This window comes from Frankia torreyi, assembly GCF_000948395.1.
In the GTDB taxonomy this organism is placed as follows: Bacteria; Actinomycetota; Actinomycetes; order Frankiales; family Frankiaceae; genus Frankia; species Frankia torreyi.
On the sequence record NZ_JYFN01000003.1, the window covers coordinates 57,672 to 115,342 of the forward strand.

Here is a 57,671-nt window from a genome sequence, read left to right on the forward strand (position 1 = left end):
CGCGGACGATCCGGAGACGGCGGAGGCCTCGCGCCGGCCGGGTGTGCGAGTGCTGTCCTCGGGGGAGCGGCTGGGCAAGGCCCGCGCGGTCAACCGCGGCGTCGCCGCCGCCTCCCACGAGATCGTCGTGCTCACCGACGCGAACGCGGTGCTCGCCCCCGGCGCGCTGCGCGCTGCCGCCCGTCACTTCACCGACGAGACCGTCGGCGCGGTCGCGGGGGAGAAGCAGGTCGACGACCCCGACGGCGCCCAGGGCTTCTACTGGAAGTTCGAGTCGTGGCTGAAGCGCTGCGAGTCGGCGACCGGCGCGACGATCGGCGTCGTCGGCGAGATGCTGGCCTTCCGCCGACAGGCGTTCCGGCCGCTGCCCGCCGACACGGCGGTCGACGACGCCTGGCTGGCCCTCGACATCCTCGAGGGCGGGCTGCGGGTCGTCTACGAGCCCGAGGCGTACTCGATCGAGTCGGCGGCCCCGGACTACACCGGTGAGTGGGAGCGGCGGACCCGGATCGTCGCCGGCAACCTGGACATGCTCTGGCGCCGCCGGGCGGCGCTGGTGCCGGGCGCGTTGCCGGTCACCCCGCAACTGTGGGGGCATCGGCTGGTCCGCTCGTCGTTCGGGCCGATGGCCCACGTCGTCCTCGTCGTCATGGCCGTCCCGGCCGCCCGGCACAGCTGGGCCGCCCGGGTGTTCCTGGCCGGCAACGCCGCCGGCGCCGCGAGCGCCGCCGCCCTGATGACCGGGCGGACGCCGCCGGGGCCCAGCCGGCTGGTCGCGCAGGTGTTCTTCCTGCAGGCCGTCGCGCTCGGCGGAGTGCGCCGCTTCGCCGCCCGGGACCGCCCGGCCGTGTGGCCGAAGCCGGATCGCCAGCCGGTCGCCCCGCCGTCCGGTGCCGGTGCGCCGGCCGGAGCCGACCCGGCGAGCCCGTCCAGCCCGTCCAGCCCGTCCAGCGCGCTGACCTCGGCCGGCGGTTGAGTCGAGAATCGCAGCACCCTCGGCAGCCGGGCCGAACGGTGCATCGGAAGTTCGCGTGAACACACGCAGTGAGGAGCGTGCCGCCGTGTCGGTCGAGCAAGCCAAGCGGTCCACGTGGCAGTACGAGCTCGTGCTGGTCAGCTACCACAGCCGGGAGCAGCTCGAGGGGCTGTTCGCGACGCTGCCGCTGGACATGCCGGTGGTGGTCATCGACAACGCGAAGGGCGCCGACCGGGTCGACGAGCTGCTCGCGGACCGACCGAACAGCCGCTACCTCGACTCCGGTGGCGGCAAGGGCTTCGCGAAGGCCGCGAACATGGGCATCCGCTCGTCCAGGTACGACTACATCGTCCTCGGCAACCCGGACAGCCGGCCCACCGTCGACGTCATCGACGTGCTCGTCGACGACCTCATCGCCGATCCGGAGCTGGTCACCAGCGCGGCGACGATGAAGGGCCACGACGACAAGCCCGAGCTCGGCAACGGTGGGTGGGAGCCGACGCCCCGCCGGGTGCTGCTGCACGTCCTCGGCGCGCACAAGGTGGCCCCGACCTCGGCGCTGTTCGCGCGCCCGACCCCCGGTCGGCCGATGAACCCCGAGTGGCTGACCGGCGCCTGCATGGCCGTGCGCCGCGCCACGTTCCTCGACCTGGGCGGCTTCGACGAGACGTTCTACGTCTACAACGAGGACATGGCGCTCGGCCGGGCGATCCGCGAGGCCGGCCTGCGCCAGCAGCTGCACACCGATCTGCTGGTGCCGCACGGAGCCGGCGGCAGCGGCGCGGGCAAGACCTGGATGCTCCAGATGCGCGGCGCGTCCATGGTCCGCTACCTGCGCAAACACAACGCTCCGGCCCGGGTGAACGTGATGCGCTCGATGCTCGTGGCCGGGTACGCCGGGCGCACGGTGCTCTCCCGTGCCCGTGGCAAGAAGGCGGTGGCCGACGAGCACGCCGCCTACATCAAGGGGCTGCTCGTCGGTCCGCCCGCCCCCTGAGGCCCCGCCCGGCGTGGCTGGGGCCGGGCGAGGCGGGCGCTCAGGTGAAGCGGGCGACCCGCCACTCGCGGCGGCCGCGGCGGACGAGGATGACGGAACCGTGCAGCAGGTCCTTCTCGGTCACGGTCGCCTCGGCGTCGATCCGGTCGCCGTTGACGAGCACGGCACGGTTGCCGAGGTGCTCGCGGGCGTCGCGGCGGCTGCTGGCCAGGCCGGTGGCGAGCAGGAGGTCGACGACGGGCCAGCCGCCGTCGGCCGCGAGCCGGGCCAGCGGCTCGGTGACCGTGGGCACGTCGGCGAAGACGTCCGAGATCAGGTCCGCCCCGATCGCCTTCACGTCGCCGCTGAACAGCGCCGCGGACGCCGCCTCGGCGGCGTCGACGGCGGGCTGGCCGTGCATGAGCCCGGTCATCTCCCGGGCGAGATGGCGTTGCAGCGCGCGGCGGCCGGGCGCCTCGGCGTGCTCGGCGAACAGCCGCTCCAGCGGCTCGCGGTCGGTGAGCGAGAAGAACAGCGCGAACCGGCGTGCCTCGTCGTCGGACAGATTGATCAGGAACTGGTACAGCGTGTATGGCGAGGTGCGGTCGGCCGTCAGCCACACCGCGCCCTTCTCCGACTTGCCGAACTTCGTGCCGTCCGCGCGCAGCAGCAGCGGGCAGGTCAGCCCGTGCACCTGCGTGCGCAGCACCCGGCGCACGTAGTCGATCCCGGCGACGATGTTGCCCCACTGGTCCGACGCCCCCATCTGGAGCGTCACGCCATGGTCCTCGCACAGCCGGCGGAAGTCGTACGCCTGCAGCAGCGAGTAGCTGAACTCGGTGTAGGTCAGGCCGACATCGGGGTCGTCGAGGCGGCGGCGGACCGAGTCGCGCCTGATCATCTCGGTGACGGGGAAGTGCTTGCCGACGTCCCGCAGGAACTCGATCATGCCGAGCCCGCCCAGCCAGTCGCCGTTGTCGACGAAGGCCGGGATCTCCTCGGCGGCCAACGCCCGCCCGAAGATCGTCTCCATGATCTCGCGGTGGCGCGCCACGTTGGCCCGCACGTCCTCGACGGTGAGCAGGCTGCGCTCGACGGACTTGCCGGACGGATCGCCGATCAGGCCGGTGCCGCCCCCGAACAGGGTGACGGCGCCGAGCCCGGCCCGCGCCGCCCGGATCAGCAGCGTGATGGGCAGCAGGTTGCCGATGGTCAGCGACGGGGCGGTCGGGTCGAAACCGATGTAGCAACGCCGCCCGCCGCTGTCGAGGTGGTCCCGTAGTTCGGCGGGATCGGTGCTGTCGTGGATGAGTCCACGCCAGGACAGCTCGTCCAGGAGCGCGTGTGTCATATGGCCATGTTAGGAGTGGCCGCGCGGGCCCTCGTGCGTCGTGGTTCGCCGGGCGGACAGCAGGTGCGCGCCCACACCGAGCAGGCCGCCCAGCCAGACGGCGAGGGCCAGCCCGCCGACCCAGGCCAGCGCGGACAGGATGCCGGGATGTCCACCCGGGCCGCCGGCGCCGGCCGCCGCCACCGAGCCGCCGTCCCGGTCCTGCCCCTGCCCGCCACCCGAGGCCGCCCCGTGCCCGGGGCCGGGGCCGCCCGCGGGGCCGGTGGGGCCGGTGGGGCGGCCGGCGGTCAGGCCCGGCGGCGTGGCCGCGCCGTCCGCTGGTTCCGCCCGCGCACCGGCCGCCGTCGGCGGCACCACCGATGCGGCGGCCTGCGAGCCGAGGCCACCGTCGCCGTTCGGACCGGATCCGGCGGAGCCGTCCGCGCCGTCCGCGCCGCCGGAGAGGCCGGAGAGGCCGGAGCCCGACTCGGCGTCGGTGGGGTCCGCGCCGGCGGGTGCCTGGCCGGCCGTGCCCCAGCGAGTCGGGGTGGCCAGCAGGGGGTTGGCGGCGACGACCGGCACCGGTTTGGTCAGCGCCGCGGCGGGGTCGACGATGCCGAAACCGAACTCGACGTCGCGTCCCGGCGCCCCGGCGTCCCGCGCGGTGTAGATGAGCCGCTCGATGACGTTGGGCGCGTCCAGGTCGGGCCGGGCCGACCGGATGAGCGCGACCACGCCCGAGACGATCGCGGCCGAGTTCGAGGTGCCGGCGCCGGTGTCCAGGCCGTCCGGGGAGACCCTCGTCGGCACCGGCGCCCGGATGCCCGGGGCCGGGGCGGCGATGACGGCCCGCGTTCCGCGGGACGAGCCGCGCCAGAAGTCGCCCCGCGCGGTCGAGCCGGTCACGGCGACGACACCCGGGATGTTCGCCGGCGAGTTGATCTCACTGTCGCCGGTCTCCACGTTGCCGGCGGAGGCGACCACGACCACATCGTGGGCGAAGGCGTAGGCCACCGCCTCCCGCTCGTCGGGGGTCGCGGCGCCGGCCGAGCCGAGGGAGAGGTTGATGACGTCCGCGCCGAGGTCGACGGCTCGGTGGATGCCGCGGGCGACCTCCGTCGAGTCGGCCTCGGCGCCGGTCGAGATGGGCAGGATCCGGGCGGCCGGGGCGATGCCGCGTACCTCGGGCCGGCCGTTGTCGTTGCGCCCCGCGATCAGGCCCGCCATGGCCGTGCCGTGGCCGTCGGGATCGTCGTCGCGCCACCCGTCGGAAGCCGCCCCCGGCCCGACGCCGGCGCCGGGCAGGACCTGGCCCTGCAGCTTGGGGTGGCCGGCGTCGACCCCGCCGTCGATGACCGCGACCACCGTCCCGGCGCCCTCGCTGATCTGCTGCGCCTGGGCGAGTCCGAGCACCGCGTGGTACCACTGCGAGCCCTGCGCGGGGGCGACGGGGGCGGGAACGACGCCGGCGGGTGCGGCCACGGCGGGTGTGGCCACGGCGAGCAGCGGCCCATCGAGGACGGACACCACCAGCAGCGCCAGTACGGCCGGCACCGCCCGGAGGGCACGGCGCGGCACGACCGTCCTGGTGGGGCCGCGGGGCACCGTCCCACCGGGGCCGCGGGGCATAGCGCGGTGCTGCATGAGGGGGGTCCTGCCTCCCGGGACGTGCCACTGGGCGCGCTGAGGGGGATCACGGGTGGCCGGGTGGAAAGGCGCGGTCGGCGTCGCCGTGTGAGGCAGTTTTCCATATTGCCGGCCCTATGCGGGCCGTTGTCGAGAAGTAAACAGATACGCCCCTGTTGACCTGGTAGGGCGCAACCCTCGGCGCGTCTCGAGTCCGGGTCCGAGACGCGCCGAGGTGTCGGACACGGTGGGGTGGCGCCACTGCAGCGGAACGGATACTACAATGTGTAATGTGACAATTACAGTTGTGTGTTGACTGTGGCGGTCGGTCGTCGCGGCGGCTCGGCGCCGTTGCGTCCGCCTCCGGTGGACCGCCCCGAGTCGCGAAGGATGCCGGATTTTGTGCGGAAAATCCGTGGTGTTCCTGTTGCCGCTGCGGCCGCGGCCGCCGTGGATATCCGGTCGATATCCCCGCCGCCCGTCCCCGCCGTTCCGTTCGAACCAACTCTCACGTGAGGGTAGAGTTTGGGCGGTCGGATGCGGTGGCCGTGACGGGCCGCCACGAGAGGGGCCACAGGGATGACCGAAAGTGGGGATACCGGCGTGGGGGTTGGGCCTGACCGGCCGGCGCCGCCGCGCGACGGACGCATCGCCGAGCTGACCGCGCTCGCCGCCGCGAGCGAGATCCCGACCGCCGCGCTGTGCCGCGACCTCGCCGTCGCCCACGAGCGCGCCGGAGACCCGGACGGGGCGGTGCGCTGGGCGCTGGCGCTCACCGACACCGACGGCGACCTCGGCGCCTGGTCGGCGGCGGCCGGCGTGCTGCGCCGCTGCCTGCCCGCCGTCGCGCCGCTGCCGCGCTCGGCCCGGGTCGCCGTCCTCGGCAGCTACACGACGTCCCAGTTCGCGGCGCTGCTGCCGCTCGCGGCCGCGCGGGCGGGCGTCGCCATCGAGACCTACGAGTGCGGCTACGGGCAGTACCGCCAGGAGATCCTCGATCCCGGCAGCGGGCTGTACCGCTTCGCGCCGGACGTGGTCGTGCTCGCCGTGCACGCCGGCGAGGCGGCCCTGCCGGCCGTCGGGGATGGGCCGGACGCCGTGGTCGCCGCCGAGGTGCGCCGCTGGACGGCGCTGTGGGAGACGATCCGCGCTCGCTGCGGCGCCCGGGTCGTCCAGCACACCTTCGCGGTGCCCGGCGAGGTCGCCCTCGGGCATCTGGCGCTGCGTACCGGGGGCGCCCGCCCGACCCTGCTCGCCCGGGTCAACGCCGAGCTCGGCCGCGCCGCCGGCGACGGGGTCGGCCTGGTCGACTGCGAGCGCCTCGCTGCCGACGTCGGCAAGCGGGCCTGGTTCGACGCGCGCTACTGGCATCGCTCCAAGCAGGCGGTGTCGCTCGCGCAGGTACCGCTGCTCGCCCGGCACACCGCGGCGGTGATCGGCGCGCAGCTCGGGGTCAGCCGCAAGTGCCTGGTCCTCGACCTCGACAACACCCTGTGGGGCGGCGTGTTGGGGGAGGAGGGGCTCGCCGGCATCGCGCTCGGCGACGGCGCCGTCGGCGAGGCCTTCGCCGCCTTCCAGGACTACGTCGTCGAGCTGAAGGACCGCGGCGTCGTGCTCGCCGTCTGCTCCAAGAACAACGACGCCGACGCGCGGGAGGCGTTCGAGCGCCACCCCGGCATGCGGCTGCGCCTCGACGACATCGCGATGTTCAGCGCCTGCTGGGACGACAAGCCGACCCAGGTGCGCCGGATCGCCGCCACCCTCGGCCTCGGCCTCGACGCCCTCGTCTTCGTCGACGACAATCCGGCCGAGCGCGAGGCGGTGCGCCAGCTCGTCGGCGAGGTCGACGTCCTCGCGCTGCCCGCCGACCCGCACGGCTACGTCCGGGCGCTGGCCGACTACCCGTTCTTCGAGACGGCGGCGCTCACCGCGGAGGACGCCGCGCGGACGGCGACCTACCGGGCCCGGGCCGAACTCGCCGCCGCCGAGGCCGCGGCCCCCTCGCTGGCGGAGTTCCACCGGGGGCTGGACATGACGGCCACCGTCGTTCCGCTCGACGAGCTGACCCTGCCCCGGGTCGCGCAGCTCGTCGGCAAGACCAACCAGTTCAACCTGACCGGGCGCCGCCGGAGCGCCGACGAGATCGCCCGGCTGGCCGCCGACCCCGGCACGGCCGTGCTCTGTATCCGCCTCGCCGATCGGTTCGCCGACCACGGCCTCGTCGCCGTGGTCATCGCGGTCGAGGCGGGCGACGCCCTGGCCGTCGACACCTGGCTGATGAGCTGCCGGGTGATCGGCCGGACCCTGGAGGACGAGGTCGCCGGGCTGATCCTTGCCGAGGCGCGCCGGCGCGGGCTCGCCCGGGTCGTCGGCGAGTACCGCCCGTCACCGAAGAACGCCCTGGTCGCGGACCTCTACGAACGCCTCGGCTTCACCCGGATGGACGCGCCGGACGATCCGTCCGAGCCGGGCACGATCCACTGGTCCCGTGCCGCGGACGCGCCGTATGCGCCGCCCGCCCTGATGCGCGTCGTCGCGGCGGCGGCCGGCGTCGACCCGAACGGGGCCGACCGGCCGGGTGTGCCGCCCGCCGAGCTGTCCACCCACGTGTTCGCCCAGACGCGGCCGCAGGACCGCAGGATGGAAGAGGTGTAAAGGTGATGGTGCAGGACCGACTCCAGCAGATCTTTCGGGAGATCTTCAGCGACGACGGCCTCCTCGTCTCCGACACGATGACCGCCGAGGACGTGCCCGGCTGGGACTCGCTCGCGCACATCAACCTGATCTACGCCGTCGAGCGGGAGTTCTCGATCCAGATCGCCGACGACCGGCTCGCCAGCTTCGCCACCGTCGGTGACATGCGCGAGCACATCGAGGAGCTCAGCGGTGTCCACTGAGGCCGGCCCCGCGATCGGGTCACCCGCCCCGCCGATCGCCCCAGCGGACGACGTCACCGCCGCGTCCGCCCCGTCCGCCGCGACCGCCGCGACCGCCCGGACCGCCGCCGAGGCGGATCATCGGGAGGCGTCCGAGCTGGGCCTGCGAGAGATCCTGCGGGAGGACTTCCGGCGGCATTACGGCTCGCTCGCCCATCCGGGCCTGCACGTGCTCGCCGTCTACCGCCTCGGGCAGTGGCGGCGCACCCGGCGCCAGCCGCTGCGCGCCGCGCTCACGGTGGTCTACAAGGTGCTCAACAACCTCGTCATCCGTAACCTTTACGGGGTCGAGCTCTCCGAGCAGGCCCGCCTCGGCCGGCGGGTCCTCATCGGCCATCACCAGACGATCCTGATCCCGCCGTTCTGCGAGATCGGCGACGACTGCACCCTGCGGCACAACCTGACCATCGGCTACGCCGGCGGCTCGGCGTCGCCGCGGGACGTGCCGAAGGTCGGGGCCCGGGTCGAGCTCGCCCCCGGCGTCCACCTTCTCGGCGCGATCACCATCGGCGACGACGCCCGCATCGGCCCCGGCTCGATCGTCATGGCGGACGTCCCTGCCGGCTCCACTGTCTTCGCCGCCCCGGCCCGGATCATGAAGCCCCCCACCCGCTGACCACCGCACTTCGGCCGGCCGCCGCTCGGACAAGCAGCCCGGTTCCGCGGAACATCAAGATCACTGAGCTGTGGTGGGGGCCGGGCGCATGGCGCGGTTCCGCGGAACACCAAGATCACCGGTATGTGGTTGGGGTTGGACGTGATTCGCGGTTCCGCGGAACACTGAGATCGCAATAGCCGGAGCCCGGACGCGACGCGATTCCGCCCGAAGCGCTGGGTGACATACTCCCAGGGCATGGGGGACAGGCACGTGTACGGGCCGGGTCGTGCCGTGACCGGTGAACCTTCGGCGCCTGAACCTTCGGCGCCTGAACCTTCGGCGCCTGAACCTTCGGCGGCTGAACCTTCGACGACGCCGCGCCGGTTCCACGGGGTGATGGTCTCGAGTACCTACCGAGATCTGGAGCAGCACCGTGCCGCCGCGATCCGGGCGATTGACGGGCAGGGGCTGCACCCGGTTGCGATGGAGCAGGACTCGGCGCTGCCCGAGGTCACCGTGGTGGATTCCTCGTTGCAGAAGGTCCGGGACGCGGCGGCCTATGTGGGCATCGTTGGACGCAGCTACGGGCAGGTCCCCAGGATCGCAGGTAATCCGCGGGGTCTGTCGCTGACCGAGCTGGAGTTCCGGGAGGCGCGCCGCCTCGGCCGGCCAACGCTGATCTTCATCATGAGCGAAAGGCATCCGGTGCCGGAGACGGCGGTGGAGCTGGACCCGGAGAAACGCCGAAAACTGGCGGAGTTCCGCGACGAGGTGAAGCGCGCGAGTGACGACTCTCTCGTGCACCGGGTGTACCGGGAGTTCGACAGTCTCGAGGATTTCACGGTCGCGGTCACGCAGTCGGTCGCCGCGCTGCGCCGTGTCCTCGACGCGCGCGACACCGGGGCTGCCCCCGGGCCCGCCGCCGGGGCGAATCGGGCCGGCCGGCGGGAGCGCGATGGTATCCCCGCCTCGCCGCAGCTTTACGCCGAGCCTCCCTATATCGGTCGGCAGCGGTTCGTCGGGCGGGTGGCCCAACTGGAGACCCTGACCGACTGGGCGGCACCCGCGGATCCGTACCCGATCCTGCTGTTCGACGCGATCGGCGGCACCGGAAAGAGCGCGCTGACGTGGGAATGGGTCTTCGGCCACGCTACTGATGTCCGCGGAGACTGGGCGGGGCGATTCTGGTACTCCTTCTACGAGAAGGGGGCGGTGATGGCCGACTTCTGCCGCCGGGCCCTCGCCTACACCACCGGCCGGCCGCTGGACGACTTCAGGAACCTCAAACAGCCCGACCTCACCGACCTGCTGCTCCGCCAGCTCCAGAGCAGGCCGTGGCTGCTGGTCCTCGACGGCCTCGAACGAGTCCTCGTCCACTACCACCGCCAGGATGCCGCCCAGCTCGCCGACGAAGACGCCGGCACCAGCGACACGATCGCCGACCGCGACCCCTGCGCGGCGATCCGTCCCCTCGACGACGAGCTGCTGCGCGGGCTCGCCGCCCCCGGTCCGTCGAAGATCCTCATGACCTCACGGCTGGTGCCGTCGGTTCTGCTCGGCCCCGCCGGCCAACCGATCCCCGGTGTCCGACACGAGCCGCTGCCCGGACTCCGGCCAGCCGACGCGGAAGCCCTGCTGCGGTCCTTCGGAGTCGACGGCGACTCGGGCACCATCCGCACCTACCTGCAGCGGCACTGCGACTGCCATCCACTCGTGACCGGCATCGTCGCCGGTCTCGTCACCCACTATCTGCCCGCGCGCGGCCAGTTCGACCGCTGGGCCGCCGACCCCGACCACGGGGGCCGCCTCGACGTCGGGGACCTCGATCTCGTCGGCAAACGCAACCACATCCTGCACGCGGCCATCGACGCACTTCCCGACCCGGGTCGACAACTGTTGTCCATGCTCGCCCTGCTGTCCGAAGCCACCGACTACGACACCATCAACGCGCTCAACCCCCACCTGCCGGTTAAACCCGACGCCGTCCCCACGCCGTCGAAGCCCGAAGACGATTGGGACTGGGAGTACAGGTCGGCGGAGGACCGCGCCGCCGCGCGGGTGGCACACGCGGCGGCGATGGAGGAGTACCAGGCATACCTGCAAGCCCTGAGCACGTGGGAGCGAGCCCCGGAACGTCTCTCGGCCGCGCGACGACTCGCCGACACCGTGGTGGACCTGGAAAAACGCGGGCTGCTGCAGTTCGATCGGCGCACCCGCCGGTACGACCTGCACCCGGTGGTGCGCTCCGTCGCCGCCGGCAGGCTCCCCACCCACGACCGTGACCACCTTGGCCAACGCGTCGTGGACTACTTCTCCGCCCGTCCCCACATCCCTTACGGGGAAGCCGAATCTCTTGACGATCTACAGAATGGCCTGACCGTCGTCCGTACCCTCCTGCGAATGGGCCGGATCTCCGAAGCCTACGACGCATACCTGGGCGACCTGACACACGCCCTCGCCTTCAATCTGGAGGCGTACACTGAGATACTATCTTTAGTACGCCCCTTCTTTGTCCATGGCTGGAACACTCCGTCCCCCGATCTGGACGCGACGGCCCAGAGTTTTCTGGTCTCCAACGCGGGCTACGCGCTCAGTATCCTCGGAGAGTACCGCCAGGCGTTCGCCGCTGGCAGAGTCGGTTTGGATATCAACCTTGACCGGCAGAACTGGAATAGCTTGCGTAATGCGATAAGCAACTGTGGAATGGGTATTTATGGCCAGAACCGCCTCGCGGCTGGCGAGCGCCTTTTTTCTCTCGCTCTCGAGCTGGCTGAATGTCTCGACGGTGAGGATTTGTTCCTCGGGCGACTAAGCCTTTACAATATATATGTAGATTCCGGACGTATGGATGATGCCGAGCGCATGTGGGAGGCTCTCGACCCGATGGGTCGCGACTGGGCCCGGTCGAGGTACAGACCCGGGAGCGCCGAGCTACTGCGTGCCCACTTCCTGTTCGAGCAGGGCACTCTCACGGAGGACGACCTGGGGCAGGCCGAGCAGATTGCGACGGCCGGCCGCAGCCGTGAGAATGTCCGCGAGCTGTACCGGCTGCGTGGGTGGTGGCTGGCGGACCGCGGCCAGTGGGCGGCCGCAGCAGACAGTCTCAGCGAAGCCGTGCGCATGGCCCGCGAAGCCGGCATCCCCGAAGCCCACGCTGAAACCCTGCTCGCCCTGGCCCGTCTCCACCTCGGCCAGCTCACGAACCCCCGCGCCGACGCCGAACGCCTGGCCGCGCTCCGCCGGCCCGCGCACCTCCACCTCGCGCGTCTGTGGCACGCCATCGGCGACACCGGCCAGGCGACCAGGCACGCCCTCGCCGCCTACCGGTATGCCTGGGCAGACGGCGAACCCCACGTCCACCGCCACGAACTGAACCGCGCGACGGAGCTGCTGCACACCCTGGGCGCCGAGATCCCCCGCCTGTCCCCCTACGACCCCGCGGCCGACCCGCCGCCCGACTGGGAACTACGCGCCGCGGCAGCCATCCGCGATCTACGCCGTCAGGACGACAGTCAGGGCTGACGAGGTCCGACCGCTCCCCGGGTGGCCATCGGTCGGTCCGTTCACAGTGACGGTGAATGACCGGGCTTTCGCGTCTGGTGTCGCGGTGCGTCGACTAGGTGGCCTGTGCGGAGGCCGCGGGATGTCGGCGGCCGGGGGGCGGGACCGAGTCGGTACGGTTTGAGGCCGGACCGTCTGGCCCGATCGGGCCACCCCGCGGCCGACATGGAGAGGACTCGCGGATGAAGGTGCTCGTGACGGGCACGGAGGGGTACCTGGGGTGCCTGCTCGCGCCCGAGCTGATGCGCGATGGCCACGAGGTCATCGGCGTGGACACCGGTTACTACAAGTACGGCTGGCTGTACCGCGGGACGGACCGGACCCCGCTGACCCTCGACAAGGACCTGCGCCACCTCACCGTCGCAGACCTCGCGGGCGTCGACGCCGTGGTGCACATGGCCGAGCTGTCCAACGACCCGCTCGGCGCGCTCGCGCCGGACGTCACGTACAAGGTCAACCACCTCGGCTCGGTGCGGCTGGCGAACCTCGCCAAGCAGGCCGGCGTCGAACGGTTCGTCTACATGTCCTCGTGCAGCGTCTACGGCGTGGCGACCGGCGAGGACGTCACGGAGACCTCGCCGGTCAACCCGCAGACCCCGTACGCCGAGTGCAAGGTCTACGTGGAGCGCGACGTCGCCCCGCTGGCCGACGACTCCTTCTCGCCGACCTTCCTGCGCAACGCCACCGCCTACGGCGCCTCGCCGCGGCAGCGGTTCGACATCGTGCTGAACAACCTCGCCGGCGTCGCCTGGACGACCGGCGAGATCGCGATGACCTCGGACGGCACCCCCTGGCGTCCGCTGGTCCACGGCCTCGACATCGCGAAGGCGATCGGCCTCGCGCTGACCGCGCCGCGCGACGTCGTCCACAACCAGATCTTCAACGTGGGTGACAGCGAGCAGAACTACCAGGTCAAGGAGATCGCCGACGCGGTCGCCAGCGTCTTCACCGGGTGCAAGCTGAGCTTCGGCGACAACGGCGGTGACAACCGCAGCTACCGGGTGTCCTTCGACAAGATCGCGAGCACCCTGCCCGGATTCTCCTGCGACTGGAACGCGCTGCGCGGCGCCCAGCAGCTCCACGAGGTCTTCAGCCGTATCCAGCTCGACCCGGAGACCTTCACCGGCCGCGGGCACACCCGACTCAAGCAGCTCCAGTACCTGATCGGCACCGGCCAGCTCGACGCCGACCTGTTCTGGGCGCATCCGTGATCGTCACCCCGACGGCGATCGCCGGGGTGACGATCGTCGACGTCGAGGCGTTCACCGACGCCCGGGGCCTGTTCGCTCGGACGTTCTGTGCCGAGGAGTTCGCCGCCGCGGGGCTCGCCGTCGAGGTCGCCCAGTGCAGCGTGGCCTACAACGCCACGGCCGGCACGATCCGCGGGATGCACTGGGCTGGCGAACCCGTGCGCGAGACCAAGTTGGTCCGCTGCACCCGCGGCGCGCTGCTCGACGTCGTGGTCGACCCCCGGCCGGACTCGCCGACGTACCTGCGCCACGTCGCGGTCGAGCTGTCCGCCGACAACCACCGGGCGTTGTTCATCGACGCGGGGCTCGCGCACGGCTACCAGACGCTGGCCGACGCCACCGAGGCGACGTACCAGATGAACGTTCCCTTCACCCCGGGACACGATCGCGGGCTGCGCTTCGACGACCCGCGCCTGGGCATCGCCTGGCCGCTGCCGGTGTCGGTGATCTCCGACAAGGACCGGGCCTGGCCGCTGCTCACGGGCGTCCCGGCCTGAATCCGTTGTCGTTGCCGCCACCCCCCGTTGTCCGATCGCTTTCGGTGCCTGCGAAACTCAACGCCGGCGGGAACGTGGGTGGTGCCCTCGCGACCCGGAGGGCAACACGGCCCCTGACCCTGGTGCCGTGACGATCAGATTGCTTCGGACTGTCACATCCCCGCGGCGGATGTGCGGTCACCACACCGCTCGGCTCGCTGGGCCGAGCGGCACACCCGCGTCCGGCCCGCCGGGCCGTGTAGCCGGCACCGACGCGGGCAGATCGATGCCGACATCTCACCAAGGGGAGCGCATGTCATCCGGAAACCCGGCCCAGGGCGGTAGCGGAACCGTCGCGGCCGACGCGAACCAGTCGCCGGCCACCTCCGGCGGCATCGCCACGCCGGTCACCGCGTGCCGGTCCTGCGGCGGGGCCGCCCCGCGGCTGTTCCTCTCCCTGGGGTCGACGCCCATCGCGAACCGCCTGGTGCGCGCCGACGCCCTCGACGCCACCGACCCGTCGTTCCCGCTCGAGGTCGGCTTCTGCGAGTCCTGCGCGCTGGTCCAGCTCACCCACGAGCTGCCCGCGTCGGAGATCTTCGACGAGGACTACCCGTACTTCTCGTCGTTTTCGGACATGCTCGTCCGGCACGCCGAGAAGCATGTCATCGACCTGATCGCCAGCCGCAACCTCGGCCCGGACAGCCTGGTCGTCGAGGTCGCCAGCAACGACGGCTACCTGCTCAAGGCGTTCGTCGAGCGGGGCATCCCGGTGCTCGGCATCGAGCCGACGCCGGGTCCGGCCGCCGCCGCCCGCGAGGCCGGCGTGCCGACCCGCGAGGAGTTCTTCGGCGCGGACCTGGCCCGCCAGCTTGTCGCGGAGGGCCTGCGGGCCGACGTGATCATCGCGAACAACGTGATGGCCCACGTCCCCGACCTCAACAGCTTCGTCGAGGGCTTCTCGATCCTGCTCGCCGACGGCGGGCTCGTCGACGTCGAGAACCCCGGCGTGGGCGCCCTGCTGGCCCACACCGAGTTCGACACGGTCTACCACGAGCACTTCTGCTACTTCTCCACCATCGCGGTGGACGCCCTCATGCGCCGCCACGGTCTGGCGCTCGTCGGCGTCCAGGAGTTTCCCGAGCTGCACGGCGGGACGCTGCGCTGGAGCATGCAGCACGCCGTGGCCGCCGAGCCGGCCGAGTCGGTCGCGGCCGTGCTCGGCGCCGAGCGGGCCGCGGGCCTCGACTCGTTCGCGCGGTACGCCACCTTCGGTGACGACGTACGCGCCGTGCAGGAGGAGCTGGTCGCCCTGCTGCAGTCGCTGCGAGCCGAGGGGAAGACGGTCGCCGCCTACGGCGCCGCGGCCAAGGGTGCGACGCTGCTGAACTCCAGCGGCATCACCACGGACCTCATCGACTTCGTGGTCGACCGCAACGTCCACAAGCAGGGCAAGTACATCCCCGGGGCGCGGCTGCCGATCCTCGACCCCGCCGTCCTGCTGGAGCGCCAGCCCGACTACCTGCTGCTGCTGGCCTGGAACGTGAAGAAGGAGATCATCGCCCAGCAGGAGGAGTACGCCGCGCGCGGCGGTTCCTTCATCGTGCCGGTACCCCGGCCGGTCGTGCTGTAGGCGGGTCCTGCATCGTGGAATGGGGTCGTCGTCATCTCCGCCCGCGGCCATCCGGGTCGCGGGCGCCGGGCCGGCGTCGTCGGTCGGGAGAGCGAGCATGACGGACATCGATCTGGATCTGCGGGCCTCGGGCTGGCCCGAGGATCCGCCGCCCGAGGACCCGCACTCCGTCGAGCAGACCCCCCACGCCCCCCGGCCGGGCGCGCCGGCGCCGGACGGATCTCCGGTGGCCGGCGGCCAGAGCAGCCCCGCGCGCGCCTACGATTCGGCGTTCATCGGCTTCGAGGTGTCCTCGGTGATCCCGCCGGAGACCTGGGCCGCGCCTGCGCCTCTCCCGGCGTCTCCGGCTCTCCCGGCGTCTCCGGCTCTCCCGGCGTCTCCGGTTCACCCTGCGCCTCCGGTTCACCGACAACCCGGCCCCGGCGCCGGACCGTGGGGTCAGCCCCCGGGGCACCCCGGTACGTCCGAGCCGGCGCCCGGCGTACCGGCCTGGCCGGGCCAGCAGCCCGCGCCGCCGCGTCCCCAGTCCACCGGGTCCGGAACGCGGCCTCCGCCGCCTGGTCAGGGGCAACAGCCTGGTGGGGGGCAACCGCTGAGCGGTCCGCCCGACCCCCGTCGAACCCCGACCGCACCCCCGGCCCCGACGTCCGGCGCCGGGCCTCCGGACCGGGCTGCGACACCGCCGCCCGCCGCCCATCGGACGCCGCCCGCCGGCCACCCGACGGCTGGGCCCCCTGCCACGGATCACCGGCCACCGATGTCGCCGGGTGGCTACCCCGCCGGATCGGGCACCTCCCCTGGTCGCCCGTCGCCGCCGGATGGGTCCCGGCGGGGGCGGATTCCCACGGCGGGCCGCGTCCCGACGTCACCGCCGGCCGGCTACCCGGCGGGTCAGGCGCCGATCGTGGGACGCGTTCCCACCGGACCATCGCCGACAGCCCGCGGCCCGGTGGGCCAGGCCCCCGCAGGTCCGACGCCGGCGGGCCAGACGCCAGCAGGCCACGCCGCGGGAAGCCAGGCCAGATCGGACTACGTCAGGCCGGGCCAGCTTCCGCCGGGCCAGACTCCGCAGGGACAGGTCCCGGGAGGCCGGAACCCGACCTCGCCCGGCAGGACCGGGTTCTCGCAGCCCGGCTGGACCGTATCGTCCCGGCCGGGCGTGGGGGCTGCACGTCCGGGTCCGGCCGCCACACCACCCGAACGGCCCCCCGCCGTGCTGCCGGGGCTCACCCCGGCGCTCCCCGAGGGTCCCCCCGGGGGGCAGATGCCCTCGCCGATCACCGTGGAACCCGGGGTGCGATCCGTCCCGCCGGCCTCCGCTGGGCCGTCAGGGCCCCGCACCCCCTCGGGTCCGCGTGGGCCGAGGGAAGGCCGTGCGCCGTCGGGTCCTGGCGTGCCCTCGGGTCCTGGCGTGCCGTCGGGTCCTGGTGTGCCGTCGGGTCCTGGTGTGCCGCTGGGTCCGGACATGCGAGATGGTTCGCGGCCTGCGCCGGGAACGCGGACGTCGGCGGAGTCCGCCGGTCTGGGTTGGATCGCGGTCAGCACGGCGCCGCGGGCTTCCATCCGATCCGTCGAGGCCGGCGGTCCCGAGGTGGGCGGCAGCCTGCCCGGGTTCGGATCTACCTATCCGGCCCCCGGCCCAGACCCGGGCCCAGGCCCCGGCCCCGGCGGAGCCGCAGCCGCAGGCCCACGTCCCGCCGCAGGTCCAGGGGTGAGGTCGCAGCCGGGGCCAGGCGAGGCCGGGGGCGGTGCGGGTGCGGGGCCGAGTTCGCCGGAGACCTCGGCGCTGCCGGGGCTGCGCCGGTTGCCGGGCGGTAGCCCGCTGCCCCACACGATCACCTCGACGATCGACCTGAGCGCCCTGCAGCACCGCCTCCGCGTCGAACAGACCGAGATCATCGCCCGGGTCGAGGATCCCGCGCCCCGCTCGCACCGGCGCCGCCGCCGAGCCGCCCCCGCGGACGTGGAGTCCACCCAGGTGGTCTCGCGCGGGTCATTGCCCGGCCAGCCGCGTCCCGGCGGCCGGTCCGATCCGTCGGGCAGCGGCGCGGCCTACGAGGGCCTCGCCGACGCTCTGGACACCGGGCTCATCGATCGGCGTGGCGGCCGGGCGGGCGGTACGGCGCGGCGCCGGGCCGACGTCGGCGGGGTGGTCGACGACCGTGGCCGCCGTGCCGACCATGGCCGCCGTGCCGACCGGACCCGCCGCGTCGACGGCGATCCTGGCGAGGTTGACGATCCCGAGCGGGGGGCCGGCCCCGGCGGGGGCGGCCCCAGCACTCGCTCGAAGGCGATCTGGACCCTCGCCGACCAGGCCATCTCCAGCGCGACGAACGCCGCGATCTCGTTTCTCATCGCGCGCCAGGTCAGCGATGTCGAGTATGGCGCGTTCGGGATCGCCTACACGCTGTTCGCCATTGTGATCGGGTTGTCTCGTGGCGCGACCTGCATGCCGCTGAGCATGCACTACTCGGGCGCGACGCCGTCGTCGTTCCGGTCGGCCGCCTCGGCCACGACCGGCTCGTCGTTCGTCTTCGGGATCGGGATCGGGGTCGGGTTCGTCGGCGTCGGCCTTGCCGTCGGCGGGCCGGTCGGATCGTCGCTGATGGCGATGGGCTTCGTGCTGCCCGGCCTGCTCCTGCAGGACGCCTGGCGGTACGTCTTCTTCGCCATGGGGCGGCCGTTCGGCGCGTTCCTCAACGACCTCGTGTGGGCCGTCGTCCAGCTGCTCGGGATCTGGCTGCTCGTCCACCGTGGGGTGACCGAGTCGTCCCCGCTGCTGCTGGCCTGGGGAGCCTCGGCCCTGGTCGCCGCCCTCATCGGCATCGTCCAGGCCGGCTTCTGGCCGTCGCCCGGGGCGACCAGGCGGTGGCTGGCGGAGAACAGGACGGACTCGACGTACCTGGCGGCGGAGTTCATCACGGTCCAAGGCGCCCTGCAGACGTCGATGCTGGCGATCGGGGCGGTCGGGTCGCTGTCGACGATCGGTGCCCTGCAGGGCGCGCGGACGCTGCTCGGTCCGACCACCGTGGTCGGGGTCGGGGTGGTCAGCTTCGCGCTACCCGAGTTCTCCAAGCGGACCTCGATGAACGTGCACGCCCGTGAGCGGGCGGCGTACGCGCTGTCCGGGCTGGTCCTCGCGATCGGCGCGGCCTGGAGCCTGATCTTCTACTTCCTGCCGGAGCGCTATGGCCAGGCTCTGCTGGGCGACACCTGGGAGGGGACGAAGGGCATCCTGGGCCTGTCGATCCTGCACTATCTCGCGGCGGCGGTCCCGGTGGGACCGGCCTGCATGGTCTACGCGCTCGGTAAGACCAAGATCACTTTTAGGCTGAACGCGGCCTTCGCCCCGATGCTGCTCGGATTTCCCATCCTCGGGGCGGTTCTCGGCGAGGCCCGCGGCGCGGTGATCGGATTCAACATTGCTTTTTGGGCTATTGCTCCGGTGTGGTTCGTTCTGCTCCGTCGGCTCGGGCGCGAACACGACGCCGAGCAGGCGGCGCTGCGCGCGGCGCAGGGCGAGCCGGGAACCGCCGTCGATCCGGTGCGTCCGCGCGCCGGCAAATCCGGCAGTGGTGGTGGCGCTCGTGGGCGCGGGTCGCGGCGGCCCCGGCCGGGGGAGGGGAGAGGCGGCCGCGCGGGATGGTCGGACCGGGGGGCGAGGCCGCCCGAGCCGGTGTCGGCCGGGGCGCCGCGCGGCGGCGCCGGTCCCGGCACCGCGGGTGGTTGGTCGCCGGAACGGGGACGATCACGCCAGGACCAACGTTCGTCCGGGGGGCGGCGGCCGGCCGGCGGTCGCCCGGTCGCCGGTGCGTTCGACGAGGTGGAAATGACCGGCGGGTGGGAGTTGCCCGAAGGTTCGGCGCGGCGTGATAGGTCCAGTGCAAAACGACGGGATGGAAATAACTCGACAAAAGTTCGGAAATCTGACGTCCCGGAAGAGTTACGACGGGAACTTCCGCGACCGCGGCCGGTCCGCACGGATCGTGACCGTCCCTCGCCGCGGGGGAAGTCGGGTGAATCCGAGCGCGGTATCGGGTCGGTGGATGATGTGGACGGTAGGGGTCTCGCCCGGGGAGGTCAGCGCGACGGTCATCGTCGCGGAACCGGCCCGCGGCGTGGCAGGGGCGACACCTGAGCGCCATCACGGCGTCAGTCATAGCTATGACCGTTTACTATCCGCTATCGGCTATGCTCACAAATCGGTTCGTCAGATCTAGACCGTGGTCCGGCAATCGGGCCGGATGCTCCTGTGGGGGGCCACTTTGAGTCCGCTTCACGTCCTGCTGGAGGTGTCGGTGCGTCAGCTCGCCGGCTCTCCGATCCGCGTGCGGGCCCGGTCCGCCCGTCCTGAGTCCGAGGCGGGCACGTCATGAGCCGCAACGCACAGGCGGGTGGCGAGACCAGCCGGGCCCCGTCCGCTCCCTCGTTGTTCCGCATCATCCAGCCGCGGCTGCTGATCATCGTGATCGTGGTTGTGATCTTCGCGGCGCTGGCGGCCATCTACTCCAAGGCGCAGTCGGCCACCTACGCGTCGAGCGCGCGGGTCTTCCTCTCCACCGACTCGGGCACCCTGGGGGCGAGCTCGGTCGACGCGACCCGCTTCGTCCAGACCCAGGCGCAGTTCGCCCAGTCCTCGGCAGCGGTGGCGGTGATCGCGAAGGACCTCAAACTGTCCGAGTCGGACGTGTCGAGCCGGCTGAGCACGTCCCCGTCGGACGCGGGCTACTTCTTCGTCATCAAGGGCAAGGGGCCGTCGCAGGAGGCGGCGAACTCCCTGGTCAAGTCCGCCGAGACGGCCTACAGCACGCTGCTGACGAATTATGGCCCCAACAGCCAGGAGTCGGTGACCGCGCTGAAAAATCTGCGCGACCGGCTCGTCACTGAGGGGCAGGGTTCGGCTGCGGGGACAGCCAATGACGTCGGTGTGCGCACCGCGCAGATCCAGGACCTCAACACCAAGATCGCTGCGGCGGAGACTGCGGCGGTGCTGGGTAGCTCCGCGGTGAAGCTGGCAGAGCCGCCGGTCGCCGACGGTCAGGGCGGTCCCAACCTGCTGCGCAACGTCCTCGTCGCGGTGATCGTGGGCCTGCTCGGCTCCATCGCCGCTATCTGGATCATGTACCAGCGGCGGCCGACGATCCTCGACCCGCACAACCCGTCGGACACCCTCGGCGTGCCGCTGATCGCCGCGCTGGAGCCGGGGCGCACGACCGCGAGCGCGGCCGAGACGCTCGTCTCGGCAATGTCGGCGGTGATGTCGCCGACGAGCAAGGTGGTGGCGTTCACCCCGGCGTCGCGCGGGGACCTCGCCGCCGACCTCGTCTCCTCCGTCGCCGCGGCCTGGTCGGACGACCAGGGCGTCGTGCTGATCCTCGACACCTCCCCGTCGTCGGAGGTGCGGGCGTCGCTGGAGGGGCTGCCGCGGGCGACCTCCGGGGAGCTGCCCCGCTGGGCGCACGAGCCCACCTGCCTCGCCCGCTCGTCCGGCACCGGCCGCGGGCACATCCTGTACAACCGCGTCTCGCCGGCCCGGGCGGCGCGCCCCGGCGGCCTCGCGCCGATCCTCGCCGACCGCGCGCCCGTCGTCGACCTGGTCATCCTGGTCACCTCGGCGCTGGCCGAGCTGCCGATGACCGCGGCGTCGGCGATCCAGGCCGACGCGGTCGTGGTCATCACGTCCACCGAGACGCACCTCAAGGAGCTGGAGCAGGTGCCGCGGGACTGGCCGGCGCTCGCCGAGCGCGTCGTGGGCGTCGTCCACGACGGCCGGACCGGCATCCGCCGGGCGACCGGCAACGCCGCCCCGGAGCGTCGCTCCTCGGTCGACACGATCACGTCGAACTCCCCGGTGGGCGGCGAAGGTCCGCCGAGCAAGCGCGGCGGCATGGATCCGGAGGCCACCGACCGCTACGCCCGTCCCGCCCGGTAACAACCCGGCCCTCGCCCCGCCCTTGCCGGCCGGGCCGCCCACGGCGGCCGGCAGACAGCCAGAGCGACAGACGGCCCCGCTCCTCGCGCCCTGCGCGTCGAGCGGGGCCGTCGCCGTTCTGCGAGGGCCGAGCCGTTCCGCGGCCGCGGCCCGGCCCGGCTCTACGCGCGCACGAGTGCGAGGACGAAGCCGTCCCAGCCCTTGCTGCCCACCGTCTGCAGCGCGGTCGCCGTCAGCCGCGGCTCCGCCCCCACCAGGTCCAGCACGGCCCTGGTCCCCTGGACGTCGGGGTCCGCGCTGTCGGGGTCGACGACCGCCCCGCGGCGCACCACATTGTCGATCACGATCGCGCTGCCGGGGCGGGTCAGGCGCAGCGCGGCGGCGAGGTAGCGCGCGTTGTTCTGCTTGTCCGCGTCGATGAACACGAGGTCGAACGGCTCGGGTTGGGCCGCGATCAGCGCGTCGAGCGAGTCGACGGCGGGACCGAGCACGACCTGCGCGACGGCGCCGAGGCCGGCGCGCTCCAGGTTGCCCCGGGCCACCTCGGCGTGATGGGGATCGACCTCCAGGGTGACCACCCGGCCGGTCGGTCCGACGGCCCGCCCGAGCCAGATCGTCGAGTATCCGCCGAGGGTGCCCACCTCCAGCACCCGTCGGCCGGAGACCAGGCGGACGAGCAGGGCGAGGAAGGCGCCCTGGTTCGGCGCGACCTCGATCGGCGGCAGCCCGGCCGCGTGGCTCGCGGCCCGCGCCTGCCGCAGCGTGTCGTCATCGTCGACGAGGGTGTCGACGAGATAGTCGTCGACGGCTCGCCAGTTCTGCACCAGGTCGTCCACCGGTGGGCACCTCCATGGTCGCCAGCGTGGGCGCCGGGCGCCCGGCCGGGGCCCGGCGAGGCGGTCTCAGATGCCCGCGAAGGACCTGCGCTGCGCAGGGGGCGAGGGGCTCGGCGGCGCTGGCCCGGGATCGTCCGCCAGCCGGAGCGACTCCTCCGGCGCGACCGTGAACCAGCCGACGAGCAGCAGGCCCAGGCCGGTGACGACCGGGGCCAGCAGGCCGCCGGACAGCACAGTGTAGAAGATCAACACCGACCCGGAGAGCACGAACGACTGCGAGCCACGCACGAACATCGCCACGATGAAGCTGAGGAACGTCACCGTGCCGAGAACCCCGTACTCGAGGACGAGCTTCGGCACGAGCGCGTAGTTCAGCGGCAGACCGGTGCGGCGGAAGAACTCGCCGGCGTCGCGGTCGGCGAAGCCCGCGCCGGAGCCGAACACGACCGTCGCCGGATCGCTGCCGAGCGCGTCCCAGGTGCGCTGGTAGGGCTGGACGAAGCGCAGGCTGCCGCTGGAGGTCGACGAGGACGTCTCCGTCGCCCGGGCCGCGAAGATGCTCGACGCCGGGGTGAAGCTGATGACCAGGGCGATGAGGCCCACGCCGACCAGGGCGGTGAACGCGAACTTGGCGCCCTTGTGGACGGCCAGCAGCACACCCGCGAAGGCCAGCAGCAGCAGGCCGGTGCCGGAAACGGTGCTGAGAATCGCCAGCACGAACATGAACAGCCGCCACCAGCCGCCGTTGCGCAGGACGCAGACCACGATGCCGAAGCCCAGGAACTGCGAGCAGAACGACGCCTCCAGACAGACGAAGGCGTTCGACTTGTACAGCGACGATCCGTACTGGACCGGGTAGGAAGTGTTGAAGCCGTGCATCAGGAAGTTCGACGGCACGACGTCCTTGACCACGTCGGTGTACGGAACGCCGACAAGCTGAATCGCGAACTGGAACAGGGCCAGCCCGGCCAGCACCGTGATCATGATGAGGAAGCGGTCGAGCAGCCGGGGCAGCAGCGCCCGGGCGTCGGCGGGACGCAGGCCGAAGACGAACGGGACATACGTCGCCAGCAGCAGCAACAGCGACGTCAGGGACGTGCTGTCCTTCTGCCGCAGGAAGGAGACGAGCGCCGACAGCGAGCACGCCGTCATCGCCACCAGGTAGCCGGTCATCCGGCCCGAGTTCCGGCTCAGGCCGCCACGCCGGACCATGATCGCCGCGCACACGTAGGTGATCGGCAGGATCACCTGGACCTGTGAGCCGCCGACGGGAATGGCGATCCGCTGGAAGAAGATCTCGAAGAACAGCAGAATGGTGAGCAGCCGCAGCGTCGCGTCGTTGGCCGTCCGGCCGCTGCCCGCCTCCTGGGTCGGGATCACCCACGACCGCGGAATCCTGGTCGTGAGGGTGGTGGTTACCACTGGTTTCCCGTCCCCCGTTCTCGGTCGGCGGGCGCGCCGCGGCCGGGTGGGCGGCGGCGAACGCTGCGGACGACAGCCGGGTGACCCCGCATGGCGGCCCGGTGGGCCGTGCGTGGACGGCACCGTCGGCAAGTCTAACCGGCGCCGATCGGACGCCTCCCACCGTGGTCTTCGGTCAATTCCCGGGGCGTACGGTCGCCCGTCCGTCACCGCCCGCAGTCGTCCTCGTGGTGTCTTCCGGGAACCTGGCGCCGTCGGGTGAATAATGGCCCGGGCCGCCCGGACGGCTGCGGTCGGAGAAGTTCTCCGGCCTGGGAACTCCCTGGGTGAAGGCCCGCGTTCCTCGTATCAGGGCGGCGTTATCGGCCGCGGCCGAAGCCTGTTCTCGTACCTGTGCGGCGGGGTCGGTCGTTCATTGCTGTCGTGATGACGTCCGGTCGTTCCGGCGCCTGGCGACGATCTGTCCTCAGCGTGGAGGTGTAACGTGCGCTATTCCGGCATCGTGCCGGGAGGGCGTCCGCCCCCGTCCGACCGGTTCGGTCCGCAGCGGGGCGGCACCTCGCCGACCCGCGCCGTCTCGATCAAGGGGGGTGGCGGGCCCGGCTGGCCCGGTGCCGACACCGGCACCATGCCGCTGCCGGGCATCCGGACCTCGGGGTCCGTGGACTCTGGCGCGTCCACGGACCCCGAGCTGTCCGGCTTGACACTCTGGCCCGACCAGCCCGACCAGCCCGACGACGCGTCCGGCGGGGTCGGTCCGTCCGGTGGGGTCGGCGGCTCGGGCGGGTCTGGCGGAGCCGGCGGCTCGGGCGGATCGCGGTGGCGTCTGCCGCCGTCACGCCGCGGACGGGCGTTGGCCGTCACCGGCCTCGCGGCGATCCTCGTGGCCGTGCTCGGTGCCGTCGGGCTGGTCGTGCTCGGCGGCGGTGGCGATGGTGGCGGCGGCGGTGAGGTTTCGAGGCCGCCCGCCCCGCCGGCGGGCGGCGTCGCCTGGCCCTCGGGCGCCAACGCCAACCCGCCCCACGACCTGGCCGCGTGGGAACGCTGGCTCGGCCGCCGGACCGACGTCGCCGTCGTATTCACCGTCCGTGACAACTGGCGGAAGATTGTCGCCGACGACTGGCCGCTGTCGGGGCTCCGCCCGGACGCCTACGCCGGGAAGGTGTCCATCGCTCAACCGCTGTTCCCGAAGGACGGCAACGAGGCCGCCTGTGCCCGCGGCGACTACGACGCCAACTGGGCGACGTTCGGGCGGACGCTGGTACGCAACGGCCGACCGGACGCCTACGTCCGGCTCGGCTGGGAGTTCAACGGCGACTGGTTCTGGTGGTACCCGCGCGACACCGCCACCTGGCGGACCTGCTTCCAGCGGGCGGTGACCGCGATCCGCTCGACCTCGCCCGGCGTCCGCATCGACTGGAACATCTCGGCCCACCGGGACTCGATGCCGGGCGGCGACAATGTCTGGGCCGCCTATCCCGGTGACGCGTTCGTCGACGTCGTCAGCATCGACGCCTACGATTCCTACCCGCCGTCCTTCACCCGCGCGACCTTCGACGCCCAGTGCAACCTGGACTCGGGCGCCTGCACGGTCGCCCGGTTCGCGCGCGAGCATGGCAAGCAGTTCGCCGTGCCGGAATGGGGTGTCGTCCGCTCGGCGGGCGGCGGCGCGGACAACCCGTTCTATGTCCAGAAGATGTACGAGCTGTTCCAGGCGAACCGGGCGAACCTCGCCTACGAGGCGTACTTCACCGCGACCGATGCGGGCAACGTCCAGTCCTCGCTGGTCGACCCCCCGAGCAACCCCCGCGCCGCCCAGCGCTACCGAGCCCTCTTCGGCGCGCCGCCGCCACCGACCACACCACCCCGCTGAGGGCCTCCATGGTTCTTCCACCGGGGTCGGCGTCCGATTTATCCCTGTGGAAGAGACAGCGGGAGCCGCTCCCCCGCACACCACCTTCTGGTGGGGCGGGGGGCGGCGCTGCGGCGGCGGGTCAGTAGCTCTTCTTCGCGGGGCGCAGGTGCAGCTCGGTGATCTCGGCGGTGGGTGGGAGCCGAATGAGGTAGTCGACGAGGTCGGCGACGTCGTCGGCCTGGATGAGCAGCGCCGGCGCGTACTCTCGGCCCTCTCGGGCGTAGATCGTCTCCTGGCGTGGGGTGGCCGTGCGGCCGAGGTGGATCGTGGCGACCCGGATCCCGTCGGCGTTGATCTCCTGGCGCAGACTGTCGGCGAAGCCGCGCATGGCGTGCTGGGTCGCGGCGAACTGGCCCGCTCCCGCGCCCGCGCGAATGCCCTGCGTGGAGTTGATGAAGACGATGTCGGCGCCGCCGTCGGCCCCCGCGACCCGCAGCGCGGGCAGCAGCCGCTGGGTCAGCGCGTAGGGCGCCCGGACGTTCGCGAGGTACTGCGCGTCCAGGTCGGCCAGCGAGGCCGCGTCCACCCGGGCACTGGCGTAGGCCCCGGCGCTGTGCACCAGGTGGTCGACCCGGCCATGGCGGACGGTGACCTCGGCGACGAAGTCGGTGACGGCCGCGTCGTCGGTCAGGTCGAGCCGGACCGGCAGCAGCGTGCCCGGCCCGGTCGCCTCCTTGCCGAGGCCGTCGAGCCGGGCCTGGTCGCGGCCGAGGGCGAGCACGGTGGCGCCGTCGGCGGCCAGGCGCAACGCGGTGGCGCGGCCGATGCCGCTGGACGCGCCCGTCACGACGGCGACGTGCCCGGCGAGCGGAACCGCGTCCGCCGCCGGGCCGCCCGCGGATCCGGCCGTCACGCGCTCGACGCCTGGGAGAACACCAGCACGGCGTCCTCCCGCGGGGGCGCGGTGTCGTAGCTGAGGCAGATGTCCTCGGGGATGCGGGTGAGGTCCGTGCCGCGCAGGTAGTCCCGCATCGTGGTGCCGGTGCACTCGGAGTCGACGTTCGGCGCCCCGACGTGGTTGATGACGTCGTCGAAGTGCACCGTGCGGAAGTCCATGCTGAACCGGGTGCGCCCGGAGTTGTTCGGCACCGACGAGTGCAACTGCGCCGCGGAGAAGATCAGCATGCCGCCGGACGGCGCGACCACCCGGGTCTGCGGGAAGATCTCCACCTCCTCCTCCGGCTTGGGCTGCTTGCGGGTGTCGGACTTGATGTGCTTCGCCGCGTCCGCCCGGCTCTTGGCGTTCCACTCGTAGTAGTCGTAGTCGCGGGAACCGTTCTTCACGCCCTGGCTGAAGTAGCGCGGGTGGAAGGCCAGGCCGTTCTCCGGGACGATGTCGAAGATCGGCATCCACCAGTTGAGCTGGCAGAACGGCGCCGAGTACCAGGTGTCGCGGTGCGGGTGGAAGGCGTAGGCGATGCCGGAGGTCAGGTAGTCGTCCGACGTCGAGGTCCGCAGCCGCGGCACGTCGAAGTAGGTCTTCGACGGGTCGGCGCCATGCTCGGCGAGGATCGCCGGCAGCAGCTCCTTGCAGGTCGGATGGTGGATGAACCGTGGCTTGAGCTCCGCGAGCAGGGCGGCGTACTCCTCGACGGGCATGTGGTACTGCGCCGTCTCCGGGTCGAGGCTGCCGAACGCCTCCCGGATCAGTGCGCGGCTGAACTCGACGAACTCGCGGGTCGCCGGCCTGGGTGCATAGACGAACAGGTCGCCCTGGTAAAGCTTGGCCCGTCGCTCGTCATCGGACAGCGTGGACTCGACCAGTACCGAACTCATCGGATTCCCCCTCGGAACGGACGTGGGTGAGCAGCAGCCGGGCCATGGCGAGTTCGTCCGGCGTCGTGACATGGATGTTGGCGGGTTCGCCTGGTACGACGACAACCAGGCCGCCGGCCTCGGCGACCATCGCCGAGTCCTCCACCGCCTCGTGGGCGCCTGCATGCACGGAGCGCAGCAGGTCCGCCCGGAACGCGTGCGGCGTCTGCACCAGCCGATGGGTCTCCCGCGGCAGGGATGCCCCCGCGACCAGCCTGGGGGAGGGACCGAGCCCGCCCGCCGCCGGCCGGATCTCGTCGGCGCTCCGGATCTCGTCGGCGACCCGGATCTCGTCGGCGACCCGGATCTCTTTGACGACTTCGGTGAGTGGCAGGCCGGGCACGGCGGCGTCGGCCCCGGCCCGGACCTCGTCGACGACGCGCTGGTAGAGGGCGGGGGTGGCCAGCGGGTGAGCGGCATCGGTGATCACGATGACGCCGGCGTCCGCGGGAACGGCGGCGAGGCCGGCCCGGACCGACTCGGCCCGGGTGGTGCCGCCGGTCACCTGCCGGACGCCGGGCGGGGCCGACCAGCTTCCGGCCGTTCCCGCGGGCACGACCACGACGATGCCGTCGCTGGCCGCGCGGGCCGCCGCGACCGGGTGGGCGAGCAGCGGCTCGCCGCCGAGGTCGAAGAACTGCTTCGGCCCGCCGAAGCGGGTGCCGCCGCCGCCCGCGAGCACGATCGTCCAGACCGGCCCGGAGTTGCCGGCCCGCCCCGGCCGCCCGGACCGGCCTGAGCTGCCTGGGCCGCCTGGGCTACCTGGACTGCCGGCAAGATCAGCCACCGGTCGCTCCCCCGGGGCCGGCGCCCGTCTCGGCGAGCAGGTCGACGCCAGCCAGCGCGTCCGCGGCCTCGGCGACCGTGTCGAACGGCAGCCCCGCGCGCTCGGCGATGTCGAGCAGGCTGCGGGTGCCGTCGGCGAGGTTGAGCACCCACAGCAGGCCCATCTCGATGGCCTGGCGATTCATCGTCGCGCCGATGGCCCGGTACAGGCCGCGCCGGCCGAGCTGCGGCTCGCCGTACGGGGCGGTGTTGCGCCAGGTCCGGTCCCGCTCGCAGATCTCGATCGTGCGCCGCAGGATCGCGAACGAGTCGGCGAGCGACTCGGGCGTGACGAACTCAAGGTCGTCGGCCGAGGTGTGGTACTGCGGATACTCGCCGTGCTGACCCCGGCCGAACCGGCCGACGGGCAGGTCGAAGCCGGGCGAGCAGAACTGCCGCTCGTCGTAGCCGTAGGGGGAGAACTCGACGATCCGGTGCGGCCGCTCGGTCTCGGCCAGCGCCACCGCGGCGGCCCGGTCGACGGCGGCGTCACCCCGGCGACTGCGCTTGTAGGTCGGGTCGCTGCGGTCACCGAGGCCGGTCAGGACCAGCCCGTGCCGGATGCGGCCGACGGTGTCCCGGTTGCGGGCCAGCCAGGTGATCGAGCCGATCGTCCCCGGGATGAACAGCAGCCGGAACGTGTGCCGCCGCGGCCCGGCGGCCAGCGCCCGTGCCAGCAGGGTCGCCGTGGCGATGCCCGAGCAGTTGTCGTTGGCCATCGCCGGATGGCAGGTGTGCGTGGTGATCAGAAACTCGTCGGACGTCTCGCCCGGCAGCACGATCTCGCCGTAGGTCAGCGAGCCGTCGGTGAGCGTCGTGTCGATCTCGACCTCGTACTCGCCGGCGGGCAGCGCGCCGAGGTGCCGGTCGGTCAGGCAGAAGCCCCAGTTCTCGTTGTAGTACGACGTCCGGTAGGGGACCCAGTCCGGTCGGTCGGGCATCGAGAACAGGTGCGGGCGCAGCTCGTCGAGGGTCATCCGGGCGCGCACCGGCGTGCTGTAACCCAGCAGGTGCAGCGGGTTGTCGGCGGCGTCGACGACGGTCTTGCCGTCGGGGCCGATCAGCCGGGCCGAGCCGACGTTCCACTCCCGGGGGACGGTCCAGTCCAGCACCGGCGTGCCGCTGGGCACCTCGTGCACGGTGAGCGGCACGTCGGGGCCGAGCGCGCGCGCGACGGTGCGCAGCGTCGTGCGCACGCCCTCGCCGGTGATGCTGCGCATGGGCGGCAGCAGGTCGGCGACCAGATCGTGCAGCCAGCGGCCAGGATCGGCCGGGAGCGCGGTACCGTCGCGGTCGCCGGCGTGGCCGGTGGTCCCGGCCACGCTCGCGGATTCGGTCATCGTCGCGGATCCGTCCGGAATTCTCAGTCGGCCCAGACGCGCCACGGCGCGGACCCGGAGTCCCAGAGCTGGTTGAGCTCGGTCCAGTCCCGGAAGGTGTCCATGCCCATCCAGAACCCGTCGTGGTTGTGCAGGGTGAGCTGGCCGTCCCGGGCGAGCTGCTGCAGCGGGTGGCGCTCCAGCAGCAGCGCCGGGTCGTCGTCGAGGTACTTGTCGATGAACTCGCGTTCGAAGACGAAGTACCCGCCGCTCACCCAGCCGGTCTGCGGCGGCTTCTCGGCGAACAGCGTGACCGCGTTGCCATCGGTCTCCAGCTCGCCATAGCGGCTCGACGGCCGGACGCCGGTGACGGTGCCGAGGCGGCCGGATTCCACGTGGTCGGACAGCACGGCGCCGACGTCGATCGCGCCGACGCCGTCGCCGTAGGTGAGCATGAACCGCGGGCCGGTCAGGTACTGGGCGACTCGGCGCAGGCGGGCGCCGGTGCCGGTGAGCAGGCCGGTCTCCGCGAAGGTGACCTCCCACTTCTCGTCGCCCACCGCGTTGTGGAACTGGGGCGTGTGGTCGTCGGAGAGCGTGAGGGTGAAGTCGGCGACCTGCGCCCGGTAGGCCAGGAAGTAGTTCTTGATCAGGTCGCTCTTGTAGCCGAGGCAGAGCACGAACTTGCGAAAGCCGTAGTGTTCATACGTCTTCATGATGTGCCACAGCACCGGCTTGCCGCCGATGTCCACCAGCGGCTTCGGCAGCTTTTCGCTGGCCTCCCGCAGCCGGGTACCCATCCCGCCGCAGAGGATGACGACCGGGATGTCGGCAGCGTCGGGGATTTCGGTGGTCCTGGCGCTTTCGATGCTCAAGGCTTGCGTCTCCCGTGCTCATGCCCCGGTCGGGCTCGGTGGGGCGGGGGTTGATGGCATGGTCCTCGCTGGACCGCGGTGCATTCCGGGTGACCCGTAACGGCCTGCTGCCACTCGCCGACCGATGCCGGGGCCGACGGGGACAGCCGCCGGTCGTTCCCGGTGCGCGGAATGGCACGCTCCCGCGCGTGAGGACATCGCTCGCTCGCCCGCGCTCCTGGCGCGCGCGGACGCGTGATCCCCCTCTGCCACTTCTCGGTGGATACCGGCGACGGACCGCCTTCATCGGCGCCCCCCCGGCACTGCCGTCGCAACGGTACCGCACGGTCCTCTGCCTGCTGGGGGAGTCCCTCCAAGCCGGTGCAGACCCGCGCGACGACGCCGCCCGACGGGCAAGCCCGACAACCGGGTCATGCCGGGGCGTAGCCTTCCCCGCGCGCTTGGCGCCGCGTCGTCGACGCCCGCCCCGCACGTGGTCTGCGTACCGGGTGGCGCCGCCCCCGCGAGATTCCCGCCACGCCGCCGCCGGGCGCACCTCGCGCTGCCCCCGCGAACGCCGTTTCCCCAGAGCGCCGCCGGGACTCGTTTCCGCTGGTCAGGTCGCTCGCCGGCGTCATGCACCGCGCCGCTCGCCGGCCCGCCGGGCCGCCCTTGACCGGCTCGACGGCCGGCGGGCGCGGCCAGGACAGACGGCACCCCGCGGCCCACCTTCGTGGCGAATGAATGGTCAAGAGTGCCAGATCTTCGCAGGACCGGCAACTCGCCCGGTCGGTACCGCGTCCTGACTGGTGGATCCCGCGATGACGCGGGCGTCCGGCCTGCCGGCGGTCGCCGGCTGCCGGCTGCTTCCCACGGAGCGGAAGGGGTTTGGTGCCGATGCGGATGATCGTTGCTGTCCGTGATAGGCCGAGGCCGCCGACATCGCTCTTCGCGCGTTGTTGTTACGGTTCGTCCGTCACTACTGGATTGGTGAAAGAGCCTCGGCTCGTGGCGTTGCCGGTGCCGACGAATCTTCTGGCAGGTCGGCCGGGCGGAGGAATTCTCACCCCGGGTGAGAGTTGCGCGCCGGCTACGCCGAGATGTTTCGATGGGGCACAGAGCACGATCTGGGGTGATGCGGGTGCGTGGGCGCTCCTGGTCGGATGAACCTTCGGCCGGCGACCGAGAGCGGGTTGCGCCACCGTCCGCCGAAGTCGACGAGGACGGCGGGCAGCGCGGACACCGGGTCGACCGACGCCGCGCCACCGAACCTCACCGCGCCGGCCGTGACGGCTCCTCCGGCGGGGCTCAGTCGCCCGACGGGGACGCCGGCGGCGCTCGCGCGGACCACCGGACGGGCAACGGCCGTTCCGGGCGCCGGCGCCGGACGCCGCCGGTGGTGCTCCTCCCTCCGTCCATGACCGTTCCCGCGAGGGGGGCGAGGACGGCCGGCGACGGTGACCGGTCTGCGGGCGGTGCGGACCGACCCGCCGAACCTCGGCTGCCCGGCACCCGCCCACCCGGCCCCCGGCTGCCCGCAGCCCGGCCGCCCGACCTCCGCCTGCCCGGCTCCCGTCCGCCTGACCCCGAGTCCGTCGAGTCCCATCCGGGCGGCCTGTGGTCCGTCGAGTCCCGTCCGGGTGACCTGTGGTCCGTCGAGTCCCGTCCGGGCGACTCATCGGCCCGCGCGGGGTCGCCCGGCACCGGGCTGTCGGTGGGTCCGCCGGCGGCCCCGCGGGTCGGCGCCCCGGCTGCTGCCCCGATCGGTGCGCCGACCGATCCGCCAAGGGAGCCACCGGCCGATCCGCCCCTCGACGCGCCGACCAATCCGCTCTCCGAGCGGGCCGTCCTGGTGAACGGTCGGCCTTCGGCCGGGCGGCCGGTGAACCCCACCGCCCCGTCCGGCTGGGACGAGGGCACGGCGCTGTTCCAGATCCGCCGGCCCGGTGCGCGCGGCGATGACCCCGGGTGGCCGGGCGACGATCGGGCGGACCCGCCCTCGTCCCCGCCGCCGGACCATGCGCTCCCGACCCCGCCGGTGCGGACGCCACCCCATGGCGCGCACCCGGCGGACGAGACGGGCGTCCTGCGCTGGTCCGAGACCGGCGCCCCGCCAGGCGACGGTCGTCGCCGTGACGCCGCGGACCAGGACGATCATCGCCCCGGGAGATGGGACGACCATGGGTCCGCCCAGGGGATACCGCGCACCGGCGCCTGGTCCGCCGCCCGCGACGCCTGGCTGGCCGATGATCCTCGCAGCGGCGGCCGGTGGGCGCCGTCACAGCCGTCCGGTCCCGCCTTCGGTGCCCCCGCAGACGGCCCCGCGGCCACCCGTGGCCATGGCGGGGACGGCTTGCGCCCGCGGACGGACCGGGCCGGAACCGGTCCCGGAGGCCGGCAGGCCGAGGGCTGGGCCCCCCGGACCGGCCTGGCCCGGGGCGGCTCGGATCGGACCGGAAGCGATCGGGGCGGGTCGGACCGGCCTGCGTCGGACCGGGCTGTGTCTGACCGGGCTGTGTCGGACCGGGCTGTGCCGGACCGGGGTGTGTCTGACCGGGGTGCGGCTGACCGGGTTCGGTCGGACCGAGTCCGGCCGGACCGGGGATCGGACCGTGGGGCGCCGGGCCGTGGGGCACCGGATCGGGTCGCGTTGGATCGGGCCGGACCAGGTCGAATCGCGCCGGAGCGGATTCGAGCAGGCCGGTCGGGCTCGGCCCTAGCCGGCTCGGGTCAGGCCGGCTCGGGTCGCGGCGCGGCAGAGAAGCGCGGGGCGGGGCGGGGCGGCCGGGCCGCCTGGACCGACGACGAGGTCTGGTCCGACGAGATCGGCTCGGCGCGTGCGGCCGAGGCTGCCCGGACTGCCAGGGGCGGCGCCCGCCACACCGGCCGGTCCGACGACCGCGCGGCGCCGGCCTCCGGGCGGCGGGCCCGGGCGGCCTCGTGGATCACCGCCCACTGGGGCGGGAACGCCAGCCGCCTCCCGCACCTGCCCGTCATCGCGGTCTCGGTCGCGGCGGTGCTGACCCTGGTCGCGGTGACGGCGCTGCTGCTGGTGCCCTCCGGCAGCGACGGGGGATCCGACCCGATCGCCACCACCGCGGGGCAGGGCGCGTCGCCGACCGGGCAGCCGGGCACCGCGGCCCGGCCCACCCAGAGCGGGGTGCCGGCGGCCGCCGTCCCGCAGGTCCAGCGGGCCGCGACCACCGGGCTGTTCCCGACCGGCGTCGCCGCGCACACCCTGGCCCAGGCGAATGCCTGGGCGAGGTTCCGCGGCCGGCCCAATGACGTCATCGTGATGTACACCGACCGGTCGAGTTGGAGCGACGTCACGAACCCGTGGATGGGGCGAAGCGCGTCGACCTTCTCCGGGTACGCCGGCACCTGGGTGATCACCCAGCCGCTCTTCCCCGACTCGGGGCCGGAGAAGGGCAACCTCGCCGACTGCGCGGCGGGCAACTACGACGCCAAGTGGCGGCAGTTCGGGCGCTGGTTGGTGAACATGGGCCGGGGCGACTCGTTCGTCCGGCTGGGCTGGGAGTTCAACGGCCTGTGGTTCGCCTGGTCGGCGACGGATCCACAGCAGTGGATCCAGTGCTTCCGCAACGCCTCTTCGGCGATCAGGGCGACCAGCCCGAAGGTCCGTATCGACTGGAACCTCAACGCCCACGGGTCGACCACGCCGGTCGGCGCGTTCGACCTGTACCCCGGCGACCAGTACGTCGACGTCATCGGCATCGACAGTTACGACCAGTACCCGCCCAGCCCCACCTACGCCGACTTCGACAACCAGTGCAACGGTGACGCGGGGCTCTGCCAGGTCATCACCTTCGCGCGGACCCACCACAAGCTGTTCTCGGTGCCCGAGTGGGGAGTGGTCAGCCAGCAGGGCACGAAGGCCGGGCGGGGCGGCGCCGCCGGCGGGGATAACCCCGCCTACATGGAGAAGATGTACGAGACGTTCTCGCGCAACGCCGACATCCTCGCCTACGAGGCGTATTTCCCCGACGCGGAGGAGGGCAACGTCCGTTCCTCGCTGGTGAATCCCGATCTCAATCCGGCCTCGGCGGCCGTCTACCAGCGGCTCTGGGGCTGAGGCTCCGCCATGGGCGCCCCGCGTGTCCCCTCCTGGCCACGCGGGGCGTCGAGCCGGCGGCGGGTCACACTGCGTCGCCGCCGGTGCGCTCCGCATCGTCGTGTAGCCCGCCGACGAAGGACTCCGCCACGCTCACCTGCTCCCGCAGCGTCGCAAGTTTCTCCTCGGCGAGTAGCACCCAGGTGCCAAGCCGCTCCTGCAACGCGGCGCGGGCGTCCGCGGCCAGGCCGGGCGTGGCCAGCTCGTCGCGCAGGATCAGCAGGGAACGCATCTCCTCCAGGGTGAAGCCCAGCGGCTTCATCTTCCTGATGAGCAGCAGCCGCTCGATCGCATCCACGTCGTAGAGGCGGAACCCACCGACGGTGCGCCCCACCGGCATGAGCAGGCCCGCTTCTTCGTAGTAGCGGACTGTTCGCAGCGAGAGGCCGACCCGCTCGGCGACGNCCCCGATCTGATAGACGTCGCCGCGGGCCGCGTCCGATCTCGAAACGTTGCGGCGCATGCTGGACAACTCGACCCTAACGTCAGCGTAGGTATCGGGCGGCCGGACTGGACGCCAGGCAGTCGACTGTACGTCGACCGGCCGGCCGGCCGGGCGCGCTCGGCCCTACCGGCCCGTCCGCCGCCCTCCCCCCGGCCGCCGGCGACGAGCGTCGGCGCAGGTCCGCAGTGGTGCGGGTGTAGGTGCGGGGTGGGTGCGGGTGTGGATGCGGGGGCAGGTGCGGGCGGGCTGCGGGGGCGGGATGCCGTCAGCGGCGCACGGTCGGCGCGGCGGTGGGGGCGGGCATCGGTGTCGTAGGCTGGTCATATCGTCTGTGCCGACGGGGTCGGGCCGGTGCCGGCCGACCGCCCGGGTCATCTCCGGGGGCGGGTCGGGCGGCGGGCCGGCCCCTCGGGCGAGCGGGTCCGGGCCGTGGTGGGCCCCGTTGCGCCAGGTCGTCGTGTTCCGCGGCGGCGGTTTTCGTGCCGCGGCGTCTGCTCCACGCCTGTTCCGTTCCGCTCGTTTCCGAGAGGCACACCGGACGCAACCATGACTCTCGCGCCGCTGCTCGACGCATTGATCGCCCGGCCGGGCGGCGATCCTGCCCTGGGGCGGGCGATCGGCGCGGCGGGCGAACCCGCGCTCGACCTCGCCGGTCCGGCCGCCCTGCGACCCTTCGCCGCCGCCGCCCTCGCCGCCGCCCACGGAGCCGGGCGTCCCGTCCTCGCCGTGGTGGCCACCGGCCGCGAGGCCGAGGACCTGGCCGCCGCGCTGGCCGACCTGCTCGGTCCCGACGTGGTGGCCGTCTTCCCGAGCTGGGAGACGCTGCCCCACGAGCGGCTGTCCCCCCGGGCGGACACGGTGGGCCAGCGCCTGGCCGTGCTGCGTCGGCTGGCCTATCCGGCGAGCACCGGTCGCCCGCCGCTGCGGGTCGTCGTCGCGCCGGTTCGTTCCGTGCTCCAGCCCCAGGTCGCCGGGCTCGGCGAGCTCGCCCCGGTCAGCCTCACGGCGGGCGACACCGCCGACCTCGACGACGTGGTCGCCCGGCTGGTGGACATGGCCTACCACCGGGTGGACCTGGTGGAGCGGCGCGGCGAGATCGCCGTGCGCGGCGGGATCCTCGACGTCTTCCCGCCGACCGAGGAGCACCCGCTGCGGGTCGAGTTCTTCGGCGACGAGGTGGAGGACATCCGCCGGTTCGCCGTCGCCGACCAGCGGGCGCTGCCGGAGGACGACTCCGAGCCGGCCGCCGCCGGTGGGCGCGGGCTGTTCGCGCCGCCGTGCCGCGAGCTGCTGCTCACCGCGGACGTCCGCGGCCGGGCCGCCGAGCTCGCCACCCGCTACCCCCAGCTCGTGGACATGCTCGACAAGATCGCGAACGGCATTCCCGTGGAGGGCATGGAGGCGCTGGCCCCGGTCCTCGTCGACGGGATGTCGCTGCTGCTCGACGAGTTGCCCGCCGGCACCCACGTCCTGGTCTGCGACCCGGAGCGGGTCCGCTCGCGGGCGAGCGAGCTGGTGCGCACGAGCCAGGAGTTCCTGGAGGCGTCCTGGAGCGTCGCGGCGCTCGGCGGCGGCGCGCCGATCGACCTCGGCGCCGCGGCCTACCGCTCCATCGCGGAGGTCCGCGAGCACGCCGGTGCGCTCGGGCTGCCCTGGTGGTCGGTCACCCCCTTCACCTCGGCCCCGACCGGCGCCGAGGCTGCGGGCCCCGACCAGGCCGACGCGGTGGCGGGGGTGGCCGGCGGGCTCGTCGTCGAGGGCGACGACACGGTGGTCGCGAGCCTGCGGCCGGCGCCGCTCTACCACGGCGACACCGCCGCCGTCATCGCCGACGTCAAGGGCTGGCTGGCCGAGTCGTGGCGCGTGCTGCTCGTGACCGAGGGGCACGGCCCGGCCCAGCGCCTGGTGGAGATGCTGCGGGAGGCCGACCTCGGCGCCCGCTACGCCGAGGACGCCGAGCTCGCCGCCGGGGTCGCCGTGGTGACCCGCGGGCAGCTCGTCACCGGCTTCACCAGCGACACGCTGCGCCTGGCGGTTCTCACCGAGAGCGACATCGCCGGCGCCCGCGGGGTCACCACCAAGGACATGCGCAGGATGCCCAGCCGGCGGCGCAAGGGCATCGACCCGCTTGCCCTGGTCCCCGGCGACATGGTCGTCCACGACGCGCACGGCGTCGGTCGCTACGTCGAGATGGTGACCCGCACCGTCGCCGGGGCGAAGCGCGAGTACCTGCTGCTGGAGTACGCCCGGGGCGACCGGCTCTACGTCCCCACCGACCAGCTCGAACAGATCACCCGCTACGTCGGCGGCGACGCGCCGAGCCTGGACCGCATCGGCGGCGCCGACTGGGCCAAGCGCAAGAGCCGCGCCCGCAAGGCGGTCAAGGAGATCGCCGGGGAGCTGATCCGGCTCTACAGCGCTCGAATGGCCGCCCCCGGGCACGCCTTCGCCCCGGACAACCCGTGGCAGCGCGAGCTGGAGGACGCCTTCCCCTTCCGGGAGACCCCCGACCAGTTGGCCGCGATCGACGAGGTCAAGGCCGACATGGAGAAGCCCGTCCCGATGGACCGGGTGATCTGCGGCGACGTCGGCTACGGCAAGACCGAGATCGCCGTGCGAGCGGCGTTCAAGGCCGTCCAGGACGGCAAGCAGGTCGCCGTGCTGGTCCCGACGACGCTGCTGGTCCAGCAGCACTTCCAGACGTTCTCCGAGCGGTACGCGGCGTTCCCCGTCATCGTGAAGGCGATGAGCCGGTTCAACTCGGCCGGCGAGCAGAAGGCGGTCCAGGAGGGCCTCGCCGACGGCACCGTCGACGTCGTGATCGGCACCCACCGGCTGCTGTCGGGGGAGAACCGGTTCAAGGACCTGGGGCTCGTGATCGTCGACGAGGAGCAGCGCTTCGGCGTCGAGCACAAGGAGCAGCTCAAGAAGATGCGCACGGCGGTGGACGTGCTCACGATGAGCGCCACCCCGATCCCGCGCACCCTGGAGATGTCGATCACCGGCATCCGGGAGCTGTCGACCATCGACACCCCGCCGGAGGAGCGCCACCCGGTGCTCACCTCCGTCGCCCCCTACGACACCCGGCAGGTCGCGGCCGCGATCCGCCGGGAGCTGCTGCGGGAGGGGCAGGTCTTCTTCATCCACAACCGGGTGGAGTCGATCGACCGGGCCGCCGCTCGACTGCGTGAGCTGGTCCCCGAGGCGCGCATCGCCACCGCGCACGGCCAGATGAACGAGGACGCCCTCGAACAGGTGATGGTCTCCTTCTGGGAGAAGAAGTTCGACGTCCTGGTCTGCACGACGATCGTCGAGTCGGGGCTGGACATCTCCAACGCCAACACCCTCGTCGTCGAACGGGCCGACGTGTTCGGCCTGTCCCAGCTCCACCAGTTGCGCGGCCGGGTCGGCCGGGGCCGTGACCGCGCGTACGCGTACTTCCTGTACCCGCCGGACAAGCCGCTGACCGAGACCGCCCATGACCGGCTCGCCACCATCGCCCAGCACAACGACCTCGGTGCCGGCATGGCCGTGGCCATGAAGGACCTGGAGATCCGCGGCGCCGGCAACCTGCTCGGCGGGGAGCAGTCCGGGCACATCGCCTCGGTCGGCTTCGACATGTACGTGCGGATGGTCGGCGAGGCAGTCGCCGAATACCGCAAGGACAAGGTGGAGGAGCCACCGGAGGTCAAGGTGGAGCTCCCCGTCGACGCGAGCCTGCCGCACGACTACGTGCCCAGCGAGCGGCTGCGCCTGGACGCCTACCGCCGTCTCGCCGGCGCCGTCACCGACGCCGACATCGACGAGGTGCGCGGGGAGCTGGTGGACCGGTTCGGCCCGGTGCCCGAGCCGGTGGAGAACCTGCTCGCCGTCGCCGGCCTGCGGGTGCTCGCGCGCCGCTTCGGCGTCACCGAGATCACCGCCGCCGGCCGGCAGATCCGCTTCGCGCCGCTGGAGCTGCGGGAGAGCCAGACCCTGCGGCTGACCCGCCTGTACAAGGGCGCGGTGGTGAAGCCCGCGGTGCGGATCGTGCTGGTGCCGGCCCCGACGGAGACCGGCCGCATCGGCTCCCGGCCGCTGCGGGACCGGGTGCTGCTCGCGTGGGCCGGTCAGCTCCTGACCGCCGTCGCCGGCGATTCGGTCGCCGCGGCGGCCGCTGGCTGAGCGGCGGCCGCTGGCTGAGCGGCGGTCGGGACGGGTTTCGTCGGGCGGCGGGGCGGGGAATTCGGCGGTGTCGGGCGGGTGAGGTGTGCTTCGCCACACGCGAGCGGATAGCGTCTGGAGTCGTGAAGCTCTCCCGCCTCCTGGCCGGCGTCGGGTTTGTTGTGCTCGTGGGGACCGCCGGGACGGCCTGCACGACGCATGCCGGAGCCGCCGCCCAGGTCGGATCGCAGTCCATCGAGACCTCGCAGCTACGCGGCATCGTCGATCGCGGGCTCGCGGCCGCCGACGGCGTCCCGGTCTCACAGTCCGGGCAGGCCGCGTCGAGCGCCCTCAACCGCCTCGACCTCCAACGCCGCACGCTGACCACCCTCGTGCAGCTTCAACTGCTCTCCGACGAGGCCGACCGGCGTGGCGTCACGCTCAGCTCCGGCGACGTCGCCTCCTACTACCAGGCGTACGCCATCCTCCAGTTCGGCAGCGTGCAGGCGTTCGAGCAGCGGGCGGCCGCCGCGGGGTTCGCGCCGCGCGACGTCTCCGTCATCGTGCGCTCCGGCGCGCTGGAGTCGGCGCTGAGCGACCGGGTCAGCCCGCACCTGCTCGCCACCGAGGCGGAGACCCGGGAGCAGTACAACAGCATCGTCGACCAGGTCGGCCGGATCCCGCTCACCTACGCACAGGCGAAGCCGTACCTGGCCCGCTTCATCGTCAGCCAGGAGCGCTCCGCGAAGCTGCGGCCCGTCCTCGCGCAGGCCGAGAAGAAGGACCCGATCTCGATCAACCCGCGGTTCGGCACCTGGAACACCGGCCAGTTCGCCGTGATTGCCGCGGATGGATCGATCGCCAGCCGGCCCGCGCCCACCCCCACGGTGGACCTGACCGCCCAGTCCTGACCGCCCAGTCCCGTCCCCGACCAGCCGAAGCGAGTGGATGAGGTCATGCTGCTGCGGATCACCGTGGTCGTCACCAGCCCGCGGGTCGCGCCGGGCGTCCTCACCGCGCCGGCGTGGGACCTGATGCGCCGCGTGCCCGTGCTGACCGCCACCCCGGCCCACCCGCAGCTCGCCGCCCTGCGCGCCGCCGGCGCGACCGTCGTCGTCGTCGACGGCCACCCGCCCGCGGTCGATCCGGCGGGGGTCGATCCGGCGGGGGTTGAGCTGGCTGCCTTCCTGCGGGCCGGCCTGCCCGATCCGGCGGCGACCGAGGTCGCCTGGCTGCCGGACCCGTCCGCGCCGACGCCGCTCGACCGGGTGCTCGACCGTCTCGTTCAGCCCCGTTCGCCGGCCGGCGCCGGTGCGGCCGCGCTGCCCGCCGTCGGCGTCGTGGTGGACACCCTCGCCGGCACGGCGGAGCTGCCCGGGTCCATCCTGCTCGACGCCGTGGCCGTGATGGACCGGCTGCGCTCCCCGGGTGGCTGCCCGTGGGACGCCGAGCAGACCCACGAGTCCCTCGCTCCCTACCTGATCGAGGAGACCTACGAGGCGTACCAGGCGATCGAGGACGGTGACCTCGCCGAGCTGCGCGAGGAGCTCGGCGACGTGCTCATGCAGGTGCTCTTCCACGCCCGGATCGCCGCCGAGCGCGCGGGCGACGGCTGGGACGTCGACGATGTGGCGGCGGGGCTGGTCGCGAAGCTGATCCGGCGGCACCCGCACGTGTTCGCCGATGTGGTCGTCGACGGGTCGGCGAACGTCGCCGTCAACTGGGAGGCGATCAAGGCGGAGGAGAAGGGCCGCGCCTCGGTGACCGAAGGGGTGGCGCTGTCCCAGCCGGCGCTGACGCTCGCGGCCAAGCTGCTCAAGCGCGCCGGCGGGATCGGCGTGCCGGCGGACCTCGCGCTAGCCGGGGTCACCGAGGAGACGGGCGGCGCGTTGGCTGCGGCCGGCGGGTCGGCTGCGGCCGGCGCGTTGGCTGCGGCCGGCGGGTTGGCTGCGGCTGGTGGGCTGGCGGGGTCCGGCGGGGTAGCCGAGGCCGGCGAGCGGGTCGCGGCGATCGCGGCCGACGCTGTCGCGGCACTCGGCCGGCCGGACGTGGCCGCCGACGACGTTCTCGGCGATCTGCTCGTCGCCGCCGTCGCGCTCGCGCGCGCGGCCCGGGTCGACCCGGAGCGGGCCCTGCGCACGTCGGCGCGGCGTTTCCGGGACCGGCTAGCCGCCGCCGAGCGTGCGGCCCGGGTGGACGGCGCCGCCCCGGGGGTGCTGCCCGGCGCGCGCTGGCGGGAACTCTGGGTCGCCCCGGCCCGCTCGGGTGACCGCGTTACGCCGGATGGGTGACGGTAGGACGACCGTGAGGTTGATACGACCGCGGAACCGGGACGGTCGGTGGTACTAGCCTCTGACCATGGCTGCCACCCCACGTAAGGCGCTGGCCGACGTCCGCCAGATCGCGGCGCGGCGGACGGCTCCGATCGTCCTGGAACTCGATCTGACGGTCGATCCGCTCGAAGGCGTTCCCAACGACCCGGTCACCCTCGCCCTCGCCCACCGCCGCACCACGCTGCGCGATCTGGTGGAGGCTTTGCGCTACGCCACCGAGGACCCGCGGGTGTCGGTGGTGGTCGCGCACATCGGCGCCGCCGGGACGCCGCTGGCCCGCATCCAGGAGATCCGAGCGGCGATCGGCGCCTTCCGGGCCGCCGGCGGCACCGCCATCGCCTACGCGGACACGTTCGGCGAGTTCGGCGGCGGCACGGGCCCGTACTACCTCGCCTGCGCGTTCGACGAGATCTGGTTGGCCCCGTCCGGGGACTGCGGGCTGACCGGCCTGGGGATGGAGACGCCGTTCCTGCGCGGCGCGCTGGACCGGCTCGGCGTCGCGGTCGAGATCGGCCAGCGCTACGAATACAAGAACGCGGTCAACACGCTCGTCGAGCGGGACTTCACGCCGGCGCACCTGGAGGCGGTGAGCCGGATCATCGAGTCCAGCTCGGAGCAGGTGGTGGCGGGCATCGCCGAGGGCCGCCGGATACCGGCCGACCGCGTCCGCCGGCTGATCGACCTCGGCCCGCTGGCCGGCACCGTCGCCCTCGACGTGGGGCTCGTCGACCGCCTCGGCTACCGCGACGAGGTGTACGCGGCCGCGCGGGCCCGGGTCCGGCGCTCGTCGGCGGGCGGCGGGTCTCCGGCGGCTGGCGGGTCCCCCGCGGGAAGCGGGTCCCCGGTCGTCGGCGGGTCCCCCGTCGTCGGCGCGGCTGACGCCGACCTCGCCCCCACGGCGGACACCGACCTCGCCGCCGCCGGCCTGCCGGGCGGCGCGGCTGCGACCGCGGCCGGGGACGCAGGCGCCGAGCCGGTGCTGATGTACGCCACGGCGTACCGCCGACTCGCCGAACGGCGGGAGAAGTCGCCGGTGCGGCGGGTCGCGACCCTCACCGCGCGGGGTCCGGGTGCCTTCTTCCTGCGCGAGACCTCACCCACGCCGCAGCGCCGGTCCGCCGACGCCGGCACAGGCTCGGCGGGGGGGCACGCCGGGGCGCTCGACGACGGCGCCACCGTGGACACCCAGGGCGTCCCGCTGGCGCCGTCGGCCACCGCACCGCATCGCGACCCCCGCCGGTCGGTCGTCGCGCTCATCCACGGCACCGGCCAGGTCATCCTCGGGCAGGGCAGCCCGGGGCCGTTCGCCAGCCCGGTGCTCGCCGCGGAGGCCGCCGCGGCGGCATTCCGGGCCGCCGCGCGCGACGAGGATGTGGCGGCGGCGGTGTTCCGGGTGAACAGCCCGGGGGGTTCCTACGTCGCCTCGGACCTGGTGCGCCGGGAGGCCGAGCGGTTCCGGGCCAGTGGCCGCCCGCTCGTCGTGTCGATGGGGGACGTCGCCGCGTCGGGCGGCTACTTCGTCTCCCTGGCCGCGGACCTCATCGTCGCCAATCCGGGCACGCTGACCGGGTCCATCGGGGTGTTCGCCGGTAAGCAGGTGGTCCGGGAGCTGCTCGACAAGGTCGGGGTGGGGTTCGGGGCGGTCGCCGAGGGCGAGCACGCTCTGATGATGTCGCCGCGGCGTCCGTTCACCGTGGGTGAGCGGGAGAAGCTGGAGGAGTTCCTCGACCGCGTCTACGCGGACTTCGTCGACAAGGTGGCCGCGGCCCGACGGCTGACCCGGGAGCAGGTGCACGAGCTGGCCCGGGGCCGGGTGTGGACGGGGGCCGACGCCCACGCCTACGGCTTGGTCGACGAGCTCGGCGGGCTGACGGACGCGCTCAGGCTGGCCTGGACGCGGGCCGGGCTGCCCGCGGGGGACACGCCGCGGGTGCGGCTGGCGCCCAAGCCGTCGGTGCTGGAACGGGTCCGGACGCCGAAGTCCAGCGAGGACCGCGGCGCCGCCGCGACGGCCCGGCCGGGGATCCTGGCCGGCGGCCTGGCCGCCCTGCTCGGCGCTGGATCCGGGCTCGGTGGTTCCGGGGCGTTCGGTGGTGCTGGCGGGCTCGGTGGGTTCGCCGCCGGCTGGGGACCCTGGGCGCCGCTGGCCGCGCGGCTCGGCCTGCCCGTCGGCGGGCCGCTGATGATGCCGCCGCTCGGGCGCATCGGCTAGGGGACTCGGTCCACGGTGGTCCGTGGCCCTGCGGTCTGATCGGGCGACGGGTACGGGGTTACCGGGCGGGCTCGGCGTCCCTGCTACTGGGCCGCCGCTGTCGCGCCTTTCCGTAATCTTCTGTGCACAGAATCGTGCCGAGGGGTATGTACGGTTTTTGGCCTGAAAACCGTACCGAAGCCTCGGCACGATCTGGCCTCGATCTGGCCTCGATCTGGCCGGAACCGGGCTTGCCGGGGGGCAGCTGCCGGCAGGCCGCGAACCGGCGGCGTCCGGCTGGCGGCGTCCGGCTGGGGGCATCCGGCCGGCGGCATCCGGCTGGGGGCGTCCGGCCGGCGGCCGTGGGTCGTACGGGGCAGGCCGCTGCCGCGTCCGAGGGAGTTGGACAGGCGCGCCTGGCGCGGGAACACCATGATCGATCGGGCTGGCGGGACGGTTCCGCGGAAACCTCACGATGGCCGGCAGGTCGGCTGTGGGCCGGGCGCTTGCCCGGCCCCACCTGGGTGCCCGGGGCCGCGGCGGGTCGCGGCCCGCGGGGCTGTGGGATGCGTGACACCGCGTTGCCCGCGTCGGGGCTGGCTGGCCGGCCAGGGCCGGTCGCGTGGCGGGGCCTCGCCGGAACCTTCCGCGACGCGCCGGGATCAGCGCCGCCCCTTGGGAGCGGCGACGGTAGTCTCGCACCGACCGGTTCGTCCGGACGGCCCCGCTCGTCCCGCGGTATTGGGTCCGCCACGCCGTCGGGCGTGCTGCGGGGTCCGGCGCGGGTGCTCGCTGGGCGCCGGTTCGCGGCGGTCCGTTCGGTGCCATCGTGTCGTCGCGTTCGAGTCGTCGCATTCGGAGGTCCTAGCCGTGCCGTCCATCGAGGCTGTCGGAGCCCGCGAGATCCTTGACTCGCGTGGCAATCCCACCGTCGAGGTCGAAGTCGTCCTGGAGGACGGGACGCTGGGCCGTGCCGCGGTGCCCAGCGGGGCCAGCACCGGCGCCTTCGAGGCCGTGGAGCTGCGCGACGGGGAGGACCGTTACGGCGGCAAGGGCGTCCGCAAGGCGGTGGCCGCGGTGATCGAGCGGATCGGCCCGGCGATCATCGAGCTGGAGGCCACCGAGCAGCGCCTGCTCGACCAGACGCTCATCGACCTCGACGGCACCCCGGGCAAGTCCGCCCTCGGCGCCAACGCCCTGCTCGGCGTGAGCCTCGCGGTGGCCAAGGCGGCCGCGGCCGCCAGCGGGCTGCCGCTGTTCCGCTACCTCGGCGGGCCGAGCGCGCATCTCCTGCCGGTGCCGATGCTGAACATCCTCAACGGCGGCGCGCACGCGGACACGAACGTCGACATCCAGGAATTCATGATCGCTCCGATCGGCGCGAGCACCTTCTCCGAGTCGCTGCGCTGGGGCGCCGAGGTCTACCACGCGCTCAAGAGCGTGCTCAAGGCGCGGGGCCTGGGCACCGGCGTCGGCGACGAAGGCGGCTTCGCCCCGAGCCTGCCCACCAACCGGGACGCGCTCGACCTCATCGCCGAGGCCGTCGACAAGGTCGGCCTGCGCCTCGGCTCGGATGTCGCGCTCGCCCTCGACGTCGCCTCGACCGAGTTCTACTCGGACGGCTCGTACACCTTCGAGGGCAGCACCCGCACCGCCGAGGACCTCAGCGACTACTACGCGGAGCTGGTCGGCGCCTACCCGATCGTCTCCATCGAGGATCCGCTGGCCGAGGACGACTGGTCCGGCTGGGTGGCGCTGACCGAGCGGCTCGGCAGCAAGGTGCAGCTCGTCGGGGACGACCTGTTCGTCACCAACCCGGAGCGGCTCGCCCGCGGGATCGCCTCCAAGGCCGCGAACGCCCTGCTGGTCAAGGTCAACCAGATCGGCACGCTCACCGAGACCCTCGACGCGGTCAACCTCGCCCATCGCAACGGCTACCGGGCGATGATGTCGCACCGCTCCGGTGAGACCGAGGACACCACGATCGCCGACCTCGCGGTCGCCGTCGACTGCGGCCAGATCAAGACCGGTGCCCCCGCCCGCAGCGAGCGGGTCGCGAAGTACAACCAGCTCCTGCGGATCGAGGAGGAGCTCGACGACGCCGCCCGCTTCGCCGGCGCGGCAGCCTTCCCGCGGCACGGGCAGCCCGCCTGATCCGCATGCCGCCGCCGCGCGCCGCGCTGACCACGAGGGCGACCCTGCTCGCCGTCGTGATCTGTGTGCTGGTCCTGACCCTCGCCTATCCGCTGCGGTTGTACCTGAAGCAGCAGAGCAAGCTCTCGGAGCTCGCGCGGACGAACACGCAGGCCCAGGCCCGGGTCAACGAGCTGCGCTCCACGGTCGAGCGCTACGACGACCAGGCCTGGGTCTCCGACGAGGCGCGTCGGCGGCTGCACTACATCAAGCCGGGCGAGCGGGCGTACCTGATGCCCGCCGCGCCCACCCCCGCGTCCGGTGACGGGGGCGAACGCGGTGGATCGTCCGGCGGCTCGGCCTGGTACGGGCGGCTGTGGTCGGAGATCGCGACGCCTTAGCGGCGCGCCGGCGGACGGGCCCGGGTCCTGGGCCCGTCCGTGGATCTGCGGTGCCCCGTGGATCTGCGATGCTAGGCGGCGGTGCCGGTGCGCGGTCGCCGTCCCGGGGAGGAGAGCGTCGCGGTGCGGGAGGAGAACGTGGTGTCGACGGCAGCGACGGCCGAGGAGGTCGAGATCGTCGGGCGGCAGTTGTCCCGTGCGCCGCGCGGGGTCGTGGCCGTCGCCCATCGTTGTTCCTGCGGGCTGCCGGACGTGGTCGAGACCGCTCCCCGGCTGCCCGACGGTTCGCCGTTTCCCACCCTGTACTACCTCACCTGCCCGCGCGCCGCGGCGGCGGTGTCGCGGCTGGAGGGGGCCGGGATCATGCGGGAGATGACGGCGCGCCTCGCCCACGACCCCGATCTCGCCGCCGCCTACGCCACGGCGCACCGGGACTACCTCGCCCGCCGCGACGCCCACGAGGTCCTGCCCGGCACCCCGAGCGCCGGCGGCATGCCGGAGCGGGTCAAATGCCTGCACGTCCTCGTCGCGCACAGCCTGGCGGCGGGCCCGGGAGTGAATCCCTTCGGGGACGAGGCGCTCGCCGCCGTCGACGACTGGGGCCGGCGGGGGCCGTGCGTGGCCGCGAGCCCGGCCGCAGCCTGCGCAGCGGGCGGAACCGCGGCGGGTTCCGCGGGGACGACGGAGGAGGTGCCGGCGTGAACCGCGTCGCCGCGATCGACTGCGGGACCAACTCGATCCGCCTGCTGGTGGCGGACTACGACGGGTCCGGGCTGCGCGAGCTGACCCGCCGGATGGAGATCGTCCGGTTGGGCGCCGGGGTGGACCGCACCGGTGAGCTCGCCCCCGAGGCGCTGGCGCGGACTTTCGCCGCGCTGCGTGACTACGCCGCCGAGATCGAACGCCTGGGTGCCACCAGGGTGCGGATGGTGGCCACGAGCGCGACCCGCGACGCGCGCAACCGAGACGAGCTGGTCACCGGTGTCCGCGCGATCCTCGGGGTCGACCCCGAGGTGATCAGCGGGGACGAGGAGGCGGCGCTGTCGTTCGGTGGCGCCATCGGCGACCTCGTCGGCGGATCCGGGCAGTTCGGAGCGCCGGGTCGGGTGGGGGCGCCGAGCCAGCCGGGAGCGTCCGACCGGTCGGGAGCACCCGGGCAGCCCGGAACATCCGGCGATCCCGGCCCCTCGGACGCGCGCGGAGGATCCGGCCGGGCGCCCGGCGCGCCAGGCCTGGCGGGAACGCCCAGCCAGCTCGGAACGCCCAGCCGGCTCGGAAAGATCGGCCAGCTCGGAAAGATCGGACTGTCCGGAACAGGCGGCTCGTCGTCGGTCGCCACGCCGATCCTGCTCGCGGACATCGGCGGGGGCTCGACGGAGCTGGTGCTCGGGGACGCGCGCGGCGTGCGGGCGGCCCGCTCGGTGAACGTCGGCTGCGTCCGGCTGGCAGAGCGGCACCTGCGCGACGACCCGCCGACCGCGGCGCAGGCCGCGGCGATCGTTGCCGACGTGCACGCCGCGCTCGATCTCGCCGCCGCGACGGTGCCGCTGACCGAGGCCGCCACCCTGGTGGGCGTCGCCGGGACCGTCACCACGGTGGCCGCCCTCGCCGCCGGACTGGCGGAGTACGACGCGGACCGCATCCACCTGTCGGTGACGAGCGCCGAGCAGGTTGCCGCCGTCACCGAGCGGCTGCTCGGCATGACGCACGACGAGCGGGCGGCACTGCCGGTGATGCACCCCGGGCGGGTGGACGTCATCGCGTCCGGCGCGCTCGTGCTGCGCACGCTGGTCGAACGCACCGGCGCCGCGGCGGTCGTCGCGAGCGAACGGGACATCCTCGACGGGATCGCGCTGGCCCTGGCCATCTCCCCACCGGCCGCGAGCGGCTCGGCGGCCGAGAGCCTCGCGTCGCCGCTGCCGACCGCGCCGTCCCTGCCGACCGGGGCCGGTCCCGCCGCGGGATGACGGCCGGTCCGCAGCGCGGTCCGGCGCGGCCGGGCGGCGGCTGGCCGGGGGACCTCGCCGACTCGACCACCCCGGTCGCGGCGACCTCCGCGCGGGTGCGCGAGCTGGCCGCCGGCGCCGCCGACACGGGGGCGCTCGATGCTCGGATGTCGGTCTGCCGGGCCTGCCCGCGCCTGGTCAGGTGGCGGGAGGAGGTCGCGGCGGTCCGCCGGGCCGCGTACGCCGACCAGCCGTACTGGGGGCGGCCGGTGTCCTCGTTCGGCCCGGCCGACGCCCGGATCCTGATCGTGGGCCTCGCTCCCGCCGCCCATGGTGGCAACCGCACCGGGCGCATCTTCACCGGCGACCGCAGCGGCGACTGGCTGTTCGCCTCGCTGCACCGGGTCGGGCTCGCCACCCGGGCGACGTCGCACTCCGCCGGGGACGGCCAGCGCCTGCCGGCCACCCGGATCGTCGCGGCCGTGCGCTGCGCGCCGCCGGCGAACAAGCCGACGACGGCGGAACGGGACGCCTGTCGTCCGTGGCTGGTCCGGGACCTGGAGCTCGTCCGGCCGACACTGCGGGTCGTCGTCGTTCTCGGCGGGTTCGCGTGGACGGCGCTCTGGCCGGCCCTGGAGCAGGCAGGGTACTCCGTCCCGGCGCCCAGGGTGCCGTTCGGCCACGGGACCCGGGTCGAACTTCCCGGGACGGGCGTCCGGGTCGTGGGTTGCTATCACCCGAGTCAGCAGAACACCTTCACCGGTCGGGTCACCGAGGTGATGCTGGACACGGTTTTCGGTTCCGCGGCGGCGCTGGCGGAAGTGGTTGAGCGGCTCGACTAAGCCCACGCCTTGTGGCCACGGACACAGCGCGTGAGCCACGGCACTCTTCCGTCGGCGACAAGACGGGCCGAAGGTCGTCCGTATTGGTGTCCTGCATCACGGAATAGATGGGGTCAGCCGGCTCCACGCCGGGTGTAAGCCGGCCCCCGCGGGTACCGTTTTTGCATGGGCTATGGGCAGGCACCGCACATCCTCATCGTCGGCGGGGGATACGTCGGCATGTACACGGCCCTGCGGCTTCGGCGGAAGCTGCATGGGGACGAGGCGACCATCACCGTCGTCGAACCCAACTCATACATGACCTACCAGCCGTTTCTCCCGGAGGCGGCTGCCGGTAACCTTGAGCCACGGCACGTTGTCGTTCCGCTACGCAAGGTGCTGAAGGGCTGCCGGATCATCAGCGGCCATGTCGTGATGGTGTCGCACGAGCAACGCACGGCATCCATCCAGCCGCTCCTCGGGGATGCTTTCGACCTTAAGTACGACATTCTGGTGATCTGTCCCGGTTCGGTGGCCCGGACGCTCCCGATCCCGGGTCTCGCCGAGCAGGGAATCGGATTCAAGAGCGCGGCCGAGGCCATCTATCTCCGAAACCAGGTCATCAGCCGCCTCGACGCGGCCGCGTCGGCCACCGATGCCGCGGTCCGGCGGCGCGCACTCACCTTCCTCTTCATCGGTGGCGGATATGCCGGAATTGAGGCGCTCGCCGAACTCGAGGACATGGCGCGTGATGCATGTTCTTATTACCCGGATCTGGCGCCCGCGGACATGCGCTGGGTGCTTGTCGAGGCGACGGGTCGCATTCTCCCCGAGGTTTCGCCCGCAATGGGGCTGTATACGGTCAAGCAGCTCGAACACCGCGGAATCCAGGTGAAGCTGAACACCAGGGTCGAAAGTCTGCTCGATGGAAATGTCGTTCTCGACGACGGCGAGCGATTCGAGGCCGGCACCGTGGTGTGGACGGCCGGTGTCAAGCCCAATCCGATGCTCGCCCGGACCGATCTGCCGCTCGACGAGCGCGGCCGGCTGCGGGCCACCGCCTTCCTCCAGGTCGACGGGGTGGCGGACGCCTGGACCGCCGGCGACTGCGCGGCCGTGCCCGACCTGACCAAGGGCGAGGGGGCGACGACCGGACCGTCCGCCCAGCACGCCGTGCGGCAGGCTCGCCGGCTGGCGGAGAACCTCCTCGCCGAGCTGCGGCACGAGCCCATCAGGCCCTACGAGCACAGCTATGCCGGCAGCGTGGCGTCCCTGGGGCTGCACAAGGGCGTGGCCGAGATCTACGGGGTCAGGCTGCGGGGCTGGCCCGCCTGGCTGATGCACCGGACGTACCACCTCAGCCGGGTGCCCACGGTGAACCGCAAGGCCCGCGTGGTGGCCGACTGGACCCTGGCGCTGTTCTTCCGCCGCGAGATCGTCTCGCTGGGCTCGTTCGCCGACCCCCGGGCGGAGTTCCGCCGGGTGGCGACCCCCGCGTCCGCCCCGGCCGCCGGCACGCACGCGGCCCCCGGCATGCCGGCCGCGGTCGACGGCCCCGCCGCGGACTCCGCCGCCGACTCCACCGCGGACAAGGCCGTGCCCGCCGCGTCCACCTTCCCCGGGACGCCCGCCGCCGCGCCTGCCCCGCCTGGGACGCCCGCTCCCCCCGCCACGGCGGCAGAGGCGAACTCGCAGGCCGCGCAGCGGCGGAGCTGACCGTCGCCCGCGCCCGCGGGCCCCGCCACGACCCCACGGCGGCCGGTGAATCCCCGCCTCCTGTGGGGTTCACCGGCCGTCGCTGCTTCACGGGCCGTCGCTGCTTCACGGGCCGTCGCTGCTTCACGGGCCGTCGCTGCTTCACCGGCTGCCGCTGCTTCACCGGCCGCCGCTGCTTAACGACACCAAGGTGGGGGCGGGATTCCGGCATCTCCGGACTGGCCCGACGCTGCTAACGAGCCGCGAGCTCGGCTTTCCGACGATCTGGGTCGTCCACTGATCGGCGGGGATGGCAATGCGGCAGCGCCCTAGTCACGATGAGTCACGCTTTCGTGGGGGCCGCCATCTCCGGACCACTTTTTCCGCGATGTGTTATTCCCAGACCCTACGCAGCATGGTAGAAACATCAGCGATGTAGACGAGCCGGTGTATCCCAACTGGTAGAGGAGGCTGTCCTAAAAACAGCTCGAGTGTCGGTTCGACTCCGACCACCGGCACAATCCATTGCCGATCGCCCGCGTGCGTTGATGAACGCCGCGGGTGGTCGGCATGGAAGGCTTCGTCGCCATGGTGAGGTGCGCCCCCGTGTGGGGGCGCAATGATTCCTTGCATCGCCGAATCCGCTACTATCCGTTCTAGATTCGTTACAACATCAGTGTGTGGTGGTCGAGCCCGCCAGCCCACGGCGCCGACCGGGCGGCGGGAACCTCGCCGACAGTGGGTTCGTTGCGTGGTTGACGTGTGCACCAACTGATGACGGTGGCGCCGCCCCGGCGGCGACCGAGAGGAGCCGGCTCGATGGCCGACCTTCGTTCCTCGAACCCCGTGCTGCGGCGCGGCGGGTTCGCGCCGCCGCCGACGCCCACCCCGGAGGAGCTCGCCAGCCACTACCGGCAGCCGACCACCCTCACCGTCGACGACGTGGTCGTGCACACGCTGGGGCTGTTCGCCCTGCTGGGTGTCGGCGGTGCTGTCGGCTGGGTGGTCGGGCGGGACGCCCCGGGCATCGCGCTGGCCGCCGGTCTCGTCGCGCTGGTCATCAGCCTCGTCGTGTCGATGCGCAATCGGCTGCGCCCGTCGCTGGTCATCGCCTTCGCGCTGATCGAGGGCGTCGCGGTGGGGGCGATCTCGCGCTTCTACGAGGACGACTTCGCGGGCATCGTCCCGCAGGCGCTGCTCGGCACCGGGCTGATCTTCGTCGCGATGCTCCTCGCCTACCGCAGCCGCCGGCTGCGGGCCACTCCGCGGATGGCCCGCATCGTCACCGGCGTGTTGTTCGGCGTCGTCCTGCTCAGCCTGGTCGACCTGGTCGTCAGGGCGGTCAGCGGGAGCCATCTGCCAGTGATCAACGACGCGACGCCGCTGGGCATCCTGTTCAGCGTGCTGGTGCTCGGTGTCGCGAGCCTCCAGTTCATCCTCGACTTCGACTACATCGAGCGGGCGATCGCCGCGGGCGCGCCGCGCTCCGAGGCCTGGCGGGCCGGCTTCGGCCTGCTGATCGGCTTCGTCTGGGTCTACCTGGAGATGCTGCGGCTGCTGTCCAAGCTGCGCCAGTAGCCCGGCGCCCGCCCGGACCGGGCTCAGCCGGAACGGTCCGGGCCGGCGGCGGTGGGTGTGACCCGCAGGATGCAGCGCTGATCGCGGACCATCGCCGCTCGGTAGTCGTCCCAGTCGGGATGCTCGCCGGAGATGTCGCGGTAGTAACCGACCAGCAGTTCCATCGCCGCCGGTAGCCGGACGATCTCCGCGGTGCCGGTGATCTGCACCCACGGTCCGAAGAAGTCGTCCGGCAGCACGCACAGCCGCACGGTCGCGTCGCGCTCGACATGGCCGACCTTGTACGCGGTGAGCCTGGTACTGATCAGCAGACGACCCTCGGCGTCCACCCCGACCGTCACCGGCGACATCTGCGGGCTGCCGTCCCGGCGGGTGGTGCTGAGCACCGCCCGGTGATGATCGCGGACGAACTCGGTGGCGGCATCAAGGTCCATCCGCACATTCTGTCCGACGGGACGTGACTCCCGCGACGTGGACCGCGGAAGGTGACCGAGGCCGGACGGGGCGGAGCGGCGGCGCCGTGGCGGCCGGCCAGGCCCGCCGCGACGCCCCGGGGCCTTACGCCCGGCTTGCCCGCCGCCGCAGGTCCGCCTCGTGGACGAGGGCGGCCGCGAAGCTGTGCGGCAGGTTGTGCTCGGCGCGTAGCCAGTTCACCCGTTCGGTGAAGCGCAGCAGGCCCGGACCGTCGTCCAGCCGGCTTAGCCAGTGGTTCACCCCGTGCCCCGTTGCCTTCGGAATCCGCTCGATGAGGCTCTGGTGGGTCTGCGGGGAGCGGTTGAGCGACATGCGCGCCTCCAGAAGTGAAACCCGACGTCAACGGCTCATGTCGCCAGCGTGCCCCATGCCACAGCAAAGGGCAAGGCCCCGTTCGGGCCTCGTGGGGTATCCTGCCCGGATGTCCGATGAGGTCAGTGATCTCAGTCGGGAGGTGGGTCTGCTCATCCGCCGTATCCGGGGATGGGCCGGCTCTTCCTGGGACGTCGCGGTGGGTTCGGGGATGACCCGGGCGGAGCGCACGGTTCGGCTGCTCGACGAGCTGGCCGCGCTCGGCGAACGGATCGGCACGGGTGCGCCCGTCGAGATGCGTCCGCCGAGGCTCGCCACCCACGCCCTGCCCGACCAGCTCGCCGTGCTCGCCGAGGACCTGCTGGCCGCGCTCGACGCCGCCGGCGCCACCCTTCCGTCCACCCGCGAGGTGCTGACCGACGCCCGCGCGGCGGTGACCCGGGCGCGTGCGGACCTCGACGGCGCCGGCTTTGGGTTCCGCGTGCGCTGATTGCGGCCGCCACCCCAGACCGACCGTTCGACCCGAGCGCATCGGCCGACCTGAGCGCGGCCGTCGGCTTCGGTGCACCGTTCGGTGTCAGTGCAGCCGCCAGGTGCTCCGGACGGCGTCGAGCACGTGCGCCGCGGCGATTCGCGCCCCGTCGAGGGTCAGGTGCACCCCGTCGCGGGACCGGGCGAGCACGTCCCGCCCGTCGGCGGCGGTCAGGTAGTCGCTGTAGGCGCCGCCGTGCGACAGCCACGGGGTCAGGTCGAGGTAGCTCGCGCCGCTCACCCCCGCCGCCGCGGCCGCCGTCGCCGCGTTCAGCCGATGGAAGTAGCCGTTCAACCGGTTGGAGCGGGCCGGGGGCAGGCTGAGCCACAGCAGCCGCCTGGCGCCGTTCCCGGTCCAGATTCGCATGACGACGCTGGCCCGCCGCTGGTACTCGGCCTCCCACTCGGCCGATCCGGCGGGCAGCACCGTCCTGTCGGGGAGCGTGATGCCCTGCCCGTCGTTGCCGCCCATGGCGACGATGACCAGCTCCGGGCTGCGCGCGGTGACCTGGTCGCGGGCATGGGCGGCCCAGTCGAAGAAGTCGGGCCGGACCAGGCCGGTGCCGAACCGGGTCTCGGTCTGTGCCCGGACCGTGCCCGGCGCCGTGTTCGTGATGGTGGGGCCGAGGGACTCGGTCAGGGAATCGCCGGTGACGAGCACCCGCAGCGGGTCGGCGGTGGTGGGCAGGCGCAGTGGGGCGGGGGCGGGCGGGGCGGTGGGTAGCTCGGCGGTGCCGGGGCGGCCCGGCACCGCCGCGTCCGCCGCGGCGCGGCTCGCCGCGGTCGCCAGCTCCGAGTCGCCGCCGCGCGGCGCGGTCCCGTGGCCGAAGGCGCGGGCCAGCCAGCGGTCCGGCGCGTCCAGGCGCGCCGTGTGCGTCACCCGCTCGATCGGCCGCGCCGCGCTCAGCACGAGGGTGCGGGTGAGCCCCGGACGCATGCCTTCGCCGGCATGGACCATGGCGGGGGCGCGCAGCACGGCGAGCAGCCCCAGCACGGCGACGACCAGCAGCAGGGCGCGGCGCGCCGGGACGGCGTCCGCCCCGACCTGCGGCGGGCGGGCGCGATGGCGTGGCTGGGCCGGCACCTCCTGCCTGGCTGGTTGGTGCGATGGACGGTCCTGGGCGAAGCGACGGCCCCGCGGTCCGCGGGGGATCCGCGGTGGCGGTCCGGCGGGCAGGGGTGCCGGGGCGGGCGGGGGCGCGGGGGCGGGGGTGGGGGCGGACGCCGGCGGCCGGGTCGGCACCGCATCGTCGCGCTCGGTCATGGTCGCGGGCTCCGTCGGCGGCTGGGGGAGGGGGAACCGGACCTCGTCTTCCGTGGTGCGTCGATTACCTTAGGTGATTTACCTCGCCCTGTTGGTCCTCTGCGCCCCGGCGGGCCGTCCTCAGAAGCGGAAATAGATGAAGGGGGCGACGTCCTGTTGCCCGACGACCGCGTAGATGACCATCATCGAGACGGTCAGCAGGACGATCTGCGGGCCGAGGCTCACCCGGGCGAACCGGGCCCGCGTCCCGGCCCACCAGCTCGGCGGGATGGCCGCCGTGGCCAGGCCCACCACGATCGCGGCCAGCACCGCGGGGGNGACCAGCGGCGCCGGGCCGCCCGCGGTGAACAGCCGCGCGAACAGCCGGCCCGCCGTGTCCAGATCCGGGGCGCGGAAGAGCACCCAGGTCGCGCAGACGAAGTGAAAGACGGCCAGCCGGGCCGCCCAGCCCCGCACGGGGCCGCCGACCCGGGCCGCACTCCCAGCGGCACTCCCAGTCGCACTCCCGGCGGCGCTCCGAGCGGCGTCGGCTGGCAGGGGAGTCACCACCNCCCCGACCGGCTGGGGCGTGGGCGCCGGCGAGACGGCGCCCGCCCCGGCGTCGGTGGCTGCGCGCTGGGCGGTGAGGGGTTCGCCGAGGGGGGCGGGGGCGGCGGCGCGCGGCAGCGGTATGCGGACGAGCCCGGCGGCGGCCGCCCGCCTCGTCCGCCAGATCCGCAGTCGGCGCTCGGTGACCAGGGCCGCGCCGTGCAGTGCCCCCCACAGCACGAAGGTCCACGACGCGCCGTGCCACAGGCCTCCCAGAGTCATAGTGATCATGAGGTTCAGGTAGGTCCGGCGACGTCCGCGCCGGCTCCCGCCGAGGGGCAGGTACACGTAGTCGCGCAGCCAGCGCGACAGCGTCATGTGCCAGCGTCGCCAGAACTCCTGCAGGCTGCGTGACGCGTACGGCCGGTCGAAGTTGTCCGGGAAGCGGAAGCCGAGCAGCAGCGCGATCCCGATGGCGATGTCGGAGTAGGCCGAGAAGTCGCAGTAGATCTGGACGGCGTAGCCGTACACGGCGGCGAGGATCTCCGCGGACGAGTGCTGGCCCGGGGCGTCGAAGACCGGGTCGACCAGCCGGGAGGCGAGGACGTCGGCGAGCACCACCTTCTTGATCAGTCCCCCGAGGATGAGGAACGCCGCCCGGGTGGTCGGCACCCGGGCCGGGTCGCGCGGCGTGGCGAGCTGCGGGAGGAACTCGCTGGCCCGCACGATCGGACCGGCCACGAGATGCGGGAAGAACGCCTCGTAGACGGCGAAGTCGAGCAGCGGTGCCGGCGCGTTGATCCCCCGGTGGACGTCGATGACGTAGCTCAGCGCCTGGAAGGTGAAGAACGAGATCCCGATGGGCAGCGCCACCTGGAGCAGCGGGAGCGGCGCGGGCAGTCCGACGTCGGCCAGGGCGCGATCGACGGACAGCGCGAAGAAGCCGTAGTACTTGAACCAGCCGAGCAGGCCGAGGTCGCAGGCGATCGCGGCGGCGAGGATGCGGCGGTCCCGGAAGCGGTGGATCGCCCGCGCGGCGGCCTGGTTGATCAGGGTCGAGGCGACGATGAGCAGGACGAACCGGGCGTCGGCGAAGCCGTAGAAGAAGTACGACGCGGCGAGGATGAACGGCTTCCACAGCGCCGGCCGGGGCATCAGCAGCCAGGACAGCGTCATCACCACGACGAAGAACGCCGCGAACTCGATCGTCGGAAAGATCACGTATGGCCGTCCAGGGAGATCGGGTGGGCGGCGGGTGGCGGGTGGCCCTTCGGGGGCCACATCGATACTCTATGAAGCTAAGAAGATACATAAAGTAGTGACCAGCCGGAGGGTGCGCGCTGACGCGTGGCGGGACGACCGGTGAGATCGGTCGCCTCGGCGGGCGCAGCGGCCCGAATGGGTGAGGTTGGCTCGATTCAGCCGGGAAGGCGTGCACGTCAGCCACGGGATGGCTACCTTCCGACCATGGGCATCGTCACGGTCAACGGCATCGACCTCGCCTACGAGATCCACGGCGACGACGACGGTCTGCCGTTGCTGATGATCGGCGGCCTTGGGCAGCAGCTCGTCGGCTGGCATCCCGACCTGCTCGCCGCGCTCGCCCGGCGCGGCTACCGGGCGATCGTCTTCGACAACCGCGACGTGGGCCTGTCCACCCACCTCGATCACCTCGGCCGGCCCGACCTCGGGGCGATCATCGCCGGACGCTTCGACCTCGCCCCCTACGGGCTCGCCGACCTCGCCACCGACGCGCTGGGCCTGCTCACCGCGCTCGGCGTCGAGTCGGCGCACCTGCTGGGCCTGTCGATGGGCGGCATGGTCGCCCAGATCGCGGCCCTGCGCAGCCCGGAGCGGGTCCGCAGCCTCACGTCGGTGATGTCGCACCCCGGCGACCACCGGGTGCAACCGACGCCGGAGGCCATCGGGTTGTTCCTGCGCCCGGCGCCGGAAGACGTGGAGCAGTCCGTTCTCGCCGCGCACGAGGCGCATCGGGTGCTCGGCTCGCCGGAGTTCGCGCCGGACGAGGCGTGGCTGCGCCGGCGCGCCGAGATCTACTGGGACCGCCGGGCCAGCCCCGACGGTGTGCTGCGCCAGGTCGCCGCGGTGCTCTCCGCCCCGGACCGCACCGCGGAGCTCGCCGGGCTGCGCCCGCCCACCCTCGTCGTCCACGGCGGCGCCGACCCGCTCGTTCCCGTGATCGGTGGCCGGCTCACGGCCGCGGCCATCCCGGCCGCGGAGCTGTTGGAGATCGACGGGATGGGCCACGACCTGCCCCGGCAGGTGTGGGACCGGGTGCTGGACAAGCTGGAGGACGTCGTCGACCGCGGGGAGGCCCCTCGGCGCCCCCTCGCCGCCGCGAGCTGAGCGGACGCGAGCTGAGCGGACGCGAGGCCCGTCGGGTCGCCGCCCACCGGCTCACGCGCCGGGTTTGACCACCATCAGGGCGACGACCACGACCCAG

Annotated in this window: 40 protein-coding genes, 1 tRNA gene and 2 pseudogenes (2 of these 43 cut by a window edge); 27 read left to right on the forward strand and 16 right to left on the reverse strand. The window is 73.1% G+C overall.

What is annotated here, in order from left to right; translation table 11 throughout:
• On the forward strand, window positions 1–976 hold the 3' portion of the coding sequence (locus FF36_RS02785) for a glycosyltransferase family 2 protein (protein ID WP_044883376.1). It extends 257 nt beyond the left edge of the window; only the last 976 of its 1,233 coding nucleotides appear in the window; its start codon lies off the left edge, out of view; it ends in the stop codon at window positions 974–976.
• 85 nt (window positions 977–1,061) lie between these two features.
• Window positions 1,062–1,973 carry a glycosyltransferase gene (locus FF36_RS02790; RefSeq protein WP_044883495.1) on the forward strand — a complete coding sequence of 304 codons (912 nt, stop codon included), beginning with the start codon at window positions 1,062–1,064 and terminating at the stop codon, window positions 1,971–1,973.
• Window positions 1,974–2,013: 40 nt separating this feature from the next.
• On the opposite strand, the gene tyrS is transcribed toward FF36_RS02790, so the two are convergent.
• Window positions 2,014–3,303, reverse strand: a complete 1,290-nt coding sequence (tyrS, locus tag FF36_RS02795; RefSeq protein WP_044883377.1) for a tyrosine--tRNA ligase — start codon at window positions 3,301–3,303, stop codon at window positions 2,014–2,016.
• 9 nt (window positions 3,304–3,312) lie between these two features.
• Window positions 3,313–4,926: a S8 family serine peptidase gene (locus tag FF36_RS02800; RefSeq protein WP_242422249.1), complete on the reverse strand. Its 1,614-nt coding sequence runs from the start codon at window positions 4,924–4,926 to the stop codon at window positions 3,313–3,315.
• Window positions 4,927–5,487: 561 nt separating this feature from the next.
• On the opposite strand from FF36_RS02800, the gene FF36_RS02805 reads away from it, so the two are divergent.
• The 9 genes from FF36_RS02805 (at window position 5,488) to FF36_RS02845 (ending at window position 21,294) form a co-directional block, all read left to right on the forward strand.
• Window positions 5,488–7,563 (forward strand): HAD-IIIC family phosphatase, encoded by a 2,076-nt coding sequence (locus FF36_RS02805; protein ID WP_044883379.1) that lies wholly within the window; start codon window positions 5,488–5,490, stop codon window positions 7,561–7,563.
• 5 nt (window positions 7,564–7,568) lie between these two features.
• Window positions 7,569–7,805 carry an acyl carrier protein gene (locus tag FF36_RS02810; protein WP_044883496.1) on the forward strand — a complete coding sequence of 79 codons (237 nt, stop codon included), beginning with the start codon at window positions 7,569–7,571 and terminating at the stop codon, window positions 7,803–7,805.
• A complete protein-coding gene (locus tag FF36_RS02815) occupies window positions 7,795–8,460 on the forward strand; it encodes a serine O-acetyltransferase (RefSeq protein ID WP_242418138.1) in 666 nt (221 codons plus the stop codon). The genes FF36_RS02810 and FF36_RS02815 overlap by 11 nt, the downstream gene beginning before the upstream one ends.
• A gap of 252 nt (window positions 8,461–8,712) precedes the next feature.
• Window positions 8,713–11,964, forward strand: coding sequence for a DUF4062 domain-containing protein (locus FF36_RS31355; protein WP_157871695.1), 3,252 nt, complete (start codon window positions 8,713–8,715; stop codon window positions 11,962–11,964).
• Window positions 11,965–12,185: 221 nt separating this feature from the next.
• Window positions 12,186–13,214, forward strand: coding sequence for an NAD-dependent epimerase/dehydratase family protein (locus tag FF36_RS02825; RefSeq protein ID WP_044883380.1), 1,029 nt, complete (start codon window positions 12,186–12,188; stop codon window positions 13,212–13,214).
• Window positions 13,211–13,750 carry a dTDP-4-dehydrorhamnose 3,5-epimerase family protein gene (locus FF36_RS02830; RefSeq protein WP_044883381.1) on the forward strand — a complete coding sequence of 180 codons (540 nt, stop codon included), beginning with the start codon at window positions 13,211–13,213 and terminating at the stop codon, window positions 13,748–13,750. The genes FF36_RS02825 and FF36_RS02830 overlap by 4 nt, the downstream gene beginning before the upstream one ends.
• A 292-nt stretch (window positions 13,751–14,042) precedes the next feature.
• Window positions 14,043–15,362 carry a class I SAM-dependent methyltransferase gene (locus FF36_RS02835; protein ID WP_044883382.1) on the forward strand — a complete coding sequence of 440 codons (1,320 nt, stop codon included), beginning with the start codon at window positions 14,043–14,045 and terminating at the stop codon, window positions 15,360–15,362.
• Window positions 15,363–17,073: 1,711 nt separating this feature from the next.
• Window positions 17,074–19,500: a hypothetical protein gene (locus FF36_RS02840; protein ID WP_236705461.1), complete on the forward strand. Its 2,427-nt coding sequence runs from the start codon at window positions 17,074–17,076 to the stop codon at window positions 19,498–19,500.
• A 234-nt stretch (window positions 19,501–19,734) separates the two neighbouring features.
• Entirely contained in the window at window positions 19,735–21,294 is a 1,560-nt protein-coding gene (locus FF36_RS02845) for a Wzz/FepE/Etk N-terminal domain-containing protein (RefSeq protein ID WP_044883384.1), read from the forward strand.
• 161 nt (window positions 21,295–21,455) lie between these two features.
• Here FF36_RS02845 and FF36_RS02850 read toward each other — a convergent pair whose 3' ends face one another.
• Together FF36_RS02850 and FF36_RS02855 are read right to left on the reverse strand one after the other, a co-directional pair.
• Entirely contained in the window at window positions 21,456–22,130 is a 675-nt protein-coding gene (locus FF36_RS02850; protein ID WP_044883385.1) for an O-methyltransferase, read from the reverse strand.
• A 66-nt stretch (window positions 22,131–22,196) separates the two neighbouring features.
• Window positions 22,197–23,510: a hypothetical protein gene (locus FF36_RS02855; RefSeq protein ID WP_242422250.1), complete on the reverse strand. Its 1,314-nt coding sequence runs from the start codon at window positions 23,508–23,510 to the stop codon at window positions 22,197–22,199.
• Window positions 23,511–24,036: 526 nt separating this feature from the next.
• Here FF36_RS02855 and FF36_RS02860 point away from each other — a divergent pair.
• A complete protein-coding gene (locus FF36_RS02860) occupies window positions 24,037–25,425 on the forward strand; it encodes a glycoside hydrolase family 26 protein (protein ID WP_044883387.1) in 1,389 nt (462 codons plus the stop codon).
• 121 nt (window positions 25,426–25,546) lie between these two features.
• Here FF36_RS02860 and FF36_RS02865 read toward each other — a convergent pair whose 3' ends face one another.
• Genes FF36_RS02865 through FF36_RS02885 form a run of 5 tightly spaced genes read right to left on the reverse strand, consistent with a single transcriptional unit; the run spans window position 25,547 to window position 30,301 of the window.
• Window positions 25,547–26,320 carry an SDR family oxidoreductase gene (locus FF36_RS02865; RefSeq protein ID WP_044883388.1) on the reverse strand — a complete coding sequence of 258 codons (774 nt, stop codon included), beginning with the start codon at window positions 26,318–26,320 and terminating at the stop codon, window positions 25,547–25,549.
• On the reverse strand, window positions 26,317–27,243 hold the full coding sequence (locus FF36_RS02870; RefSeq protein WP_044883389.1) for a phytanoyl-CoA dioxygenase family protein: 927 nt from the start codon (window positions 27,241–27,243) through the stop codon (window positions 26,317–26,319). The genes FF36_RS02865 and FF36_RS02870 overlap by 4 nt, the downstream gene beginning before the upstream one ends.
• Window positions 27,206–28,069 (reverse strand): IspD/TarI family cytidylyltransferase, encoded by an 864-nt coding sequence (locus FF36_RS02875; protein ID WP_052680922.1) that lies wholly within the window; start codon window positions 28,067–28,069, stop codon window positions 27,206–27,208. The genes FF36_RS02870 and FF36_RS02875 overlap by 38 nt, the downstream gene beginning before the upstream one ends.
• Complete coding sequence (locus FF36_RS02880; RefSeq protein WP_044883499.1) at window positions 28,062–29,447, reverse strand: DUF4910 domain-containing protein; 1,386 nt, start codon at window positions 29,445–29,447, stop codon at window positions 28,062–28,064. Before FF36_RS02880 ends, FF36_RS02875 begins: the two co-directional genes overlap by 8 nt.
• Window positions 29,448–29,470: 23 nt before the next feature.
• A complete protein-coding gene (locus FF36_RS02885) occupies window positions 29,471–30,301 on the reverse strand; it encodes a sugar phosphate nucleotidyltransferase (protein WP_044883391.1) in 831 nt (276 codons plus the stop codon).
• Between the two features lie 2,629 nt (window positions 30,302–32,930).
• Here FF36_RS02885 and FF36_RS36880 point away from each other — a divergent pair.
• Complete coding sequence (locus FF36_RS36880) at window positions 32,931–34,373, forward strand: glycoside hydrolase family 26 protein (RefSeq protein WP_242422251.1); 1,443 nt, start codon at window positions 32,931–32,933, stop codon at window positions 34,371–34,373.
• A gap of 64 nt (window positions 34,374–34,437) precedes the next feature.
• Here the strand turns inward: FF36_RS36880 and FF36_RS02895 are convergent.
• On the reverse strand, window positions 34,438–34,816 hold a 379-nt coding region (locus FF36_RS02895), incomplete at its 5' end, for a MerR family transcriptional regulator (RefSeq protein WP_242422252.1).
• A gap of 1 nt (window position 34,817) precedes the next feature.
• A pseudogene (locus tag FF36_RS40605) lies at window positions 34,818–34,884 on the reverse strand (MerR family transcriptional regulator); the annotation flags it as partial.
• Between the two features lie 519 nt (window positions 34,885–35,403).
• Between FF36_RS40605 and mfd the strand changes: the two are divergent.
• The 12 genes from mfd (at window position 35,404) to FF36_RS02955 (ending at window position 52,098) form a co-directional block, all read left to right on the forward strand.
• Window positions 35,404–39,021, forward strand: coding sequence for a transcription-repair coupling factor (gene mfd / locus FF36_RS02900; RefSeq protein WP_044883393.1), 3,618 nt, complete (start codon window positions 35,404–35,406; stop codon window positions 39,019–39,021).
• Between the two features lie 122 nt (window positions 39,022–39,143).
• Window positions 39,144–39,911, forward strand: a complete 768-nt coding sequence (locus FF36_RS02905) for a SurA N-terminal domain-containing protein (RefSeq protein WP_044883394.1) — start codon at window positions 39,144–39,146, stop codon at window positions 39,909–39,911.
• Window positions 39,912–39,956: 45 nt separating this feature from the next.
• Complete coding sequence (locus FF36_RS02910; RefSeq protein ID WP_044883501.1) at window positions 39,957–41,291, forward strand: nucleoside triphosphate pyrophosphohydrolase; 1,335 nt, start codon at window positions 39,957–39,959, stop codon at window positions 41,289–41,291.
• A gap of 67 nt (window positions 41,292–41,358) precedes the next feature.
• A complete protein-coding gene (gene sppA, locus FF36_RS02915; protein WP_044883395.1) occupies window positions 41,359–43,545 on the forward strand; it encodes a signal peptide peptidase SppA in 2,187 nt (728 codons plus the stop codon).
• Window positions 43,546–44,394: 849 nt separating this feature from the next.
• Window positions 44,395–45,678: a phosphopyruvate hydratase gene (eno, locus tag FF36_RS02920; protein WP_044883396.1), complete on the forward strand. Its 1,284-nt coding sequence runs from the start codon at window positions 44,395–44,397 to the stop codon at window positions 45,676–45,678.
• Window positions 45,679–45,683: 5 nt separating this feature from the next.
• A complete protein-coding gene (locus FF36_RS02925; protein ID WP_044883397.1) occupies window positions 45,684–46,058 on the forward strand; it encodes an FtsB family cell division protein in 375 nt (124 codons plus the stop codon).
• Window positions 46,059–46,181: 123 nt separating this feature from the next.
• A complete protein-coding gene (locus tag FF36_RS02930; RefSeq protein ID WP_044883502.1) occupies window positions 46,182–46,760 on the forward strand; it encodes a DUF501 domain-containing protein in 579 nt (192 codons plus the stop codon).
• Entirely contained in the window at window positions 46,757–48,025 is a 1,269-nt protein-coding gene (locus FF36_RS02935; protein WP_044883503.1) for a Ppx/GppA phosphatase family protein, read from the forward strand. The genes FF36_RS02930 and FF36_RS02935 overlap by 4 nt, the downstream gene beginning before the upstream one ends.
• A complete protein-coding gene (locus FF36_RS02940) occupies window positions 48,022–48,846 on the forward strand; it encodes a uracil-DNA glycosylase (RefSeq protein WP_044883398.1) in 825 nt (274 codons plus the stop codon). The genes FF36_RS02935 and FF36_RS02940 overlap by 4 nt, the downstream gene beginning before the upstream one ends.
• 165 nt (window positions 48,847–49,011) lie before the next feature.
• Window positions 49,012–50,541, forward strand: coding sequence for an NAD(P)/FAD-dependent oxidoreductase (locus FF36_RS02945; RefSeq protein ID WP_044883399.1), 1,530 nt, complete (start codon window positions 49,012–49,014; stop codon window positions 50,539–50,541).
• Between the two features lie 422 nt (window positions 50,542–50,963).
• A tRNA-Leu gene (locus FF36_RS02950) sits at window positions 50,964–51,038 on the forward strand.
• 301 nt (window positions 51,039–51,339) lie between these two features.
• Window positions 51,340–52,098 carry a Bax inhibitor-1/YccA family protein gene (locus FF36_RS02955; RefSeq protein WP_044883400.1) on the forward strand — a complete coding sequence of 253 codons (759 nt, stop codon included), beginning with the start codon at window positions 51,340–51,342 and terminating at the stop codon, window positions 52,096–52,098.
• A 23-nt stretch (window positions 52,099–52,121) separates the two neighbouring features.
• Here the strand turns inward: FF36_RS02955 and FF36_RS02960 are convergent, their stop codons facing one another.
• Both FF36_RS02960 and FF36_RS02965 read right to left on the reverse strand, forming a co-directional pair.
• Window positions 52,122–52,532, reverse strand: a complete 411-nt coding sequence (locus FF36_RS02960) for a PPOX class F420-dependent oxidoreductase (RefSeq protein ID WP_044883401.1) — start codon at window positions 52,530–52,532, stop codon at window positions 52,122–52,124.
• A 124-nt stretch (window positions 52,533–52,656) separates the two neighbouring features.
• The gene (locus tag FF36_RS02965; RefSeq protein ID WP_044883402.1) at window positions 52,657–52,884 is read right to left on the reverse strand and encodes a DUF4287 domain-containing protein; all 228 of its coding nucleotides are present in this window, start codon (window positions 52,882–52,884) and stop codon (window positions 52,657–52,659) included.
• Between the two features lie 109 nt (window positions 52,885–52,993).
• Between FF36_RS02965 and FF36_RS02970 the strand changes: the two genes are divergently transcribed.
• Window positions 52,994–53,374 carry a hypothetical protein gene (locus FF36_RS02970; RefSeq protein ID WP_044883403.1) on the forward strand — a complete coding sequence of 127 codons (381 nt, stop codon included), beginning with the start codon at window positions 52,994–52,996 and terminating at the stop codon, window positions 53,372–53,374.
• 87 nt (window positions 53,375–53,461) lie between these two features.
• Here the strand turns inward: FF36_RS02970 and FF36_RS02975 are convergent, their stop codons facing one another.
• Complete coding sequence (locus tag FF36_RS02975; protein WP_236705467.1) at window positions 53,462–54,679, reverse strand: DUF459 domain-containing protein; 1,218 nt, start codon at window positions 54,677–54,679, stop codon at window positions 53,462–53,464.
• Window positions 54,680–55,230: 551 nt separating this feature from the next.
• Window positions 55,231–56,428: pseudogene (locus tag FF36_RS02980) on the reverse strand (MBOAT family O-acyltransferase); the annotation flags it as partial.
• A 246-nt stretch (window positions 56,429–56,674) separates the two neighbouring features.
• Here FF36_RS02980 and FF36_RS02985 point away from each other — a divergent pair.
• Window positions 56,675–57,574, forward strand: a complete 900-nt coding sequence (locus FF36_RS02985; protein WP_044883406.1) for an alpha/beta fold hydrolase — start codon at window positions 56,675–56,677, stop codon at window positions 57,572–57,574.
• A 51-nt stretch (window positions 57,575–57,625) separates the two neighbouring features.
• On the opposite strand, the gene FF36_RS02990 is transcribed toward FF36_RS02985, so the two are convergent.
• On the reverse strand, window positions 57,626–57,671 hold the final stretch of the coding sequence (locus FF36_RS02990) for a membrane protein (protein WP_044883407.1). Its footprint extends 416 nt past the window's final position; the window shows 46 of its 462 coding nt (coding positions 417–462); the start codon falls outside the window, past its right edge — the gene reads right to left on this strand; its stop codon occupies window positions 57,626–57,628.

Coding starts and splice junctions, on each gene's coding strand:
- FF36_RS02965 (WP_044883402.1), bottom strand. CDS start 52,884: ATGTCGCTCAACCGCTCCCCGCAGACCCACCAGAGCCTCATCGAGCGG.
- FF36_RS02970 (WP_044883403.1), top strand. CDS start 52,994: ATGTCCGATGAGGTCAGTGATCTCAGTCGGGAGGTGGGTCTGCTCATC.
- FF36_RS02845 (WP_044883384.1), top strand. CDS start 19,735: ATGAGCCGCAACGCACAGGCGGGTGGCGAGACCAGCCGGGCCCCGTCC.
- FF36_RS02975 (WP_236705467.1), bottom strand. CDS start 54,679: ATGACCGAGCGCGACGATGCGGTGCCGACCCGGCCGCCGGCGTCCGCC.
- FF36_RS02870 (WP_044883389.1), bottom strand. CDS start 27,243: ATGAGTTCGGTACTGGTCGAGTCCACGCTGTCCGATGACGAGCGACGG.
- FF36_RS02925 (WP_044883397.1), top strand. CDS start 45,684: ATGCCGCCGCCGCGCGCCGCGCTGACCACGAGGGCGACCCTGCTCGCC.
- FF36_RS02805 (WP_044883379.1), top strand. CDS start 5,488: ATGACCGAAAGTGGGGATACCGGCGTGGGGGTTGGGCCTGACCGGCCG.
- FF36_RS02985 (WP_044883406.1), top strand. CDS start 56,675: ATGGGCATCGTCACGGTCAACGGCATCGACCTCGCCTACGAGATCCAC.
- FF36_RS02940 (WP_044883398.1), top strand. CDS start 48,022: ATGACGGCCGGTCCGCAGCGCGGTCCGGCGCGGCCGGGCGGCGGCTGG.
- FF36_RS02880 (WP_044883499.1), bottom strand. CDS start 29,447: ATGACCGAATCCGCGAGCGTGGCCGGGACCACCGGCCACGCCGGCGAC.
- mfd (WP_044883393.1), top strand. CDS start 35,404: ATGACTCTCGCGCCGCTGCTCGACGCATTGATCGCCCGGCCGGGCGGC.
- FF36_RS02955 (WP_044883400.1), top strand. CDS start 51,340: ATGGCCGACCTTCGTTCCTCGAACCCCGTGCTGCGGCGCGGCGGGTTC.
- FF36_RS02835 (WP_044883382.1), top strand. CDS start 14,043: ATGTCATCCGGAAACCCGGCCCAGGGCGGTAGCGGAACCGTCGCGGCC.
- FF36_RS02960 (WP_044883401.1), bottom strand. CDS start 52,532: ATGGACCTTGATGCCGCCACCGAGTTCGTCCGCGATCATCACCGGGCG.
- FF36_RS02800 (WP_242422249.1), bottom strand. CDS start 4,926: ATGCAGCACCGCGCTATGCCCCGCGGCCCCGGTGGGACGGTGCCCCGC.
- tyrS (WP_044883377.1), bottom strand. CDS start 3,303: ATGACACACGCGCTCCTGGACGAGCTGTCCTGGCGTGGACTCATCCAC.
- sppA (WP_044883395.1), top strand. CDS start 41,359: ATGGCTGCCACCCCACGTAAGGCGCTGGCCGACGTCCGCCAGATCGCG.
- FF36_RS02910 (WP_044883501.1), top strand. CDS start 39,957: ATGCTGCTGCGGATCACCGTGGTCGTCACCAGCCCGCGGGTCGCGCCG.
- FF36_RS02825 (WP_044883380.1), top strand. CDS start 12,186: ATGAAGGTGCTCGTGACGGGCACGGAGGGGTACCTGGGGTGCCTGCTC.
- FF36_RS02945 (WP_044883399.1), top strand. CDS start 49,012: ATGGGCTATGGGCAGGCACCGCACATCCTCATCGTCGGCGGGGGATAC.
- FF36_RS02810 (WP_044883496.1), top strand. CDS start 7,569: ATGGTGCAGGACCGACTCCAGCAGATCTTTCGGGAGATCTTCAGCGAC.